The 57671-nt window shown below is 40.3% G+C and carries 53 protein-coding genes, 2 tRNA genes and 1 pseudogene (2 of these 56 running past the window's edge); 35 read left to right on the top strand and 21 right to left on the bottom strand.

The window, feature by feature from the left end; all coding sequences use genetic code 11:
* Together AC559H_RS19760 and AC559H_RS19755 are read left to right on the top strand one after the other, a co-directional pair.
* On the top strand, nt 1–226 hold the 3' portion of the coding sequence (locus tag AC559H_RS19760) for a lysophospholipid acyltransferase family protein (protein ID WP_026795188.1). 449 nt of this gene lie to the left of the window's left edge; 226 of the gene's 675 nt are visible here — the last part of the coding sequence; its start codon lies off the left edge, out of view; the stop codon is at nt 224–226.
* A 42-nt stretch (nt 227–268) separates the two neighbouring features.
* On the top strand, nt 269–691 hold the full coding sequence (locus tag AC559H_RS19755) for a hypothetical protein (protein WP_330949800.1): 423 nt from the start codon (nt 269–271) through the stop codon (nt 689–691).
* 56 nt (nt 692–747) lie between these two features.
* Here AC559H_RS19755 and AC559H_RS19750 read toward each other — a convergent pair whose 3' ends face one another.
* Nucleotides 748–945, bottom strand: coding sequence for a hypothetical protein (locus AC559H_RS19750; protein ID WP_026795190.1), 198 nt, complete (start codon nt 943–945; stop codon nt 748–750).
* A 322-nt stretch (nt 946–1267) separates the two neighbouring features.
* Here AC559H_RS19750 and AC559H_RS19745 point away from each other — a divergent pair.
* The 3 genes and pseudogenes from AC559H_RS19745 to rne all read left to right on the top strand — a co-directional run bounded on the left by AC559H_RS19745 (nt 1268) and on the right by rne (nt 8440).
* A pseudogene (locus AC559H_RS19745) lies at nt 1268–4019 on the top strand (TIGR03960 family B12-binding radical SAM protein).
* 792 nt (nt 4020–4811) lie between these two features.
* A complete protein-coding gene (locus AC559H_RS19740; RefSeq protein WP_043938993.1) occupies nt 4812–5984 on the top strand; it encodes an RNA-guided endonuclease InsQ/TnpB family protein in 1173 nt (390 codons plus the stop codon).
* Between the two features lie 179 nt (nt 5985–6163).
* Nucleotides 6164–8440, top strand: a complete 2277-nt coding sequence (rne, locus tag AC559H_RS19735; RefSeq protein WP_026795191.1) for a ribonuclease E — start codon at nt 6164–6166, stop codon at nt 8438–8440.
* Between the two features lie 71 nt (nt 8441–8511).
* Here the strand turns inward: rne and AC559H_RS19730 are convergent, their stop codons facing one another.
* From AC559H_RS19730 to AC559H_RS19720, 3 genes are all read right to left on the bottom strand, one after another.
* Nucleotides 8512–8997 carry a hypothetical protein gene (locus AC559H_RS19730; RefSeq protein WP_043937797.1) on the bottom strand — a complete coding sequence of 162 codons (486 nt, stop codon included), beginning with the start codon at nt 8995–8997 and terminating at the stop codon, nt 8512–8514.
* A gap of 201 nt (nt 8998–9198) precedes the next feature.
* Nucleotides 9199–11079: a calcium-binding protein gene (locus AC559H_RS19725; protein WP_052349341.1), complete on the bottom strand. Its 1881-nt coding sequence runs from the start codon at nt 11077–11079 to the stop codon at nt 9199–9201.
* A gap of 127 nt (nt 11080–11206) precedes the next feature.
* A complete protein-coding gene (locus tag AC559H_RS19720) occupies nt 11207–11863 on the bottom strand; it encodes a calcium-binding protein (RefSeq protein WP_051319559.1) in 657 nt (218 codons plus the stop codon).
* A 285-nt stretch (nt 11864–12148) separates the two neighbouring features.
* Here AC559H_RS19720 and AC559H_RS19715 point away from each other — a divergent pair, with 285 nt between their 5' ends.
* The gene (locus AC559H_RS19715; protein WP_026787894.1) at nt 12149–12655 is read left to right on the top strand and encodes a GNAT family N-acetyltransferase; all 507 of its coding nucleotides are present in this window, start codon (nt 12149–12151) and stop codon (nt 12653–12655) included.
* Between the two features lie 131 nt (nt 12656–12786).
* Here AC559H_RS19715 and AC559H_RS19710 read toward each other — a convergent pair whose 3' ends face one another.
* Nucleotides 12787–13233, bottom strand: a complete 447-nt coding sequence (locus AC559H_RS19710) for a hypothetical protein (protein ID WP_042154851.1) — start codon at nt 13231–13233, stop codon at nt 12787–12789.
* Between the two features lie 202 nt (nt 13234–13435).
* Between AC559H_RS19710 and AC559H_RS19705 the strand changes: the two genes are divergently transcribed.
* A complete protein-coding gene (locus AC559H_RS19705) occupies nt 13436–13909 on the top strand; it encodes a photosystem I reaction center protein subunit XI (RefSeq protein WP_026787895.1) in 474 nt (157 codons plus the stop codon).
* Between the two features lie 54 nt (nt 13910–13963).
* Nucleotides 13964–14080: a photosystem I reaction center subunit VIII gene (locus AC559H_RS19700; protein WP_026787896.1), complete on the top strand. Its 117-nt coding sequence runs from the start codon at nt 13964–13966 to the stop codon at nt 14078–14080.
* 172 nt (nt 14081–14252) lie between these two features.
* Here AC559H_RS19700 and AC559H_RS19695 read toward each other — a convergent pair whose 3' ends face one another.
* The 4 genes from AC559H_RS19695 to AC559H_RS19680 all read right to left on the bottom strand — a co-directional run bounded on the left by AC559H_RS19695 (nt 14253) and on the right by AC559H_RS19680 (nt 17735).
* Nucleotides 14253–14825 carry a Uma2 family endonuclease gene (locus AC559H_RS19695; protein WP_026787897.1) on the bottom strand — a complete coding sequence of 191 codons (573 nt, stop codon included), beginning with the start codon at nt 14823–14825 and terminating at the stop codon, nt 14253–14255.
* Between the two features lie 13 nt (nt 14826–14838).
* Nucleotides 14839–15021 carry a hypothetical protein gene (locus AC559H_RS19690; protein ID WP_026787898.1) on the bottom strand — a complete coding sequence of 61 codons (183 nt, stop codon included), beginning with the start codon at nt 15019–15021 and terminating at the stop codon, nt 14839–14841.
* 138 nt (nt 15022–15159) lie between these two features.
* Nucleotides 15160–17274 (bottom strand): single-stranded-DNA-specific exonuclease RecJ, encoded by a 2115-nt coding sequence (locus AC559H_RS19685; protein ID WP_043937801.1) that lies wholly within the window; start codon nt 17272–17274, stop codon nt 15160–15162.
* 176 nt (nt 17275–17450) lie between these two features.
* Nucleotides 17451–17735, bottom strand: a complete 285-nt coding sequence (locus AC559H_RS19680; RefSeq protein ID WP_026787900.1) for a DUF427 domain-containing protein — start codon at nt 17733–17735, stop codon at nt 17451–17453.
* 162 nt (nt 17736–17897) lie between these two features.
* On the opposite strand from AC559H_RS19680, the gene recQ reads away from it, so the two are divergent.
* The 6 genes from recQ (at nt 17898) to AC559H_RS19650 (ending at nt 24920) form a co-directional block, all read left to right on the top strand.
* Nucleotides 17898–20084 carry a DNA helicase RecQ gene (gene recQ / locus AC559H_RS19675; RefSeq protein WP_026795192.1) on the top strand — a complete coding sequence of 729 codons (2187 nt, stop codon included), beginning with the start codon at nt 17898–17900 and terminating at the stop codon, nt 20082–20084.
* 121 nt (nt 20085–20205) lie between these two features.
* On the top strand, nt 20206–20838 hold the full coding sequence (locus AC559H_RS19670) for an HAD-IB family phosphatase (RefSeq protein ID WP_026787902.1): 633 nt from the start codon (nt 20206–20208) through the stop codon (nt 20836–20838).
* Nucleotides 20839–21005: 167 nt separating this feature from the next.
* Nucleotides 21006–22046 carry a patatin-like phospholipase family protein gene (locus tag AC559H_RS19665; RefSeq protein WP_026787903.1) on the top strand — a complete coding sequence of 347 codons (1041 nt, stop codon included), beginning with the start codon at nt 21006–21008 and terminating at the stop codon, nt 22044–22046.
* Nucleotides 22047–22067: 21 nt separating this feature from the next.
* Nucleotides 22068–22919, top strand: a complete 852-nt coding sequence (locus AC559H_RS19660) for an RnfABCDGE type electron transport complex subunit D (RefSeq protein WP_036832112.1) — start codon at nt 22068–22070, stop codon at nt 22917–22919.
* A gap of 24 nt (nt 22920–22943) precedes the next feature.
* A complete protein-coding gene (locus AC559H_RS19655; RefSeq protein ID WP_026795193.1) occupies nt 22944–24266 on the top strand; it encodes a DUF2330 domain-containing protein in 1323 nt (440 codons plus the stop codon).
* 90 nt (nt 24267–24356) lie between these two features.
* Entirely contained in the window at nt 24357–24920 is a 564-nt protein-coding gene (locus AC559H_RS19650) for a Uma2 family endonuclease (RefSeq protein WP_026795194.1), read from the top strand.
* Nucleotides 24921–25151: 231 nt separating this feature from the next.
* On the opposite strand, the gene AC559H_RS19645 is transcribed toward AC559H_RS19650, so the two are convergent.
* Complete coding sequence (locus AC559H_RS19645) at nt 25152–26033, bottom strand: 4-hydroxybenzoate solanesyltransferase (protein ID WP_026795195.1); 882 nt, start codon at nt 26031–26033, stop codon at nt 25152–25154.
* A 103-nt stretch (nt 26034–26136) separates the two neighbouring features.
* Between AC559H_RS19645 and AC559H_RS19640 the strand changes: the two genes are divergently transcribed.
* Entirely contained in the window at nt 26137–27786 is a 1650-nt protein-coding gene (locus AC559H_RS19640) for a Ppx/GppA phosphatase family protein (protein ID WP_026798575.1), read from the top strand.
* 29 nt (nt 27787–27815) lie between these two features.
* Here the strand turns inward: AC559H_RS19640 and AC559H_RS19635 are convergent, their stop codons facing one another.
* On the bottom strand, nt 27816–31583 hold the full coding sequence (locus AC559H_RS19635) for a hypothetical protein (RefSeq protein ID WP_026795197.1): 3768 nt from the start codon (nt 31581–31583) through the stop codon (nt 27816–27818).
* Nucleotides 31584–31702: 119 nt separating this feature from the next.
* Here AC559H_RS19635 and AC559H_RS19630 point away from each other — a divergent pair, with 119 nt between their 5' ends.
* Nucleotides 31703–32503 (top strand): Uma2 family endonuclease, encoded by an 801-nt coding sequence (locus AC559H_RS19630; protein WP_036832114.1) that lies wholly within the window; start codon nt 31703–31705, stop codon nt 32501–32503.
* A gap of 68 nt (nt 32504–32571) precedes the next feature.
* On the opposite strand, the gene petN is transcribed toward AC559H_RS19630, so the two are convergent.
* A complete protein-coding gene (gene petN / locus AC559H_RS19625; protein WP_071782645.1) occupies nt 32572–32661 on the bottom strand; it encodes a cytochrome b6-f complex subunit PetN in 90 nt (29 codons plus the stop codon).
* Between the two features lie 67 nt (nt 32662–32728).
* Between petN and AC559H_RS19620 the strand changes: the two genes are divergently transcribed.
* Nucleotides 32729–33151, top strand: a complete 423-nt coding sequence (locus AC559H_RS19620) for a hypothetical protein (RefSeq protein WP_026795198.1) — start codon at nt 32729–32731, stop codon at nt 33149–33151.
* Between the two features lie 2 nt (nt 33152–33153).
* On the opposite strand, the gene AC559H_RS19615 is transcribed toward AC559H_RS19620, so the two are convergent.
* Both AC559H_RS19615 and AC559H_RS19610 read right to left on the bottom strand, forming a co-directional pair.
* Complete coding sequence (locus AC559H_RS19615; RefSeq protein ID WP_026795199.1) at nt 33154–34038, bottom strand: PhzF family phenazine biosynthesis protein; 885 nt, start codon at nt 34036–34038, stop codon at nt 33154–33156.
* A 95-nt stretch (nt 34039–34133) separates the two neighbouring features.
* Nucleotides 34134–35441: an ABC transporter substrate-binding protein gene (locus AC559H_RS19610; RefSeq protein WP_026795200.1), complete on the bottom strand. Its 1308-nt coding sequence runs from the start codon at nt 35439–35441 to the stop codon at nt 34134–34136.
* Between the two features lie 184 nt (nt 35442–35625).
* Here AC559H_RS19610 and pilM point away from each other — a divergent pair, with 184 nt between their 5' ends.
* The 6 genes from pilM (at nt 35626) to cobD (ending at nt 42581) form a co-directional block, all read left to right on the top strand.
* Nucleotides 35626–36717: a type IV pilus biogenesis protein PilM gene (gene pilM / locus AC559H_RS19605; RefSeq protein WP_026795201.1), complete on the top strand. Its 1092-nt coding sequence runs from the start codon at nt 35626–35628 to the stop codon at nt 36715–36717.
* A 44-nt stretch (nt 36718–36761) separates the two neighbouring features.
* Complete coding sequence (locus AC559H_RS19600) at nt 36762–37598, top strand: PilN domain-containing protein (protein WP_026795202.1); 837 nt, start codon at nt 36762–36764, stop codon at nt 37596–37598.
* Nucleotides 37595–38395 carry a hypothetical protein gene (locus AC559H_RS19595; protein ID WP_026795203.1) on the top strand — a complete coding sequence of 267 codons (801 nt, stop codon included), beginning with the start codon at nt 37595–37597 and terminating at the stop codon, nt 38393–38395. The genes AC559H_RS19600 and AC559H_RS19595 overlap by 4 nt, the downstream gene beginning before the upstream one ends.
* A 78-nt stretch (nt 38396–38473) precedes the next feature.
* The gene (locus AC559H_RS19590; RefSeq protein ID WP_051319560.1) at nt 38474–40804 is read left to right on the top strand and encodes a secretin GspD/PilQ domain-containing protein; all 2331 of its coding nucleotides are present in this window, start codon (nt 38474–38476) and stop codon (nt 40802–40804) included.
* Nucleotides 40805–41132: 328 nt separating this feature from the next.
* On the top strand, nt 41133–41438 hold the full coding sequence (locus AC559H_RS19585; RefSeq protein ID WP_026795206.1) for a non-specific DNA-binding protein Hbs: 306 nt from the start codon (nt 41133–41135) through the stop codon (nt 41436–41438).
* 9 nt (nt 41439–41447) lie between these two features.
* On the top strand, nt 41448–42581 hold the full coding sequence (cobD, locus tag AC559H_RS19580; protein ID WP_051319561.1) for a threonine-phosphate decarboxylase CobD: 1134 nt from the start codon (nt 41448–41450) through the stop codon (nt 42579–42581).
* A gap of 87 nt (nt 42582–42668) precedes the next feature.
* On the opposite strand, the gene AC559H_RS19575 is transcribed toward cobD, so the two are convergent.
* Nucleotides 42669–44015 (bottom strand): polysaccharide deacetylase family protein, encoded by a 1347-nt coding sequence (locus tag AC559H_RS19575; protein ID WP_237745564.1) that lies wholly within the window; start codon nt 44013–44015, stop codon nt 42669–42671.
* A gap of 127 nt (nt 44016–44142) precedes the next feature.
* Between AC559H_RS19575 and AC559H_RS19570 the strand changes: the two genes are divergently transcribed.
* The 4 genes from AC559H_RS19570 (at nt 44143) to AC559H_RS19555 (ending at nt 46853) form a co-directional block, all read left to right on the top strand.
* A complete protein-coding gene (locus AC559H_RS19570) occupies nt 44143–44715 on the top strand; it encodes a Uma2 family endonuclease (protein ID WP_026795207.1) in 573 nt (190 codons plus the stop codon).
* A gap of 166 nt (nt 44716–44881) precedes the next feature.
* A complete protein-coding gene (locus AC559H_RS19565; protein WP_026787920.1) occupies nt 44882–45370 on the top strand; it encodes a DUF29 domain-containing protein in 489 nt (162 codons plus the stop codon).
* A 292-nt stretch (nt 45371–45662) separates the two neighbouring features.
* Nucleotides 45663–45812 carry a hypothetical protein gene (locus tag AC559H_RS19560; RefSeq protein WP_155806310.1) on the top strand — a complete coding sequence of 50 codons (150 nt, stop codon included), beginning with the start codon at nt 45663–45665 and terminating at the stop codon, nt 45810–45812.
* A 192-nt stretch (nt 45813–46004) separates the two neighbouring features.
* Nucleotides 46005–46853: an acyl-CoA desaturase gene (locus tag AC559H_RS19555; RefSeq protein WP_026795208.1), complete on the top strand. Its 849-nt coding sequence runs from the start codon at nt 46005–46007 to the stop codon at nt 46851–46853.
* A gap of 79 nt (nt 46854–46932) precedes the next feature.
* Here AC559H_RS19555 and AC559H_RS19550 read toward each other — a convergent pair whose 3' ends face one another.
* Nucleotides 46933–47646, bottom strand: coding sequence for a rubrerythrin family protein (locus AC559H_RS19550; RefSeq protein ID WP_026787922.1), 714 nt, complete (start codon nt 47644–47646; stop codon nt 46933–46935).
* Nucleotides 47647–47790: 144 nt separating this feature from the next.
* Between AC559H_RS19550 and AC559H_RS19545 the strand changes: the two genes are divergently transcribed.
* The 3 genes from AC559H_RS19545 (at nt 47791) to AC559H_RS19535 (ending at nt 48806) form a co-directional block, all read left to right on the top strand.
* The gene (locus tag AC559H_RS19545; protein WP_051319562.1) at nt 47791–48213 is read left to right on the top strand and encodes a Fur family transcriptional regulator; all 423 of its coding nucleotides are present in this window, start codon (nt 47791–47793) and stop codon (nt 48211–48213) included.
* Nucleotides 48214–48415: 202 nt separating this feature from the next.
* The gene (locus AC559H_RS19540; protein WP_026787924.1) at nt 48416–48628 is read left to right on the top strand and encodes a hypothetical protein; all 213 of its coding nucleotides are present in this window, start codon (nt 48416–48418) and stop codon (nt 48626–48628) included.
* Between the two features lie 105 nt (nt 48629–48733).
* Nucleotides 48734–48806: transfer RNA gene (locus AC559H_RS19535), tRNA-Ala, on the top strand.
* A 114-nt stretch (nt 48807–48920) separates the two neighbouring features.
* Here AC559H_RS19535 and AC559H_RS19530 read toward each other — a convergent pair.
* Together AC559H_RS19530 and murG are read right to left on the bottom strand one after the other, a co-directional pair.
* Nucleotides 48921–49577: a pentapeptide repeat-containing protein gene (locus tag AC559H_RS19530; RefSeq protein ID WP_026795210.1), complete on the bottom strand. Its 657-nt coding sequence runs from the start codon at nt 49575–49577 to the stop codon at nt 48921–48923.
* A gap of 150 nt (nt 49578–49727) precedes the next feature.
* On the bottom strand, nt 49728–50792 hold the full coding sequence (gene murG / locus AC559H_RS19525) for an undecaprenyldiphospho-muramoylpentapeptide beta-N-acetylglucosaminyltransferase (protein WP_026795211.1): 1065 nt from the start codon (nt 50790–50792) through the stop codon (nt 49728–49730).
* 95 nt (nt 50793–50887) lie between these two features.
* On the opposite strand from murG, the gene AC559H_RS19520 reads away from it, so the two are divergent.
* From AC559H_RS19520 to pyrF, 4 genes are all read left to right on the top strand, one after another.
* Nucleotides 50888–51730 carry a DUF8623 domain-containing protein gene (locus tag AC559H_RS19520; protein WP_051319563.1) on the top strand — a complete coding sequence of 281 codons (843 nt, stop codon included), beginning with the start codon at nt 50888–50890 and terminating at the stop codon, nt 51728–51730.
* 138 nt (nt 51731–51868) lie between these two features.
* Nucleotides 51869–52840, top strand: coding sequence for an ABC transporter ATP-binding protein (locus tag AC559H_RS19515; protein WP_026795213.1), 972 nt, complete (start codon nt 51869–51871; stop codon nt 52838–52840).
* Between the two features lie 190 nt (nt 52841–53030).
* Nucleotides 53031–53104, top strand: a tRNA-Met gene (locus tag AC559H_RS19510).
* Nucleotides 53105–53210: 106 nt separating this feature from the next.
* Nucleotides 53211–53918 (top strand): orotidine-5'-phosphate decarboxylase, encoded by a 708-nt coding sequence (gene pyrF, locus AC559H_RS19505; RefSeq protein ID WP_026795214.1) that lies wholly within the window; start codon nt 53211–53213, stop codon nt 53916–53918.
* A gap of 37 nt (nt 53919–53955) precedes the next feature.
* Here the strand turns inward: pyrF and AC559H_RS19500 are convergent, their stop codons facing one another.
* The 3 genes from AC559H_RS19500 to AC559H_RS19490 all read right to left on the bottom strand — a co-directional run bounded on the left by AC559H_RS19500 (nt 53956) and on the right by AC559H_RS19490 (nt 56908).
* Entirely contained in the window at nt 53956–54909 is a 954-nt protein-coding gene (locus AC559H_RS19500; RefSeq protein ID WP_026795215.1) for a BadF/BadG/BcrA/BcrD ATPase family protein, read from the bottom strand.
* Between the two features lie 191 nt (nt 54910–55100).
* Complete coding sequence (locus AC559H_RS19495; protein ID WP_026787931.1) at nt 55101–55985, bottom strand: S1 RNA-binding domain-containing protein; 885 nt, start codon at nt 55983–55985, stop codon at nt 55101–55103.
* 188 nt (nt 55986–56173) lie between these two features.
* Nucleotides 56174–56908 carry a dienelactone hydrolase family protein gene (locus AC559H_RS19490; protein WP_026795216.1) on the bottom strand — a complete coding sequence of 245 codons (735 nt, stop codon included), beginning with the start codon at nt 56906–56908 and terminating at the stop codon, nt 56174–56176.
* A 301-nt stretch (nt 56909–57209) separates the two neighbouring features.
* Here AC559H_RS19490 and AC559H_RS19485 point away from each other — a divergent pair, with 301 nt between their 5' ends.
* Nucleotides 57210–57671, top strand: partial view of a GntR family transcriptional regulator gene (locus AC559H_RS19485; RefSeq protein ID WP_026787933.1) — the beginning only. The gene runs 522 nt beyond the window's last position; only the first 462 of its 984 coding nucleotides appear in the window; its start codon is at nt 57210–57212; the stop codon falls past the right edge of the window.

Below are 57671 nucleotides of genomic sequence, written 5' to 3'. Positions count from 1 at the left end.
ACGTTTAGCCATCCAAGCGGAAACTAGCCAGGAACATTTAGGAATTAAGATTGTCCCGATTTCTATACGCTATAATCCGATTATTCCCTGTCGGGGTTCTAGTGTTAAAATAAAAATCGGTACTCCCTTATCTGTGAATGATTATTGTCAAGGTTCAGCCAAGAAAGATGCTCAACATCTGATTCAAGATTTACAATTAGCACTGAACCAAATTGATCAACACTAAGTGTTATCATTATAACTACTTTTAATTAATAAGCTGTTAAGCATGATGGACTCTAGCTTGAATTTTAAGCCCGGTCAAATTGTGGGATTAAATCATCAAAACAGTTGTTTGTATGCAGAAGTAATTCAAGTTGTAGAAGTTCGAGAAGTTTGTTGGGTAAGACCTTTAATGTTAATTCAAGGATTATCTGAACATCCAGAAGACAATTTTTCGAGTTTTGGGTTTACCCCAGAAACCTTTATTTTATCTGATTTACGCCAAAGTCCTGATTTAATTTGGCCAACGCGATTATTTAGGGCGGCTTTGGATACGGAAGTTATTACTTTCTTAGCCCAGTTAGAGTCTCCAGACACTAATTCCCCTGGAGTTAAACGGGTAAATGCTTGTTCTGCTCACCAACAACTTCAAGACTTTATCGGTCAAGTTTGGCGAGCTTCTGCTAATGTTTTTGAACCAACTGAGTAAATATCCAAGAATATTTTATTTTTGGATATCGAAATTTTCAAAGTTGAACCTATTTACTAATAGCTAGAAACTAAGCGAATGCGCCCAGCATCCATTTCTTCCATTAATAATTCTAAGGCCTCATAATCGACATCTGAAACATAACCCATTCGGGTTAATTCTGTATTAATCGCATTTTCAATTTCAGGAGTCAGACATCTAAAATAGAGAGCCTTTTCAACCAGTTTACGAATCATATTCGTCGTTGCTGACATAGTAGGTAAGGATAACTCGCATATTTTTATTATCTTATAAATGGTGATTTTTATTTGTGATCATATCCTTTTATTCAAAGTGATCTTTATCACCTAATATATGGGAACTTTGATAACATTTATTTAGTCCCAATTTCATCTACCTTGAGGTAGATTTTAAGTATATTTTAATACAGTTGACCCAAAAGTTATTTTAAAAAATTAATTGTTTTTTAGGTTTTGTCCTCAAATATTTGATTACACGGTATTGCTACAATCAACACGATGGCAACATCAATGGTAATCTTAAAATATTGTCGTTATTAATAGGGTGAGGTTTGCCTTGAATGTCGCAGTCGAGAAACTAATTACACCAGAAATTCATCAACCTGCCCGTTATCTGGGTCAGGAGTTAGGCGCGAAACGCAAACCTTGGGAGTCCGCCGTCGTCCGTTGGTCGTTAACCTATCCTGAAGTTTACGAGGTCGGAGTCTCAAACCTTGGCCATGTTATTCTCTATAATATCTTAAATACTCAACCTCGGCAATTATGCGATCGCGCCTATCTCCCAGCGTCGGACTTAGCAAAAAAATTACGCGAGACTAAAACCCCTTTATTTGGTGTTGAGTCCCGTCATTTTTTAATAGATTTTGATATTTTAGGATTTAGCCTCAGCTACGAATTAGGGGCAACAAATATCTTAGAAATGTTAGATTTAGCTGGAATTCCCCTAACTTGGGAAGACCGACAAAATTATTCGGTTTGGGGTGATAATCAAAATTCTGATCAACCCCATTATCCCTTAATTTTTGCCGGGGGACAAACGGCCACATCTAACCCCGAACCCTACTCGGATTTTTTTGATTTTATCGCTTTAGGAGATGGGGAAGAATTATTACCAGAAATTGGATTAGTTTTAGAAGAATGCAAGAAAAAAAACTTAGATAGAAAAGCTGTATTACTAGATTTAGCCCAAATTCCGGGGGTGTATGTTCCCCAATTTTATCAGATGGCAGAAGATGGTTCTGTTCATCCCAAACATTCTAATGTTCCCGCCCAAATTTTAAGACGGGTAGCCGCACCAATGCCCGCCTATTCGATTAAATTTGTTCCCTATGTACAAACAGTTCATGATCGGTTAGTAATTGAAGTGAGACGGGGTTGTACAAGGGGATGTCGTTTTTGTCAACCCGGAATGTTAACCCGTCCGGCGCGAGATGTGGAACCGGAAGATGTGATTCAAGCTGTTGAAAAAGGGATGAAAGAAACGGGTTATAATGAATTTTCCTTATTATCTTTGAGTTGTTCCGATTATTTATCCTTACCCTCGGTGGGAATGGAAATTAAGAACCGTCTTAAAGATTATAATGTTAGTTTATCTTTACCTAGTCAACGGGTAGATCGCTTTGATGAAAATATTGCTAATATTCTAGGGGGAGCGCGACAAAGTGGGTTAACTTTTGCCCCAGAAGCGGGAACCCAAAGAATGCGAGATATCATTAATAAAGGGTTAACCAATGAAGAATTATTAAAGGGAGTTAAAACCGCCTTTGACCAAGGTTGGGATAAAATTAAACTCTATTTTATGATTGGTTTACCCGGAGAAACCGATGCCGATATATTAGGAATTGCCGAAACCGTTGCTTGGTTAAAACGAGAATGTTCTGCTAAAGATCGCAGAAAGTTAAACTTTAATTTAACTATTTCTAACTTTACACCTAAACCCCATACTCCCTTTCAATGGCATTCAGTTTCCACAACAGAATTCCAACGCAAACAGAAATTATTAAAACAAGAATTTCGACAAATGCGAGGGGTAAAAGTTAACTTTACTGATGTTAGAATCTCGGCTATGGAGGATTTTGTTGGTCGAGGCGATCGCCGTTTAGGGCCAGTGGTGCGTCGGGCTTGGGAACTTGGGGCGGGAATGGACTCCTGGTGGGAAAGTTTAGATCGGGCTTTTGGCGCTTGGACACAGGCTATAGAAGAAGCAGGTTTGAGTTGGAAATATCGTCGGGTGGAAAGCGGGGAATGGAATTTAATTGAGGGAACAGGGAACAGGCTGCTTCGTGAGCTTGTCGAACGAGAACAGGGAATAGGGAACAGCCCCCCAAACCCCCGCGCACGGGGGGCTAGAGGGGGAGGGAATAGGGAATAGTCAAGAACAGGATTATGCAGTATTATTAGATCAGCCCTTACCTTGGGATCATATTGACAGTGGAATTGATAAAAATTGGCTCAAAGAAGATTTAAAACTGGCTTTAGAAGCTGCTACCGTTCCCGATTGTTCCTTTGAAAGTTGTTCCCATTGTGGAGTTTGTGGAACCGATTTTGGTCATAATATTGTGATTAAATCTCCCCCAATTCCCCAATTTGCCGGAGAATTTATTCCTAATTCTCAACGAGTCCAACGTTTAAGAGTTAGATTTGGAAAATTAGGAGATATGGCTTTAGTCGGACATTTGGATTTATTCAGATTATTTGATCGGGCGATTCGTCGGGCTTCAATTCCCTTAGCGTTTACCGGAGGATACCGTCCAAATCCGAGGATTTCCATTGCTTTTGCCTTACCATTAGGAGCAACAAGTAGCGGAGAAATTGTGGATTTTGAATTAACAGAATCCATGAATATCGAGGAATTTCGCCAAAAATTAGCCCAGGGTTTACCCGATACCATTCCTCTATATCAAATTCAAGAAGTACCCATAGACTTACCATCCCTAACGGATGCGGTGGAAAAAGCAGAATATTATTTAACCGTAAATTCCATAGCAGAAATAGACGCTATCCCCGAATGGTTAAATTGGATTAATGCAGTTAAAGCCACATCAGAAATTTTATGGGAGAAAACCACAAAATCAGGGAAAAAGAACATCATCAATTTACGAGAACAATTATTTGAACTAGAAATGATTTCCGAGGAAGATCAATTGTTGCGTTATGTGGGGAGTTGTCGGAATGATGGGACACAACTACGACCCGAACTGATGATTAAGATGTTAGAACAGGTAACTGGCAAAGAATTCCAACTGTTACACATTCACCGCCATTCACTTTTAACGCGACCCGAAAAGATTTCTATATCTGGTTGGTGATAATTTGTGTTTACGACCGTGCTATAATGAAACCCGGTAAGCCAAGTTTTGTAGCATAGTGGGCGGGTTCGCCTGAATCTAGGCTACAAACCGACAATATTACAGATTGCAGGTTAGAAGCGGCTATAATAAACTGATCAAACCGGAAGCTCACCTGTACTTAAAGTTAGTGTAGGTTCTTGACTGGTAGCGCACCTGTTGATCAGGCGGTTGGGAAATCAACCAAACCCTAATGTTACTAAAAATCAACGGAAGAAAGTAGCAAAAAACTTTTTCTGGCATCTGTCTTGATACCATAAAGAAACAAACACTTTCAATGGCTAGATTTAAGTTCATTGAGGGCAGTTGGGGGAGAGATCATCTAGCTTGGAATGTGCGATCTAGGCTGTAGTCCCTAAAGTTTTCGTAGATACGGATACTATATTGGTGAGTTAGTCAAGAGGTCAACCCCTGTCAAACCCAAGTATTCCTTTGGACAGAATCATGATGAAGGCAGATGGATAACAAATAACCGCCTATAATTTCATTTTCCCATAACCTTTAAAGGCTTAAATTTGATGGATTTTGGATATTAAATTTGGGTGTTTGTTAACCGTTGATTTTCAATGATCAAAACCTGATTCCCTCTTGCGGTTTGCCCGTTGGCTCGGTGTGTCCTTGGTGTCTTCCTAATGGCGATAAAATTCGCATTAATGAATTTATCGAAAAAATGGGTTTAAAACCCCTAAGTTCTACTTAGGCTTTTTATTCAATTGTATTGTATACTGAAGAAGAAGATTTTAAGAGCAAAGAATGAAGTTAAGGTATCGGTATAGAATCTACCCAACAGACCAACAAAAGGGGCTAATATCCCGATTGTTTGGTTGTTGTCGTGTGGTTTTTAACGATGCCTTAGCTTACTGTCAAGATCAATACCGTGCGGGTAGTAAAAAGCCTTCTAGTGGCGAACTTTCTAAAAGACTTACAGAACTCAAAAAAACCGAGGAGAAAATCTGGTTGGGAGAGGTTTCCTCTATTCCCTTACAACAAAGTTTAAGGGATTTGGAGCAGGCTTATTCTAACTTTTTCAAATCCTGTAAAGTCCAAAGAAAAGGCAAGAAAGTTAAGCCACCTAAATTTAAGAAGCGTAAGTCTAAACAGTCTGCTAAGTTCACCGACAATGGGTTCAAACTCTATCCTAATTCTGATTACATTTACCTAGCCAAAATTGGTGATATCAAAGTGATTTGGAGTAGGGAGTTACCCGCAATTCCTTCTGGTGTTACCTTAGTCAAAGATAGTGCTGATAGGTATTTTGTGAGCTTTGTAGTTGAGTTTAATCCTCGGCAATTAGCAAAGAACGGACAAAGTGTTGGAATTGATTTAGGAATCACCGATTTTGCTACATTAAGCGACGGTGAAAAAATTAAATCTCCTCAACCTTTAAAGAAACAATTAAAGCGTTTGAGGAGATTACAGCAAAATTTGTCAAGAAAACAGAAGGGTAGCAGAAGAAGGGAAGTTGCTAGAAAAAAACTAGCCAAACTTCACGCTAAAATTTCTGATACCCGAAACGATTTTTTGCATAAGTTGTCAACTAAGATTATTCGTGAAAATCAAACAATAGTCTTGGAAGACTTAAATGTTTCAGGAATGGTTAAAAATAGGAAATTAGCCCGTGCTATTTCTGATTTGGGCTGGCGTAGTTTCAGAACTATGTTAGAAGCCAAGTCAGTCATGTACGGGCGTGATTTTCGAGTAATTGATAGATGGACTCCCACTTCTCAAACTTGCTCTTGCTGCGGTTTTCGCGGTGGCAAAAAAGAGTTGAGTGTTAGAGAGTGGACTTGTTTAAATTGTGGCGAATCTCATGATCGAGATATCAACGCAGCAATTAATATTTTAGTCGCCGGAGGGCTTTCGGAGACTTTAAACGGACGTGGAGAGAAGGTCAGTCTTTCTGCAAAGAAAGCATCGTCTCTGTGAAGCGTCAACCCATCCAGCATTTCAGCAGCTATCTCCTGAGTTTGTCGAAGGGTTGATTTGTTGAAATAGATGGAATCCCCGTCCGTTTTACGGCGGGGCGGATGTCAATAATCACGTCAATATTGTTAGGTACACGCAACGTAGGTGCTTTCAATATTGCTAAGTTTTGAGGGGATTGAATGTCAAAGCAAATTATTATCGCAGAACAGCAACGAATCGCTGCTGTTTTTTCAGAAGATCAAATTCAAGAACTGGTTGTAGCGACCGGAAATCACCAAGTTAGTGATATTTATCTGGGTATCGTGGAAAATGTCCTACCAGGGATTGATGCGGCTTTTGTCAATATTGGAGACCCGGAAAGGAATGGATTTATCCATGTTTCTGACCTTGGGCCATTACGATTAAAACGCAGTTCCGGCTCGATTACCGAACTTTTAAGTCCCCAGCAAAAAGTGTTAGTGCAGGTGATGAAAGAACCCACCGGAACTAAAGGCCCTCGGTTAACGGGAAATATTTCCTTACCCGGGCGGTATTTAGTATTAATGCCCTATGGCAGAGGGGTGAATTTATCCCGTCGCATTCGCTCAGAAAATGAACGAAACCGTTTAAGGGCCCTAGCCATTTTAATTAAACCCGCCGGAATGGGTTTATTAGTCCGCACAGAAGCGGAAGATATGCCCGAGGACGCGATTTTAGAAGATTTGGAAAGCCTACAAAAGCAATGGGAATTGGTGCAACAGGAAGCCCAATCTTCCCGGCCTCCGGCTCTGTTAAATCGAGATAATGATTTTATTCAACGGGTGCTCCGCGATATGTACAGCACCGAAGTTAACCGAATTGTGGTCGATACCAGCACCGGGGTGAAGCGGGTTAAACAACATTTGATGAGTTGGAGTGTGGGCAAAGCTCCCCAGGGGGTGTTAATTGACCACCACCGAGAACGGATTCCGATTTTAGAGTATTTCCGAGCTAATGCAGCCATTCGAGAGGCTTTAAGACCTCGGGTAGATTTACCATCGGGCGGTTATGTTGTGATTGAACCAACGGAAGCCCTAACGGTAATTGATGTTAACTCTGGCTCCTTTACCCGTTCGGCCACCTCCCGGGAAACGGTGTTATGGACAAATTGCGAAGCCGCCACCGAAATCGCCCGTCAGTTGAGGTTACGCAATATTGCCGGGGTGATTATTGTGGACTTCATTGATATGGATTCCCGCCGAGACCAATTACAAGTGCTGGAACATTTTAATAAAGTCCTGAAGGCCGATAAAGCCCGACCCCAAATTGCTCAATTATCAGAATTAGGGTTAGTGGAATTAACCCGCAAACGCCAGGGCCAAAATATCTATGAATTGTTTGGCAAAACCTGTACCACCTGTGGAGGCCTAGGCCATATCGTTCAGTTACCCGGAGAACCCGAACCCGAACCCGCAGAAACCCCGGAACGAGTCGTGATTCCTAGTAATCGGATTATTCCGTCGCCGAGCAGTGGGGACAACTCAGAACGGCCCAGTTTACGTCCGGTTCCGGTTTATGAACAGCCGTCTTCCCGGGAAGAACCCGAAGTTTTAGATTTTGAGGCGTCTGAGGGTTTCCAAGAGTTAGAACTGCTCAACCATCCCAGTTATCAGGATATTGGCGCCAGTAATGCCCGTCGCCGTCGCCGTCGCATTCGGGATATGGATTCTTTAGGACAAGATGAGGAACTCCCCGCCCCTGGTGTTCGGGTGGCTCCAACGGTGAACTATGGGGAACCTCGCACGGATGTTGGGTTTAGTGAAGGGTTCTCAGGACGCAGTGGATTAAGTGAACGCAGTCGCCCCACAAAATCCGAAATTATTAAACCTTCGGTGGAACCAGCCGAGGTGATTTCGGTGGAAATGACTCCAGAGGAACAGGAGGTTTATGCGTTGATGGGGATTTCTCCCTTGATGCTCTCCCATGAACAGGTGAAAAATTCTCGCTCTGTGATTGTCACGGTTCGCTCTCCAGGGGAATCCCCTGTTTCTCCCACGACTCTGATGGATGAAGACTCCGATGAAGGACAAAACCTGCCTCTGTCGATTGGGTCGGGTGAAAGAACTATGCCTGAACGGTCAATTTCTGAACGGATTATTCTCGACCGAACCATAACCGATCGGACAAGTTCACCAGTAGTTATTTCTGAGCGGATTGTTCCCGAACGGTCAATTTCTGACCGGATTATTCTCGAACCGAAAAAACCGGCAATACTAGAAATACCAGAAATAATAGAAATACCGGAAATAACAGAAACACCGAAAATACCAGAAACCCTAGAAAAAATTGAAGAACCTGAAACAACAGTAGAATTTTTTGTACCGGAAACTGAGGATGAGTCACCATCGGAGGATACCTCTGAATCAGATAAGGATCATCAACCGGGTGAACCGATTATTCGCCGCCGTCGCCGTCGGTCTTCGGCTCTGACGGATTAAGAACAGTTATGGGATATTGAGGGTTAACAGTTAATTGCTAACCCTCAACCCAAACCTAATTACTTAGGTAACTACTTGACTTCAATAATTTCTGTATCCCCGATTTCTTGATTCTCAACCATGAAGGTTTCATGACCATTTCCGTTTAAACTAACCCGAACTTCATTACGTCCTGCTGGTAGTTCCGAAAGATAATACCAGTTTCCATAAATTCGGGTGACTTTCTTCCCATTGATATAAAGGTGAGCGTGTCCTTCTTGATAGGAGTCGCTGGGTTGATTGGCTCTTTCTGGTGTGAATTTAAAATTAGTCAATTTCAACTCTAAATTCCATCCCTGACGGGCATCAGGATGGACAATCAGATCCACCGATGGTATGGGTTGACCAGGGGGAATCGAGATCATTTTATGGTGAGGGGAAGATGTATCATGTTGTTGTTCATGGGCTTCAACAGATGATAAACCTAATCCAGTAAAACTACTCAAAATTGTTCCCAAAAGGAGAGAAAACCCAATCACAATAGTTTGGTTTTGTTTGAAATTAAATTGGCAATTCATCAAATTAACTCAAGTAAATAAAATGGATTTTTTTATGGTCTGATATTAATTTTTTTACCTAAATATTAGTTTTGTCAAAAGACAGCTTGTCAAACTTAAGCACACTGATCACAGTTATGGGCGGGTTTATTAAGATTGGGGTGATTCACAAAGATTGAATAAACCCGCCCCTACAAATGATTACTGATTTTTGATCTATATCTATCCTAAAATAGTAATATTCGGATCATCAGCAATAAAGTTAGCTGCGGTGAGTTGAACTGGGGTTATCCCTTGTACTAAACCATAAAAGGTTGTTCCCGATTGAATTGATGTGGATACTAATGCTGTACTACCATCGACTTGTACGGTGACAGGCGTTAATGTTAGTTGGGCAAAAGTTATCCCCGAAGGTAACATAATTTTATCGGTTCCGCCAAGAAAATCGGTGATTAGGTCGGCTTGATTTAAGCTAGTTGCGGCGATGGACGCTCCAGGTAACACAAAAATATCAGCATCGGCTCCCCCCGTGAGTTTATCTTGATCCGCATCACCAATCAAGTAATCCGCACCTGCACCGCCATCTAAGACGTCTGCACCTTTACCACCCCGGATAATATCATTTCCCACACCCCCCAATACGGTGTCATTGTCCAGGTTGCCATTGATTAAGTCATCTCCCTCTTGACCATCAAGGTTATCTGACCCTTTGCCGCCACGAATAGCAATCCGAATGGTATTGGCTGGAATTGTTAAAGTGCGATCGCCATCATTACCACCTCCGGCTAATATTTTATCATCCCCTAAATTGCCATTAATATTATCAGCCGATACGCTTCCCACAATGAAATCATTTCCATTTAAGGCTTGAATATAAAGGTTGGTTGCTGTTGCCGGGACAAAGGTATTATCGGCGGCGTTGGTAAACAGAAATGATGTAATTCCTTGGTCAACAAATGTTGTATTCCCACCCCCTGGCGCTGGAACATCTGGCCCTGGAATACCGGGAGATGCTGTTGGTGTTGTCCAAGTAATATTAGAGGTGGGAGGGGGTGCGGTGTTAGGAATATTAGAGTTGATAATATCTTGGCCTTTCAGATTCACAACGTCTTCAATTAACCCAATTCCTGCGGTTTTTGTGGTGGTATCGGCATAAAAATCAACAATCAATAAATCTTGAGTTGGGTCAATTTTGCCATCAATATTTAAGTCAATAGCCAGATTTTTTCCTTGTCTTTCTAAACCATAACCCGTTGTACTAGGGCCAGATAGTAATAGCGTTATACCTGGAATAAAAAGACTGTCTGCTGCTCCTCCGGCATCTTGAATTTCAGTGCCATTACCAGTAGTAATAACGGTGTAGAAATCATCGCCTAAACCCCCTTTCAGGGTATCTTTTCCTCCGGCTCCAGCCAAATTATCACTGGCCGCACCCCCAATTAAAATATTATCGCCCCCGGCTCCAGTCATATCATTGGGAATACCAGGAGCGCCAGTTATATTTTCAATCGGCCCAGTAATATTATCGGTGGCAATAACAACACCACCCCCGTCTAAAACTTCTCCCTTTGTGGTTAAATTAACTGTAATTCGATTAGCTCCAACCGGAAAAGTTGGGGTGACTTTTTCATAGGAAAGGTAGTCAATTCCATCTCCCCCATCGACATTATTTGTTCCTAAACCGCCAAAGAAAGTATCGTTTCCATCTCCACCAATGGCGTTATCATCTCCTTCTCCCAAATCGAAAGTATCGTTTCCTTTGCCACCATCACCGATGTCATTCCCCTTTCCACCGAGGATAATATCATCTCCTAGACCGCCAATCCCATAATCATTGCCATCGCCTAGGGTAATACTATCATTACCATCTCCGCCATTAATAGGATTATCGTCTCCGCCTCCGGCATCAATAGTATCATTTCCGGCTCCACCATCGGCTTTATCAGACCCATTCAATAAAAGGATAGTATCATTTCCGGCTAAATCAGATTCTTGAATCGTAATTAGAGGAATCAGAGGTAGACCATCTTTGGTAATGGCAACCAGTGGAAAAGCACCGATTTGAAGAACATCACCTAAATCTGTTCCTTGGAAAGTAGCCATTTGTTGTTCCTTTTGTTGTAAAAAAATGTTAAATCCTACTTCAAGCTAGTTTAAATATTCAATACTGTCAATATTCCTGATGATCAATATTATAAATCTTAGATTTTTATAGCAATCTTATCGGCAATCAATTGTTTAAATTAATAGCAATAAATTGATTAATCAAACCTCCGGGGCTGAGATTGGCAACAAATCCCAAAAATTGATTAGAATTGATCACAGAAATTAAAGTTCCTGGAGTGCCATTAATAACGGTAGACGTGAGCAGAATATTATTTTGATTCAAACCCTCGGTTAAACCAATTTGATCCTCACCGATGATAAAATCCGTAATAATATCCACATTATTCATATTACTGATAGCCGCACTAACAGGAAGAATAAAAATATCATTTCCTGAATTTCCTGTGAGTAAATCCTGTCCCTGGTCACCACTTAATAGATCATTTCCCTCCCCTCCGAATAGGGTATCATTACCTTGTCCACCAAAGAAGATATCATCTCCCCCTTGACCCTGGAGAATATCATTGCCTTGTAATCCTTGCAAAGTATCATTCCCATCCCTTCCGGTTAGAATATCATTGCCCGATGTCCCTAATAATACTTGTGGCACTGCAAGGGAATTGATCAGTTTTGTCGAGTCAAAATAGGCATCCCCCAACACCGGGTTAGTAATAATCGGAGGGACAATAATTCCTTGGGTTACTAATTCTTGACTAGGCGGGTTAAATCCCCCAAAATTTATCACTGCACTACCGCCATCATTAACAAAAAATATAGACATTTTGTTTTTTGGTATGGATAGGAGATAGACAATCTGGCGACGGGGAAAATATAGAACCTTTAATAAACAAGCAACAATCGGAAACGATAATGACTATTTTGTTCTTATGAGAACACTTAGACAATAAATCACTATTATCTCCGGCTAATTGTCCATTACCTATTGCCTATTTCCCGTGATTATTGATATTATTATAACACTTGAAAAATCAATTACCCATTCGTAATTCGTAATTCGTAATTCGTAATTCCTAATTACCCCATTCCCAAAAAGTTGTTAAAAATAATGAAGATTCGGGATGCAGTTGAGACGGACTTACCAGCAATAGTTGATATTTATAATGCCGCGATTCCAGGGAGAATGGCGACAGCAGACCTGGAAATGATCTCGGTGGAAAGTCGAATTCCTTGGTATCAAGAACATCAAGCTCAGACTCATCCGGTTTGGGTGATTGAGTTAGATGAGCAAATTTTAGGATGGTTGAGTTTCCAAATCTTTTATAACCGTCCAGCCTATAACGGTACAGCAGAAGTGAGTATTTATGTTCATCCTAAATATCAAGGTCAGGGAATCGGAAAAAAACTATTAACCCAAGCGGTGCACCACAGTCCTAGTTTGGGATTAAAAGCGTTACTGGCGTTAATTTTTGCCCACAATCAACCCAGTTTAGAATTATTTAAACGCTTGGATTTTGAACAATGGGGTTATTTACCCAGAGTGGCTGATTTAGATGGAATTGAACGGGATTTAGTGATTATGGGACTTCATCTAACCCCGGCCAAAATTGATTAACTCCAAAATTTAATCCCCGACATGGGAGCAAAAAAAGTATTTTTGAGTCTATAGACTTGGGATTCTACAAAATTAAGGAGCTTATCCAATTAACTGCTGATCTCGGAGATCGGCAGTTTTTTTTATTGGCTTTAGCGACGTTGTACAGGTAATCCTGGTGCGGTCTGAAGGTCAAGATCCCGATAGGAAGGTTGGGTCAGAATTGACGTGCTGTAGGGATTAATTAAATCGGCTGTACGAATAATCGGGTCGCTACTGGTTTGGCGCAGCATTCCATCCCGATACAATTGATTCACGAGACGGGCATCATTGGTCATTAGGGTTTCGGGAAAACCATTGATACCGTTGGGCCAAGGGAAACTAACCCCTAAATAAGTAGACATTTGACCCAGTAAGGATTTGTTTTTAAAGACATCCCCAGAAGTTCTTGAGGCTGCTCGCATAAATTCTTCCGCAAAGGGTTGATAGGTGGTGGGATAGTCCTTAAACATCGGTTCAGCTTTGACAGCAGTGGCTAACACCGTCGATGCGATCGCCCCAACCACAGCATAGCTCAGGGATTTTAAGCGGTTATTCATAATCCTAGTTCCTCGATAACTCGTTAAATCTTAACCTGTTTTGTTAATCCCAGCCTTGACACTGGACACACCAACCAACGTGGAGATGTGAACTTTTTTGAAGCTTATGCTCATTTTTGTAACGAGATTGCCTATCCCTGCGTAAAATATGAGCTTAATAACTGCTACAAGTTCTTCAATAATTAGAGGAGAAAGAAACCCCATGGCAGAATTGATTAAACCCTATAATGGCGATCCCTTTGTCGGCCATCTGTCCACGCCGATCAGCGATTCCGATTTTACCCGTGCATTTATCGGGAATTTGCCCGCCTACCGTAAAGGTTTATCTCCTTTACTGCGGGGCTTAGAAGTCGGTATGGCCCATGGTTACTTTTTGATCGGGCCTTGGATTAAACTTGGGCCATTACGCGATCATCCCAGCGCCGCTAATTTAGGTGCATTAATCTCAGGAATTGCCTTAATCCTGATTGCCACGATTTGTTTATCTGCTTACGGATTAGTTTCTTTCCAAAAAGGCGATTCAAATACTGGCGACTCTCTGCAAACCTCTGAAGGTTGGAGTCAGTTTGCTGGTGGTTTCTTCATCGGTGGAATGGGTGGCGCTTTTGTTGCCTTTTTCTTGCTGGAAAACTTCGGTTTAGTTGATTCTATTTTCCGAGGCTTGGTTAATAGCTAATTTAGCTTTTTACCAAACATCAAAACTTTCTAACATTCAATAGGAGAATTTGATATGACCGGAGCTTATGCAGCCTCTTTTTTACCTTGGATTTTAATTCCCGTGGTTTGCTGGTTAATGCCAGTTGTGGCAATGGGTTTATTATTCATCCACATTGAAAGCGAAGCTTAGATCTTTGTTTTGATTCGCTAAAAATCTCCGCCATTATGGTGGGGATTTTTTTGTTTGTTTAAGGTTATTAAGTATTTAAACTATGCACCCTAGCGAGCGAGGACGCTCACACTACTTATACTTTCGATCTTAATAGATAAAATAGAGAATATTGAGATCAGGAGGATTTTATTTAAGTCAGATTCACTTTTAACCAACTCAATATATCCCTCAAGGTTATAGTTAAATTAGAGATGAATTGAGGAACCGGAATTACAGCATCCAGTTCATCAAAAAACAGGGGTTGTTGTCCTGAAGGATAAACAAAAATAGACTTTTCCTCTGGAACAATTAACCATCCCATTTGACAACCGCAATTCAAACAATGTAAAATATTACTGGTAACTTTAATTGTGCTTTGTTCCGGGGATAAAATCTCAATTGTCCAGTCAGGATGAGCTTTAAAACTATTAGCAATATCTCCATCATGATCAAGCGGAATTCGTTCCCAGACAAAAACTGCTACATCAGGAATAATAGAACGACCGCCAAAGGTACATCTTAACTCAGGTAAAGCTAAAGCGATCGCTTGTTCTTCAGCCATATTATTAATAACTGTAACTAATTTACCTTGTAGTTTACTATGTTTTCCTTGTGGCATGGGTTTCTGGATAATTTGACCATTAATATATTCATTTGCGGGTTTGGTTTCGGGTAAGTTAAGAAATTCTTCTAAACTCAATGTTTTGTTAAGAATTTGTACCATTATTGCTTCCTTATCAAGAATTATTTAATAGATTATTCAACCTTGACAACCGCTTTTTGCGAATAACTGCTTCTAATTTAGCATTAATTTCTTCTAATTCTAAATTAAACTGTTCCATTTCTAAATGAGTCCGGCGTAAATTGGCTAATAGTCTTTCTCTTGTTGTCCGATCAGGAATAGGGTGTTGTTGGTTCATGGTAAATTCCACTCTAATTTTACTTCTTCTAAACTGCGTTCCCATGCGAGAATTCTAGCTTGAGTTGGGATATTATTGACAATATTATCGAGACAATCTTTGTGACTGACCAACAATCTCTCTAAACCTTCCCCATTTCTACTCTTTTTGATTATCTTCTAAAGCTCTAACTGCCGCCTGAATTAAATTATAAAAAACAGGTTGAGACACATCAACGGTTTGAGCATCCTGACGACTTTTTCCTAACAGTCCAAAGCGTTGACCTTTTTTTATAGCTAATACTTCTCCTTTCTGATTTCGGATTTTTAATTCTTGGGTATTACCAACATAAGATAAACTACAACTATATTGTTTATCATTATAGTCAAATTCTGCACTTTTATTGACTTGATGGTGTGGAATTTCTGGAGATTCGGGTAATCTCGCCCCGGCTAATTCTAATTCTATATTGGTTTGACCATTCCAGTTATTTTCTTTTAACTGATAGGCGATATCTAAACAGTGGGGAAGGGGAAAATATTCCCCCCAACGCCAAGCCATTGCACTAATAGTTGGTAAGGCAGTTAGTTGAGTATGGGAAAATTTATCTTGAGTTAAGGTGAGTTTAATATGTCCTTTTCCGACAACTTTTTGTTGAACAATTCTAACATTAGGAGTCCAAAATGTAGGTGCGTTATTTTCTATACCACAGGGATGTAATTGATTAATTTGATCATAGAGATTAAAGTTGATTTCACTTAAACTTGCTTGAGCATCAATTTTAATTAAGGGTTTAAGATGTTCTAATTCTAAACATTGATGGGCAAATTCACTTAATCTGGTTCTAATTTTATCCAAGTTTTCTGCGGGGAAAGAAAACCCTCCGGCGGCTTTATGTCCTCCAAATTTACCCAGTAAATCTTGACAATATTCTAAGGCTTTAAAAATATCAAATTCCGCAATTCCCCGGGCTGAACCTCGAACTATTTTAGGGGATTCGGTTTCGTCTTCTGACTGTTCATAGGTTCCAATAAACACCGGAACCCCATATCTTTCTACTAACCGAGAAGCGACAATTCCAATCACGCCATGATGCCATTCCGGTTGCACAACTACTAACACCCTTTCTTGTTGAAAATCAATCTGTTGTTCTTCTACCCAAGCGATGGCTTCCTGTTGAATTTCTTCACATAATAATTGTCGTTGTTGATTGATTTGTTCACATTGCATTGCCCGTTCTAAGGCAATTCCCATATTTTCTGTTGTTAATAATTCTATCACAATTTGGGGGTCGGCTAACCGTCCAATGGCGTTAATTCTTGGCCCTAAACGAAAGCCAATATCATCGGGTTTTAGGGTTTTATTATTGGTAGATGGGAGGGAATTTTCGGGCTGTTCTTCCGATTTTACTTGATATCCGGTAGAGACTCCGGCCACTTGAATTAAGGCTTGAATCCCGGTGATTTGGGAATAGGGAATTAACTTTAACCCTCGTTTTAACCAACGTCGGTTAACTCCAACCAAAGGAGCTAAATCCGCAATAGTTCCTAATGTAAATAATTCTAACAATGGATTGACTAATCCTTGAATTTTACCTAATTTTTGAGACAAACAAATGGCTAAAACATAGGCAACTCCCACCCCAGCTAATCCTCGATAGGGGGATAATAACGGTAATAATTTAGGGTTGAGAATCGCGTCGGCTGGGGGTAGTTTTTCAGGTAAATCATGATGATCGGTAATAATTACAATTAACCCTAATTCTTTGGCTCTAGCAATGGGTTGATAGGCAGAAATCCCGTTATCAACCGTGAGGATAATTTTAACGTCTTCCTGATGAAATTCTTCTACTATTCGGGTATTAATTCCATAGCCTTCTTTCATGCGGCTAGGAATAGCATAATTAACATTAGCTCCCAAGGTAGAAAGCGATCGCATTAATAAAGCCGTACTGGTCATACCATCGGCATCATAATCCCCACAAATTGCGATTTTATCACCCTGATTAATCGCATTTTCTAATAGTTCTACACTTTTTTCTAAATCCTTAAATTCCTCCAGGGGAGAGGGTAAAACTTGAGATTCAGGAGTTAAAAAAGCCTCCGCTTGTTCCGGGGTTTCAATCCCACGATTAATTAAAACTTGGGTAACTAATGGGATAATTCCCAGGGTATCTGCTAACTGTTGAGCAAGTTCAGATTGTTGCGGGAAAATATACCAGCGTTGATTCGGGAGGTGATCACAATTCAAGGATTCCGGGGAAGAAGGTTGCACAGTTTATTAAGATTAATCTAAATAAAAGAATACTCTATTATATCAAAATTATTGTTATTTTTAACAAAAATTAAGGGGGTTTTATTGATAAAATCAGGAGCAAAATATTACCTAAAAAATCAGGTATTTTTTGCCCTGATCGCAATTTGGGTTTTATTAAGACAGATTAATACCGCTTAAACTGCAACTTTAACCCCTCGCCAAAATGCAATATGACCCTCAATATTTTTAGCCGCAGATTTTGGTTCAGGATAATACCAAGCGGCGTCCTTATTAACTTCACCTTCAACAACTACATTATAATAACTAGCAACTCCTTTCCAACTACAAGTTGTATGGGTGTTACTTTCTTGAAAATATTCACGGTTGATGGAGTCCGAGGGAAAATATTGATTACCATCAACGACAACGCATTTGTCACTTTCTGCTAAAACTGCACCATTCCAAACCGCTTTCGGCATAAATCTCCTCTAAACTTTGTAACTTTATCTTAAAATTTAACACCTTTAAGGCATTAAATAACTGTTCTGGGTTCTGAATTACAAAAAATTATCGGGATATCCCAACCATTTACCCAGTTTTAATTATAAAATAAAAAAGACGTTTTATCTAAATTACGAGCAATGTCAGGGCTAATTTCTACTCCCTTCGCCCAACCCCAATCCCTAGAACAGTCTCTTAAACATTTTTTTGGTTATGATTCCTTTCGACCCGGACAGCGCGAAATAATTGACCAAGCGCTACAAAAGCGAGATTTATTAATTATTATGCCCACCGGAGGCGGAAAGTCTCTGTGTTTTCAACTTCCAGCTTTATTAAAACCTGGATTAATGATTGTTGTGTCTCCTTTAATTGCCTTAATGCAAGATCAAGTGGAGGCATTACAAGATAATGGAGTTGGTGCTACCTTTCTCAATAGTACCCTAACGGCTGCGGAAGCAAAATCGCGGGAAACGGCAATTTTAAAAGGAGATATTAAACTGCTTTATGTTGCCCCAGAACGATTATTATCCGACCGATTTTTATTTTTTTTAGACACCCTAGAAGAACAGTTGGGAATCTCTGCTTTCGCCATTGATGAAGCCCATTGTGTTTCTGAATGGGGACATGATTTTCGCCCAGAATATCGAAAATTAAAACAACTGCGAATTCGTTATCCTAAAATCCCAGTTTTAGCCTTAACAGCAACGGCAACCAACAGGGTGAGACAGGATATTATTCAACAGTTAGAGTTAAAAAATCCCTATATTCATGTTGCCAGTTTTAATCGCCCTAATTTATATTATGAAGTGATTCCCAAGAAAAAACAAACCTTCACCCAGCTATTAAAAATTATTCAGGATGTGGGAGGTTCGGGAATTATCTATTGTTTAAGTCGAAAAAACGTAGAAGACTTGGCATTCCGATTACAAAATCATGGGATTTCAGCCCTACCCTATCACGCCGGACTTGAAGATAAATTGCGGTCAGAAAATCAGACTCGGTTTATTCGAGATGATGTTCAAATTATGGTGGCGACGGTTGCCTTTGGCATGGGAATTAATAAGCCCGATGTACGCTTTGTAATTCATTATAGTTTACCCCGAACCTTAGAAAGTTATTATCAAGAATCCGGTCGGGCGGGACGGGATGGAGAATCGGCTAGATGTACATTATTTTTTAGTTATGGTGATATTAAAACCATTGAATATTTAATTGAACAAAAACCCGATCCCGATGAACAACGCATCGCCCGTCAACAGTTAAGACAAATGTTAGATTATGCCGAAGCATCGGAATGTCGGCGCACCGTTCAATTGAGTTATTTTGGTGAATTTTTCTCGGAAAATTGTGCAAAATGTGATAATTGTCAGACACAAAATCCGGTGGAAGATTGGACAATTGAAGCGATGAAATTTTTATCTTGTATTGCCCGATGTCATGAAAGATTTGGGATGAATTATATTATTGATGTATTAAGAGGATCGAAAAGTCAAAAAATTCTGGATCGACGTCATGATCAACTTTCTACTTATGGTATTGGTAAGGACAAAACGGCGGAAGAATGGAAGAATTTAGGCCGATCTCTTTTACGTCAAGGACTCTTGGATCAAACCACTGATGGTTATGCTATTTTAAAGTTAAATTCCCGCAGTTGGGAAGTGATGAAACGGGAAAGAACCGTTGAAATTACTGTTATTAAAGAACAAAATGTCGAAAAATCGACTCGTTCTTTAGCAATAGAAGCGGAAATGTTATTTGAACAGTTGCGCCAACTTCGGAAAAAATTAGCCGATGAACAATCTATTCCTCCCTATATGGTTTTTTCCGATTCTACGTTAAAATTAATGGCACAACAACGACCCCAAAATTTAGAAGAATTAAGTCAAATTTCTGGAGTCGGGAGTTATAAATTAGAACGTTATGGTAAAGAATTTACTGAAGCTATTTTTACCTATTGTCATGGACAAAAATTGTCCAATTCTTCCTCTAAAAAATCAGAATCTAAACGTCTAACCCTAGAAGATTTATCCGATAGTTTAATCATGACTTTATCTTTATATCAAGACGGTTTAAGTTTGAATGCGATCGCCAATGAACGAGGATTAAAAACCAGTACCATTGCCGATCATTTAACTCAGTTAATTGCAGTTAATCAGAATATCAATATTGATAATTTTGTTGAACCTGAACGACAAAAAAAAATTATTCAAGCCATTGAAAAAGTTGGAGATATCAGCTTAAAAACAATTTATGAATGCTTGGGAGAAAACTATAATTATGAAGAAATAAAAATGGTTAGAGAATACTGGCGACAGCACCCTAATTAACTCGTTGTTGCGCCCGTTGTTGCGCCCGTTGTTGCGCTTCAGCGCTCTTAATAGACTCCGCATCCCAACAACAAACTAATAAATGTTTTCCATTATAACTAATAACCTACCCAAACCAATTATGAACCCGATTATTTTTTGTGACTTCGATGGAACTATTACCGCAGAAGAAACTTTTGTAGCCATGTTAAAAGAATTTGCCCCAGAAAAGGCTGGGGAAATTATACCCTTATTGTATAGCCAGGAAATGACATTACGAGAAGGAGTTAGAACCATGTTAGAATCAATTCCATCCCGTTGTTATCCTGAAATTATAGAATTTTCTCGAACCAAAACAATACGACCCGGATTTGTGGAATTTCTGGATTTTCTTAATACCCAAAAAGTTCCTTTTATCCTAGTTTCAGGAGGGGTTAGGGTGATGGTAGAAACGGTTTTAGGAGATTTAAGTCAAAAAATTAATGGGATGTATGCCGTTGATTTAGACCCCTCAGAGGAGTATTTTCAGGTTAATTCCGAGTTTGAAGCCGATACAGAATTAGTCGCAAAAGTCAAGGTTATGGAACGCTATTCCCAGGCTGAAAAAATTGCCATTGGAGATTCGATTACCGACTTAAATATGGCCTTAGCAGCCCCAATTGTTTTTGCTCGCGATCGCTTGGCAAAATATTTAGACGAATATCAAAAACCCTATATTAACTGGACAGATTTTTTTGATATTAGAGATCACTTATCTCAAAAATGGAAGATATAGTAGGGAACAGCCCCCCCAAACCCCCCGTGCACGGGGGGCTAGGGGGGGAGGGAACAGGGGGAAAAGACTATTTACTGCATTCATTCGTCTGTGTCCTAACCGTGAGTCGCATGACTGCTATATTATAAATTCATTCATTATTTTTAAACAGGAGAAAATCTTAAAATATGGCACAATTTACTCGGATTCTTTCTTTAGATGGCGGTGGACTGCGGGGAATAATTTCTGCCGAAGTTTTAAAGTATGTCGAACAGAAATTACAGGATTTTACAGGAAACTTAGATGCCAGAATAGCAGATTATTTTGACTTAATTGCTGGAACTAGCGTCGGAGGAATTTTAACGGCTCTTTACCTTTGCCCCTATCTTGAAAATCCGCTCAGACCGCGATGTTCTGCTCAGGAAGTTTATGATTTTTTTCGGTATAAATCAAGTCAAATCTTTGATCCTATTTCTAAAAATTCCTTGCCCGTCTTGGGAGAATTATTTGATGAAAAATACTCCTATCACAAGTTTGATCAGATCATGGGTGATTTTTTTCAAGATCTTAAATTAAGCGAACTCCTGAAACCTTGCTTAATTACTTCCTATGAAATAGAAAAGCGAAAAAGTCAATTTTTCACCCAACATGATGCTATTTTAGATCCCAAAAATGATTATTTTATTAGAGATGTTTTACGAGCCACTTCCGCCGCCCCTACGTTATTTGAAGTAGCTCAAATTAAGGCAATGAATCAGGATGTTTATACCTGTATTGATGGAGGAGTTTTTGCGAATAATCCTGCTCTTTGTGCCTATGCAGAAGCTCGACATAAATTTAATCGTGACTTTAATCTCGATAATCGCTATGAGAAAGGCCCAACCGCTAAACAAATGGTGGTTTTATCTTTAGGTACAGGAGTGGTTAAAAAGAAATATCCCTATGAAGAAGCAAAAAATTGGGGAAAATTACAATGGCTTGAGCCTTTATTTGATATTATTATGACCGGGGGGGCGGAAACCGTTGACTATCAAATGCAACAAATCTTTGATACCACAGAACATCCTGAAAACTATTTGCGAATTAATACGGTTTTAGAAAGTCGTAAAACCTTAAAAATGGATGATTGCTCGGAAGCCAATTTGAACGAAATTGCTAAATTAGGGCAACAATTAACAGAAGAAAATCGTCAACGATTAGATCAGTGGATTCAACTGCTTTTACTTTAATCTTAATTTCAGGTGAATATCATGTTTAAAGATGCTCGTAACGCTCAAATCCTATTTCTATCGCTATTTTTGCTCCTAGGAATTGGAACGAGAGACTGGACATTACGACCGGATTTTATACTAATTATTGGGTTAAGTTGTTTATTCACTCAATGGTTATGTTCCTCGATTTACTCCTTCTATATTAACAAAAAATTTACCCTTTTATCCCTTGAATTTTTAAGCTCTTGGCGTAGTGCTTTAATTACTACATTGGGGTTATGTTTATTGCTCAGAGCCAATCATTGGACAACCTTAGCTCTAGCCGGATGTTGTGCGATCGCCAGTAAATTTATCTTTCAATCCCAGGGAAAACATTTTTTTAATCCCGCTAACTTTGGAATTATTATTGCCCTAACTTTAAGCGCAGATGCTTGGGTTTCCCCTGGACAATGGGGAACCGATTCCTGGTATTTATTACTATTTTTAGGAACCGCAGGAATTATTCTTAAAAAAGTTGGTCGTTGGGATACTTCCGCCGCCTTTTTAATCACCTATTTAGGATTAGAAGCGGTGAGAAATTTTAGCTTAGGTTGGGGTTGGGATGTATATACCCATCAACTGATGAATGGCAGTTTATTATTGTTTGCATTCTTTATGATCACCGATCCGCGTTCTATTCCCAATGCCACCTTTAGCCGAATCGTTTGGACGGTCTTAATAGCCGGATTAACCTTTATTTTACAACATCAATTTTTTATCTCAACGGCTCTATTTTGGGCTTTATTTGCTCTCTCTCCCCTGACCTTAATTTTAGACCAAATCTTTCAAAATCATCGCTTTTCTTGGTCTACAAAACCCCCCAAATATTTGCCTTTATCTGCTTCTTTATAGATCATATTTTAATAGGAGTTAATAATGAAAGGTTTAAATCGGTTAATTCTCTTTTTAATTGTTGTTTTTGCTGGTATTAGTTTTGCGGCCCCCGCCTTAGCCTTTTGTGGTTTTTATGTAGCAAAAGCCGATGCTACTTTATATAATCAAGCCTCACAAGTTGTGATTGCCAGAGACAAAAATCGGACAATTTTAACTATGGCAAATGATTATCAAGGAGCAGCAAAAGATTTTGCTTTAGTAGTTCCGGTTCCTGTGGTTTTAAAACCCGAACAAGTTAAGATTGGAGACGCGAAAGTTATCCAACAATTAGATGCCTTTAGTGCGCCCCGACTGGTAGAATATTTCGATCCCGATCCCTGTAATCCCTACCCGATAGATCCTTCAACAATGTCAGGAGGAACTAGAGGAGCTCCGACATTACAGGAACAAAAACGAGAATCAGAATCCAGTTTAGGAGTTACTATTGAAGCCCGTTTTAGCGTGGGAGAATATGATATTTTGATTCTGAGTGCAAAAGAATCCGATGGTTTAGAAACCTGGTTAATTCAAAATGGTTATCAAATTCCCCAAGGAGCAAGTGCCTTATTAAAACCCTATATTCAACAGGGATTAAAATTTTTTGTTGCTAAAGTTAATTTAACCAAATTTGATCAAAGTGGGTTTCAAAATCTGCGTCCTTTAATGATTGCTTATGAATCACCTCGGTTTATGTTACCGATTCGTTTAGGCATGATTAATGGCAAGGGAGAACAGGATTTAATTGTTTATTTATTGTCTCCGAAAGGTCAAGTCGAATTAACTAATTATCGCACGGTTAAGATTCCTTCCGATCAGGATATCCCTGAATTTGTCAAAGAAGTTTTTCCAGGTTTTTATAAATCCCTATTTAATACAATTCATCAACGGGAACAGAAAAAAGTTGCCTTTTTAGAATATGCTTGGAATATGGCAGGATGTGATCCTTGTTCTGCCGATCCTTTAACTACAGAAGAATTAAAGCAAGCGGGGGTATTTTGGTTGGATTCCCCGGCGGGAAATTCTACTTTTATTACTCGCTTACATATTCGCTACGCCCGCAATACTTTTCCCGAAGATTTAAACTTTCAAGAAACAGCAAACCAAACCAACTTTCAAGGTCGATATATTATTAATCATCCCTATCGTGAATCCATGCAGTGTTCACAAGCCCAACAATATCGGCAATCTGTTCGTCAAAGACAGCAACAGGAAGCACAAAACTTAGCCACATTAACGGGCTGGAAAATTGAGGATATTCGGCGTCGGATTAATTGGATAGAATCCACTTCAGATTCCTGGTGGAATCGAATTTGGCATAAAAATTAATTGTGTCAGCAAGGAATATAAAATAGGAAAGTTGCTCCTGATTCCGAATATTGCTAAACTAAAATACAAGGATTTCGGAGCAACAAAGCCATGACCGTTGCCAAGGCAAAATTTTTAAGATTAGAGGAATTTCTGAAGTTAGCAGAAACTAAACCTGCTGGCGAATATATTGACGGTGAAATCATTCAGAAACCCATGCCCAAGCCTCGCCATTCCCGACTTCAAGGAAAGTTAATTAATGCCATCAATGAAGTCACAGAAACAGAGGAAATCGCCTATGCTTTTCCAGAGTTGCGTTGTACCTTTGGGGGTCGTTCAATTATTCCTGATATCGCCGTCCTGCGTTGGCAAAAAATTCAATTAAATCAGCAGGGTGAACTAAGCGATAATACACTAATTATTCCTGATTGGTCAATTAAAATTCTTTCCCCCGATCAAAAAGCAAATCGTGTGATCGATAACCTTCTACACTGCATCAGACATGGCTGCCAATTGGGATGGATGATTGATCCTGATGATTATTCTATTCTGATTTTTTCTCCGCAACAAGAGCCTAATGTGTTTAGAGGTTCTTGTCAATTAAAAATCTTAGAAGATATTAACTTAGAACTAACCGCCGAACAGGTTTTTGCCTGGTTAAAAATAGGCAAATGATTAATTAAAATAAAACCGGAGGAGTCGGTTAGTGTAACCTTTGATAAATATAGCAATAAGCAGGTTAGTCTTTGCAACTTCTTGATCTTCTTTGCGTCTTTGTGTCTTTGTGGTTAAATTAGTCAAGATACCTGTAAGTTGGGCAGGTTTAGAAAGGTTATTGGTGGGAAGATCATAGATTTTTACCGAACCTGCCCCTACAGACCATTATAGATTAGTGTAGATAAGTTTTTAAAGCAAAAACCCACCAATCATTCCCCCTAATAAAATAAAACCAATTCCCACATTATTCCGAAAAATTTTAGCATAAATAGGTTTAGGAAGATCGAGATTTAGCAGTTGATAATATTGCCAAGACCATAGTATAATAGAAAGGATTAGAGTTAACCAATATTCCCAATTTAACTGAAGATTCCAGCCTAAAATTCCCAATAATATTCCCGTCCCCAAAAACAAAATTCCGACGGCATTCGCCGATTGATCTCCGAAGAAAATAGCACTGGAATTAATACCCAAACGTTGATCGTCTTCCCGATCGCTCATGGCATAAACAGTATCAAATCCCAACGTCCATAATACCGTTGCTCCCCATAAAAACCAAGTAGATGTTTGTAAACTTCCCACCGCCGCCGTCCAACTAATTAATACAGCAAATCCCCAAGCAATTGATAATATTAATTGTGGCACAGGAAAGACTCGTTTTGCTAAGGGATAACCAATAATTACCGGAACTGCTGCTACCGATAAGCCAAAACTCAAGGGGTTTAAATAAACCGCCAGTCCCGCCGCACAAGCAAAGGAAATCACCGCGATCGCAATAGCGGTTTTTACCGTTAACGCCCGGGAAGCCAGGGGACGGGTGCGGGTGCGTTCCACTTCTGGGTCAATATCCCTATCCCATAAATCATTCACCACACAGCCCGCCGCACTGGTGGCCAAAGTCCCAAAAACAATAATTAAAATTAAACTTAGGGGCGGTGTGCCATGGGTAGCTAGGAAAATTGCCCACAATGCCGGAATCATCAAAATCAGACGTCCGGCGGGTTTATCCCATCGCAATAGCCGAATAATCGTTTGCCAAGTGGGTTCGGGGGGATTAGATGGGGTCAGCATTGCAGGTTGAATCAAAAAAATTGAATTGAATCTTTACAATATTTTGTAACATAGATCCGCCCACAGTCTAAAATTAAAAGCAGTAGCTTTTTAGAGACTGATTATGGTCACATCAATGCCTTTGGTGAGAGAATCTGAACCCACAGACGACCGAGATCGAATCCTAGCTGCCATTGATTTAGGCACGAATTCTTTACACATGGTTGTGGTGAAAGTTCAACCCCAACTGCCGACATTTACGATTATTGCCCGGGAAAAAGAAACTATTCGTTTGGGAGATTGTGAGGAAAAAGGCAATCTCAAACCGGATGTAATGGAACGAGCTATTGCTTGTTTAAAACGGTTTCAAGGTGTGGCTAAAACCTTTAACGCTGAACAAATTGTGGCGGTAGCTACCAGTGCAGTTAGAGAAGCGCCCAATGGTCGAGAATTTATTAGCCGAGTCGCCGATGAACTGAACTTAGAAATTAGTTTAATTTCTGGTCAAGAAGAAGCCCGACGCATCTATTTAGGGGTGCTGTCGGCGATGGAATTAAATAATCAACCCCATATTATTATTGATATTGGTGGCGGTTCTACGGAACTAATTTTAGGTGATGGTTGGGAACCTCGATTTTTAAGTAGTACAAAAGTCGGTGCTGTTCGATTAAGCAAGGATTTTGTCCATAGTGATCCGATTAGTCGCACAGAATTTTTATATTTACAAGCCTATATTCGAGGCACATTAGAACGGGTTGTGGATGAATTATTTTCCCATTTACAACCGGGTGAAATTCCTCGTTTAGTCGGAACTTCTGGAACCATTGAAACCTTAGTAGGAATTAAAGCCAGAGAAAAATCAGGCATAGACCCGACTCGTTTAGGTGGCTATGAATTAACTTTAGAAGAATTACAGGAATTTGTCAATAGAATTCGCAAATTATCCTATCCAGAAAGATTACAAATACCGGGTATGGCTGACCGTCGGGCGGAGATTATTGTCGCCGGAGCTTTGATTTTACAAGAAGCCATGACCTTGTTAAATATTCAGTCTTTAAAAGTCTGTGAACGGAGTCTGAGGGAGGGGTTAGTGGTAGACTGGATGTTAACCCATGGGTTAATTGATGATCGTCTCCATTATGGCAGTTCTGTTAGAGAAAGAAGTGTACTGAAAATTGCTCAAAAATATCAAGTTGATTTAGAACATAGTCAACGGGTTGCTACTTTTGCTTTAAGTTTATTTGATCAGACTAAAGGATTATTACATAATTGGGGATTAGCAGAACGGGAGTTATTATGGGCGGCGAGTATTCTGCATAATTGTGGATTATATATTAGTCATTCCGCCCACCATAAACATTCCTATTATTTAATTCGCTATGGGGAGTTATTAGGATTTACGGAAACCGAAATTGATGCGATCGCAAATTTAGCCCGATACCATCGTAAGAGTAGTGCTAAAAAGAAACATGAAGCCTATCAAAATCTACCTCGAAGGTTTCGACAAGTAATTGACCAATTGCATCCTTTATTAAGGTTGTCAGTCGCCTTAGACCGACGCATGATTGGGGCTATTTCTCAGGTGGTTTGTGAATATAAACCCATGACGCGGGAATTTCATTTGAAGTTAAAACCAACCTATGCTAACGATGATTGTGCATTAGAATTGTGGAGCTTGAACTTAAAAAAAGAAGCCTTTGAAATCAACTATGGATTAAAATTAGTAGCTAAATTAGAATCTAGCAATCATTCAAACCCCACATTCCCCCAGTAAAGACGTTGTATACAACGTCTCTACTATTCTTATTCCCAGGTTTGTAATTCTGCTACCCAGTTATTCCAAAGGGTGATTAACTGTTCTCGACGGGTTTCAAAATTAGCGGCAATCCAGATTAAAATCACCCCTAAAATAAACACAATTATCCACTTGATAAAGGAATAAACGGAATTAAGAATAATCAGTTGATTCACAATATTAATTAAAAATATTGCGGTTCCAATATAGAGAAAAGCTCTAATTCTTAATCCTAATCCGACAAAAATTATGATTAAATTTAAAATTCCGGGTACAACTCCGGTTCCTTCAGAGGTCGCCAGGGAAGTTCCAGATAAAATAGCCGTTCCTAAGACCCTTAATCCATGGCGTAAATCTCGATTTTGTTCTAATTTTAAACTCGGTTCAACTTGGGAAAAATAGAGCAATGAGCAGGATATCGGGAGAGTAAAAATAAATATATCATCTATTGAGCCTAGCCAATCATAAAAGGTAAAACTAATTAAGATTAAACTTAGGTAAGTTAACCGAATATTTTGGGTAAATTTTGCTAAAATAATATAAAATAGAGTTCCAAAGACTACTGAAAAATACCAAGTCAACTGTTGTTCTGGTTGCAGAATAGAATGGGAAACGATAAGGGTAATTACGGGGAGAATAATTGCTACTCTTTTCCAAGGTCTAACTGGCCATCCCCAGACATTCCAAGGAAGAATATAAAAGAAATAGGAGAGAATTGAGACTAATGACCCTGACCAGGGAATCAAAAAGTCGCTTATATCTAGTAAATTTTGTAAATAGATGACTAAACCTGTTATTTGTATCAAACCAACATAAATCCAAGTTTCTGCTGTGTCTAAATCTGAATTATGGCGACCTTGAAATAGAGCATAACGAATTAACAATAAACTGGTTCCAATCGTTAAGAGAAGTTGGGAGTTAATAGGATTTGAAATCACTAAACCTAATAATATACTACTGATAAACCAATGTAGATGGGCAATAATTGTAATCTCAGGTTCAGGAATCCGTAAATAAGCTATTAACCAAGGACTAAGAATTCGGTAGCCATACATTAAGCTAGTTCCTAATGTGGCAAAAGCAATCCATTGTTCTGTTAAAGGTTGGGTATGAATTTGATAGAATAATATTTCATAGGTAGAAACAGAAATCCCCATCAGTCCTAAATAAACTAGAGGTTTAGCTTCAATATTTCTTCTGCCAATCCCAATTAAAATTAATGCGAATGCTAAAGAGATTAATCCCGTCCAGTTAGCGGAGGTTTGAACTCTAAAAATAATAGCTAAAATCCCATAAATAATTGGAATAATTTGCCAAGGATTAGGCAATTTTTCAATTTGATAATGACGTTGCCACCAATCCCCGAATAGTTGGGTCGTTAGTCCTAAAATAATATTAGCAACGGCGAAACTAACTAAAGATTGATTGCTAGAAATCAATATTTCAATAACAAGTAATTCTATGGCCCAAGCTAAACTATATAATATCCAAGCAGAGAATCCAGACCTAGCTATTTTCCGAGGGTTTTTCCAATCTAATCCTCGAAAACTTAGGGCTGCAATTAAAATAATTAGGGTAGAAATTAGGGTAAAATCTCTGGGGATTTTATACAATAAAACCCCAAATGAATTAAGGGTTATAATTGATAGTTCAAATCCTAACAAAGTAATAGCCCAACCATCAAATGCTCGTTGATAAAGTCTAACAATATTGGATTCAGTCACACCGTAACGGAATAACATAAAACGTAATACCCATAATCCTGCGATAGTTAAACTTAAAAATATTAACCATCCTTCCACTGTAACTAAATCCTTGACCGATAGGAATAAAAAAGCTAATCCTAAACCTACGGTAAAAACCGATGAAAATAGGGTTTTAATGATTTGAGTATTAACAACCATAAATACTGTTGTTAAGCCTAAACTCCATAAATTAATTTGAGGATTGAATAGGTTTAAAACCTGAACTAAACCACAGGCTATTATACTAATAATAACCGCTTTTTTTTGTTGAGATTCTCTGGTTTGTGTAGCCACATAAGTTAATCCTAGGGGTGTGATTAACCAAGCCATTATCGAGGAATGGGGCGTGGAAAATTCAAAGTTAGTCAAAAATAAAATATAACTGATTCCTGATAATAATATTCCCAGGTCTAAGGCATCTTTACGGATAATATTTGCCCCCGGACTATTGACCGTAAATAATAGAAATTCACCTACCATTAAGATTAATAAAATAATTGCCCAATCGTCTAGGGCTAAGTTAGGAAATTGCCAGTAAACCAGATTAGCAAAGGTGACTAACCCTAAAATATGGGTTGCCAAAACGACGATAGGTTTTAGGGGTTGACGACGACTGATAACAACTGCTAAAGTAATAGTTGAAGCTAATAGATTTAGCGATCGCAATGCCGGATTTGATAGAGACAAACAGGTTAAAAACGTAGCAAATAGTAAACTCAGAAAATCTCCAAAATGGGCTACCTTTCGTTGTGGACGGTGATAAATCCAATCCGTTACAATCACCATAAAAATCAAATAGGGAAACCATGTTAAACTCAGTAATGCCCAAGGAGAATCCTGAGAACTGGATATTTCTACCCCTACATTAATGGCAGTTTTCCTTAATTCTGGCGGAATTAAACGACCGACTAAAGCCACCATTGATAACCCAAAACCAAATATTGCCGCCAAATCTCGCTCTCGCCAATATTTTAATAAATGGTGACTGAAAATCCCGATACCAATTCCACTAACTAAAAATGCCTGCCAAGGTTGGATATAAACAGTTACTAACCAACCGAATAATAAAATAAAATAGCTAGAACGATGTAAAATTAATGAGGAAGAAATATAGAGAAATCCGGCAAAAATTCCCAAAGCTAATCCCAGTTGACTAATATCAACATTGACGACAAAAATCGCCCGACCGAAAAGCAGAGTTAAAAGATAAATAACAACAATTTTAAAATCAATTCTTGGGCTAGAAGTAGAAGAAGTCGGGGGAGGGTTGACAATGGTTAAAAATACCGTAATCATGATGCCCAAATAAATCGCAATTACGGGAAAACCGGGAATTTGCCATCCCCAGTTTAAATAACTTAATCCTAAATGATTGAATAGAGAACGGCGTTGGAATTGTCCTTGATTTCGATATAAAGTTACGGTTAAAATAGTTAGGGCTAGGGCAGCAATAGCAATGGTTAATAAACCCAAGGAATCTGACCACAACTTTAACCCATCCATTGCCCAAAAATTCAGAGGAATTAATAATAAAGTGACTAATTTTAAGGCTTCGGAAGTTACAGGTAAACGGGACTGTTGACTTCCCCATAAACTCGCCCCCCAAAAAGCAAAAGTATAGGCAAATAAAATTAAATATTGTCCAGTGGCGGGAAATTTTTCCCACTGACTTGCAGCCAAAACTCCAGAGGAAATAATAACTAAAAATAAGCCTAAAAACAATAGCCAGCGAACACTCAACTCAGCTTTTAATGATTCGACTAAATCAGTGGCAAAATTAGGCAATTGAAAAGCAGGTTGAGGGGATTTAGAAACAACAAGATTTGGAGTTGTTTTTTCTGCCAAAACCCGTTGATTATTTCCCGAAGTAACCGTCTTTTTGGGTAGAGGGTCACTCAAATAAAGTTCACCAATTTGACGAATTTGTGCATCGGATAATAAACCCAAATTCAACCAAACTTCTAACCCCTCTAATAACCTGGGATTGGTGCTATCCGCCTGAATTAAAATGCGAATTAAAGGTTTAGACATGGGCAAAACCGGGTGTAGGGTATGGGAAAGAAAACCGGGTAGACTTTAATTTAAGCTATTTTTGTATTTTAAACTATCTATTATGATATACTAAACTATAGGTATTGATTCGGTCTGCTATGTACCAAACTAATCCCCCACGTTCCCCGAAAGAAGTCCTACCGACGATGTACGACCTGAAAAGTGAAGACCCGGAGGAACCCGGTTTGCCAGACGAATTTCATGATTTACAACCCGAATTATTGAGAATAACTTTCCGTCCCCCGAGTTATTCCCCCGACTCGGTTTTTGTTGCTAGTGACCTGAATTTGTATTACGACCCTCGCCATTTTAACTGGTATAAACGTCCCGATTGGTTTGCCGTAATTGGGGTTTCTCGGTTGTATGAACAACGGGATTTACGATTAAGTTATGTAACTTGGCAAGAAGGAGTAAACCCGTTTGTGATTGTTGAATTATTATCCCCAGGAACAGAAGCGGAAGATTTAGGTCAAACCCTACGGGAAATTAATCAACCTCCGACGAAATGGGAAGTCTATGAACAGGTTTTACGCATTCCTTATTATGTGGTTTTTAGCCGCTATACGAATCAACTGCGGGTGTTTCAAAATAGTGCTAGTCGTTATCATGAATTAACAGTTTCAGACTCCCGAATTTGGATGCCGGAATTAGAATTAGGTTTAGGATTATGGCAAGGATGTTATCAAGAAATTACCGGATGTTGGTTACGTTGGTATGATCAAAATCAGAACTGGATACCCACACCCACAGAACAAATAGAACAAGAACGTTTAAGGACAGAACAGGAACGTTTAAGGACAGAACAAGAACGTTTAAGGACAGAACAAGAACGACAAAAAGTTGAACAATTAGAAGCTATATTGCAGCGTTATCGAGAACAATATGGCGATTTGCCCTAATAATTAAAATAGAGACGCGCCGTGGCACGTCTCTACGGGTTTTTGTGGGTTTGAGACCGCAATCTTTGTTAGAATCCGTTACGCGCCCAAACAACCATTGAAATTGAAAACGTAAATAGCACTAACAGCGAAACCCAGCCCAATGACACAATATCCATAGTGATGTATAAAAAAACGTTGCAAAATAACTCTACCCTAGATCATAACTTGAAATGACGCGATCGCATGAACCCTAACTCCTCCTCAAATTTTACGGCTACCGAACGGTTAGAATCCCTAAAGGGCGGTCTTCTGGCAGGTTTCTCTGTAGGACTCAGCCATCTTGTCCTGAGTGGTGTCAACCTGTGGCTTTGGGACGCCCCCGTTAATTTTCTATTTTCGACCCCCCTAGCTGGGTTTAGCGGGTTTTTATTTGGAGTCACCTATCGCTATATTATTCGCCGGGACGATAATCCCCAGTTAAAATTGGGGGGGATTTTTGCCTTTGGACTGGTACGCGCCCTCGCGGGAATGGAAATTCAACTTAATACCCCAACCTCCCTCGAACAAATAGCCCGGTTTGGGGGAGAAAGTTTATTATTATTTGGAATAGCCGGATTGATTTTAGATATAGCCTTACAAAAAGCTTGGGTTAAACCTTTTAATTAATCTTAAACCAAAATTCCCTCTGCAACTTTAATCACATTTCCCCCGACTTCCACTTGAATTAAATCTCCTATTTTTTCAGCTTTTAACAATAGTAAAGAAGGACGATCAATTTCATATCCTTGTTCTACTTTAATATTAACTTGATCGGAACCAAAGTAACGATAATGTGACAAATACCCGGCCAAACAACCATTAGCACTTCCGGTGGCTGGATCTTCCGTAATTCCTAAAGCGGGTGCGAACATTCTAGCACATAACTGATTTTCGGGATGATGGGTTTCAGGACAAAATATAAAAATTTCCTTAGCCATTGTTCTTTTAATTAACTCAGTATAATATTCCAAATTAACCTTAGCTTTTCTTAATGCAGATTGAGTTTTTAAGGGTACAATAATAAACGGAATCCCCGTAGAAACCTCTTGAATCGGATAATCAGGATCAAAATCAGAGAGTTCTAAATTAAGAACAGGTGCTAATAGTTTATGATCATAAATATGAGTAAATTCGGGAGAATTTTGTCGCATCCAGAGTATTTTTTTTCCTGATTCTTCAGGTTTCCAATTCACCGGAATTTGACCCACAGCTAAATTTAAAATCACCTGAATAACATCAGTTTTAATTATTTCCTCAGAAATTATATAAGCAGTTCCCAAGGTAGGATGACCCGCAAAAGGTAATTCCCGTTTAGGGGTAAAAATTCGCACGGGATAACCGCCATTATCCGGTTCAGAATCACAAATAAATGTGGTTTCTGAATAGTTCATTTCTTGGGCAATTTTGAGCATTTCTTCATCGGATAACGACTCAACTCCGTCACCCCAAATTACCGCTAATTGATTTCCAGTATATTTGGTTTCGGCAAAAACATCAACAATGGAGAATTTTATAGAATCTATCATTTTTGTTACAAAGTTTAATCTTAATTTTTTTTACTGTTAACGGGGATGGGCGAGAAAACCTCGCCCCTACAGTTGATCACTGATTATCTTTCATTCCAACTTTTTTCCGCATCTGCGATCGCTTGATCAACAGTTTTTTGATTCAACATTGCAGCTTGTAGATTATCATAAATAATTTTTTGCAACTGTTTAATATCTTTTTTAGGGGGAATCAAAACCTGAGCATTTTTGAGTTCTTGTGCACTAATTAAACGGGCTTGATCTGCTACCGTTGAATTAGCAGGAAGTGTGGTAAAATGACTATCTTTAAGAGCATCCTGAATAGAAGGTAAAACATTAGCCTCTTTCGCAAATGCCAGTTGATTGGTACTATTAGTTACAAACAAAGCAAACTTTAAAGATTGTTCAGGAACATTCGTTGATTTGGGCATAACTAAATTCATTACCGCCACCGTAGTTTTCCTAGTATCTCCAGTAATTTGAGGGGCGGGAACAGAAACTTTAGCTACCGTGGGGGCGTTTTGACTAATAGCTTTTAAAAATTGTGGCCCTGATGCTAATAATGCTATTTCTCCCGCTTGATATAATTCAATAGCGCGGCGATGTCCTTGGGTTAAAACCTCTTTCGGAAGCAGGTCTTTTTGATATAAATTAACCCAATATTCAAAGGCGGCTTTCCCTTCCGGAGTATTGAAAGCAGCTTGACCATTTTTATCAAGTAATACCGCTCCCATTTGGACTAAAGATTGTAAAACCTGGGCTGAATCTTCAGGAACAAAAGAGACAAAAAACGCATATTTTCCAGTTTTTTCCTTGACTTTTTCTGCGACTTGTGCTAATTCCGTATAGGTTTTAGGAGGTTGACTTATTCCCGCTTGTTGGAGCAATTGTTGATTAGAAATTGTAATTTGAGTGGTTAAATACCAAGGAATACCAAAGGTGATAGTTTCACATTTATTATTCGGACAAATATCAATTTTATTAGCTTGCCAAATATTCGGTAAATATTGAGCTTGGACAGTTTCAGGAACCATTTCATTCAGATTTAACCAAGCATTGCGTCCCGCTAATAATGCCGCAAAATCAGGATTTAAGTTAATTACATCCGCCGCAGTTTTAGCCGCCACCGCCGCCAGAACCTTACTTTCCATTGCTGACCAAGGAATATCAACCCACTTCACCTTAATTTCTGGATTTTCGGCTTCAAAATTAGCGATTAATTGATTAAAATAATCAGTAAATTGCGGTTGCAGTTGCATAGTCCAAAACTCAACTTCCTGCTTGCCATTTTGAGAAGTTGGGGAAGAATTGGAACAACTGACACCCCAACTCAAAAATAAACCTAAAACCAATAACAAACCAAACCGTTTCCAAGATTTTAATTGTTTCATTTTATTGAGAAATTAACTAAACAGGATAAATTTTGTTAGACTATATCCTATATCTTCCTTCGTGTCTTCGTGTCTTTGTGGTTGCTTCCACAATAAAAAAATCCCAGGTATTACCAAACAAACGGAGTAACATAGGAAAAATAATTGTACCTGTTTACCCCTATCGATCGCTAAAACTAAAAATATGGTTAGTTTATTAAAGGGACTGTTTTCCAAGCGCAAGCCCGGAATTGGCATTGAGTTAGCCACCGAACGAATTAATCTAGTCGAAATCAAGAAAAAAGGTCAGCAATTAAAATTAGTCACCTTGGCAACGGTTTCTGTTCCAGAGGGCATTGTTCAAGATGGCCAAATTGTGGATATTTCAGCCATGGCCGAGTTAATTCAGTCAATGATTGCTGATAACAATATCAAAGCCAAAACCGTTGGCACATCTATCCCCGGACGAGAAGCAGTAACTAGGATTATCCCAGTTCCAGCCGAACTTAATGACGACGAACTCAAAGACTATATGAACGCCGAAGCGGGATTATATCTTCCTTTTCCCAGAGAAGAAGGAGATGTAGATTATCAAAAATTAGGCCGATTTGTGGATGAGGATGGGATCGAAAAAAAACAAGTTTTATTAGTAGCAGCTCGTAAAGAAGTTACTGATACCTATGTCGAAACCTTTGCTCAAGCGGGTTTAAAAGTTACGGTATTAGAGGTAAGTAGTTTTTCTCTAATTCGTACCCTTAGACACCAATTAGAGCAGTTTTCCCCCACGGAAGCCGCGATTATTGCTGATATTCAATTTGATAGTACAGAATTAGCGATTGTTGTCGATGGGATACCCCAATTTAACCGGACAATTCCCATTGGCCTGTTGCAAGTTCAAACCGCCTTAAATAGTGCGATGAATTTACCTCCGACCAGGGATGTCAGCGAACTACAGGCCATGACCCTTCCGGTGACTGATACAATGGGAGCATTAAACGATCCTAATCCGGGAACAAATGCCATTATTAAGGTTTTTGCTGAATTAGCCGATGAACTGCGTCGCTCCGTTGATTTTTATATTAATCAAAGTGAGGGGTTAGAAATGGCACAATTGTTTTTAACTGGCCCAGGAGCCGCGATTGGACAACTCGATGAGTTTTTCATGCAACGGTTAGCCATGCCTGCCACCCAAATTGACCCGATTGAATCCCTCTCGCTTGCTTTTGAGCGGGAAATTCCCCTAGAACAACGTGCTGGTTTAGGAGTGGCATTAGGTTTAGGAATGCGGATGAGCTAAATTTTTTATCAATAAGCAGTAAACCATCAACACCTCAACTGATTATGCAAAACTTAGAAATCAACTTTTTAAATGATCGACCCGATCTATTAGAAAGGGAAGTCCGACGACAGGTTAGTCCCACCCAGACTATTGACCAGACTCCAATTTTAATCGGTTTAGGGGCAGCTTTAGCCCTAAATGCCATAATTGGGGGAGCTTGGTTTATTTTTGATCGACAAAATGCCGATTTACAAAAAGAACTCGATGCCCTCGTTGCTACATTAGGCAAAAAAACAGCAGACGTGCAAGCCTTAGATAAAATTAATGCCGAAACCAAGCAAGCCAATCAAGAAGCGGATGCTTTAGCCACGGTGTTTAATCAGATTAAACCCTGGTCAGCCCTCACCCTAGAATTAGGCCAACTGATGCAAGTCGCCGGGGTGAGAATTATTGATATTAAACAAACGGAGCCAGTAATTACCCCTGTCGCCGCTGCCGCCCCCGCCGCTGCCGCCCCCGCCGCTGGCGAAGCCCCTCCCCCGCCTCCTCCACCGGAACCAGAAACGGCTAAATTAGAAATTTCAGGAGTGGCTAACACATACACCCAAATTAATGATTTTGTATTATTACTGAATCAGTCTCCCTTCTTTAATGGGGAAAAAACCAAATTGATTTCGGCTAAAGTAGAAGAAAATCAGACTCAACTCGTAACTAAACCAGCTAGTACGGATGCAGGTAATCTTAAACCCCAGTTACAATCTGTGGTCAAATATACAATTGAAACCAACCTCAGTCGAGCCACGGCTTCGGAGTTGTTACCTGAACTTCAAAATAAAGGAGCTTTGGGATTAGTTAATCGGATTAAAACCCTTCAAGAAAAAGGAGTAATTAAACAATGACCGTAGCTAATGAATTTATTCAAGACGTTGAGGGCGAAGGCGGTGGGCCCGTTATATTTGGTATTGCCTTAACGCCAAAAATTATGGGGATTTCTGCTGGTGTCGTTGGTGCGCTATTAGCAGGTTTCTTAATTTATAAATTAGTGCTTCCTACCTTAACCCTAGGACAAACACTGCGGGAGGATATTAAAACTAAACAAGACGAAATTGAGAAACAAGATCAGCGTTTGCGCGAACGAGATCAGGCTCAGAAAGAATTAGCAGCAGCTAAAATTCGTCGCTCTACCGTCACGGGTTTATTTGCCGATGATGCTAGTTTAGAAACCCTGTTATTTGATATTAATGAACAGATTAATAAAATTAATGCCGGGGTTATTGATAATGGCAAACTAGCCAAACTTACCCAGTTTAAACCCATTCCGCCTGCTCCGCCAGCAAAACCAGAAGACAAGGACGAGATTGTTAATGATAGTACCTTGGGGTCAGAAGTTAATGGTAAACTGAGAAGACGGAGATATGAAATCGAGTTTACAGGCAGTTTTGATCAAACTCGCCAGTTTTTAGTGGCTTTAGAAAGATTACAACCTTTATTAGTAGTCAGAAGCTTAAAATCCCAATTGGGAGATCAAACTTCAGTGATTGAGGGAGAATATCGACAAGGCAAATTTGTTCCTTCTCCTAATCAACCTCAACGACAGCTAAAAAGCACTTTTGAGTTACAGGTGTTACTCCCTTTGAGTCAAAAAGAAGTTAAGGCTCCTGCGGCTGAAGCTGCTGCTGCCGAACCTCCTAAATAATTGTAACTTCTGATCTAAGTTGTTGTAAGGTAGCAGGATATTGACCCCGAAATTTAGATATTGTGTTGAGGAGCAAACGTGAAACATTTTCAAAGAATTGGTACAGGAATTTTAACTGGTGCTGCGATCGCAATTGTGGCACAAACCCCGGCATTTGCACAAACTCAAGTCCAGGATGTACGACTGGTGGAAATGAATGGGGAAGTGGCTTTAGTATTAGTCACTAAAAGTGGAGAAAGACCAGAAGTTTTTGTGGTTAGACGGGGTAATGATTTTGTTGCCGACATTATTAATACCCAACTTCCAGCCCAAAAACAAAACTTTCAACAAAATAATCCTATCCCTGGTATTGCCTCGGTGGTAGTTACCCAACTGGATTCTACCAGTGTGCGGGTAATTGTGAGTGGGGTGAATGGTTCCCCCGAAGCCCGGATTATGCAAGGGTCTAACGAAGGGATTGTGATTAGTATGGGTGCATCTGCGGGTGCTGTTGCCCAAGTCCCTAATCAAGTACCTAACCCCCCAGCACCACCCCCAGCACCCCCAGCACCCCCAGCCAGAAGCCCTCAACCCGTATTAGTTCCCGATCCTCAAATTACTATTGATGGCCGCAATGTTCCCCAGAGTGGGATTCGCCCTTCCGATGCGGCGCCTCCTTTCCTCCCCCGGGCCGTCGCTCCACCCTTGGGAGATATAGCCGTTTCTAATGTTAATGCCGGAGTCCCCGCCATTCGCCTCAATACCACTCAACGGATTCCCCGTTTAGTGTTGCGAGATGCCCCGGTTAGTGATGTTTTAGCATTATTAGCCAGAACTGCTGGACTGAATTTAGCAATCAGTAATTTAATCAAAGATGACTCCAATGGTGAGTTTAGAGCGCCCAATGACGAGAAGGAACAAAACCAAATCCTAGGGCGAAAAATATCCTTAGACATTGAAAATGAGTCTGTTGAGGATGTTTTTAACTATGTTTTGCGTTTAAGTGGATTACAAGCAAATCGTGTCGGGAATACTATTTTTGTCGGGGTTAAACTGCCCACTACTGCCAATGATATTGTCGTTCGTAGCCTGAGACTAAATCAGGTTCCAGCCAAAAGTGCGGCAGGTTTTTTGAGTAGTCAGGGAGCAGCAACTCAAATTCAGGTCGATCAAGTTCGGATTGAGCAGGTGGGAACCGGGATTAATTCCAGATATGTTGAGACTAGAACACCAACAATTACAGAATTATCGGCCAAAGAATCTGGCAGTCCCCTAGTGCTGAAAGGATTATCCATCTCTACCGATGACCGACTAAATTCTATCACCCTAGTTGGCCCGCCACACCTAGTAGAAACCGCCGTGGCGATGTTGACCCAGATGGATTTACGTCAGCGTCAGGTGGCTGTTAACGTTAAAGTTGTTGACGTCAATTTAAGTGGAGAAGAAGCCGCCAGTAGTAGTTTCTCCTTTGGAGTTAACGATACCTTCTTTGTCAATGATGGCGGTGCGGCTTCGGTTAATTTTGGTGGGTATAATCCCCCGAATCAGGCAACCGCAACCAGTGGGATTAATGCGCGACCGATTATTCCGAATCCCCTTTCTGGTGAGGCGCCTTTTTATAATCCTAACGCATTGTCTACAACTCCTTTAACAGCACCCGGAGGAGGCGTTGGTTTAGACCCGATTGCCCCTGTAACCTCTCGTCCAGGTCAAGTCGGGATTTCTGCATACCAACCCTACACCAGAGATTTAGCAACTGGAGCGGTGACGGCTTTAGGTTCAGTTACGAATAGTATTTTTCCCTTCTTCCAATATCCCCGCAAGTTCTTATCAACTTTAACGGCTCAAATTATTAGTGGCAATGCTAAGATTCTCACCGATCCGACCTTAGTAGTTCAGGAGGGTGAAACCGCCAAAGTAGCCTTAGTTGAAGAAATTGTTAAATCAGTTACAACAACCTTTACAGACACGGTTTCCGGCACCAGGGACAACAAAAACTTTACCTTTCAAAATGTTGGTTTAACCCTGGATGTTAACGTCGAACGGATTGATGATAACGGCTTTGTTTCTCTGCGAATTAACCCCACTGTCAGTGCCCCCGGAGATCAAGTTAATGCTGGCGGTGGTGATTTTGCCCGTCAGATTCTCAGCCGGACTGTCGAATCAGGTTTAATCCGTTTGCGCGATGGCCAAACCCTGATTTTATCGGGAATTATTCAGGAAAATGAACGAGCTACCGTTAGCAAAATCCCATTATTAGGGGATTTACCCATTGTGGGTTCCTTGTTCCGCAGAACCAATAAGCAAAATACAAGGGCGGAAGTGATTGTGTTAGTCACGCCTCAAATTTTGGATGACAGCGATCGCGCTCCCTACGGTTATGAATATAACGCTAGTCCCGATGCCTTACGGATGATGCAAAGACGGTAAATTAGTAACATAGCCCTTTTTACCCCCCCTGCCCCCCTTACCAATGGGGGTAGAACCCAGTTCCCCCATTACCAAGGGGGTAGAATCCAGTTCCCCCCCATTACCAAGGGGGTAGAATCCAGTTCCCCCATTATCAAGGGAGACTCTGAATCCAGTTCCCCCCATTACCAAGGGGGGGCTAGGGGGGGTAAAACCCAGTTTCGACTCAAATTTATAGCTTACTGCTTGCTTTAAGTTGACATAGATCAGTCACTTCGCTCTTACGAGTCAACAGTCAACAGCTATACTATTGATTGCTTCATGCCAATTTTAAGGAGTAAAAACTCAAATGAACAAAGGTGAATTAGTGGACGCCGTAGCAGAACGGGCCAGTGTGACCAAAAAACAAGCTGATGCGGTGTTAACGGCAGCTTTAGAAACCATCATGGAAGCAGTTTCCAATGATGACAAAGTGACACTGGTTGGCTTTGGTTCCTTTGAGTCCCGCGAACGGAAAGCCCGTGAGGGTCGTAACCCGAAAACTGGGGAAAAAATGGAAATTCCAGCCACCAAAGTCCCGGCTTTTTCATCGGGTAAACTATTCAAGGAAAAAGTGGCTAATACCAAAGCAGAGCCAGATAGTGATGAGGACTAATTTCTAGGCGTGGAAGCAACCCATTCACCCCGTCATGGTGGAAATTTGATTTGGGCTGCGACCGTGGCCGACTGCTCTCCCTTGGATATTCTGGATTTTTCCGCCAGTATTAATCCTTGGGGGCCGCCTTTGTCGGCTCTGGTGGCAATTCAAGACCATCTGAGGGATTTAAAAGCCTATCCCAATCCTGATTATGGAGAATTGAAAGAAGCGATCGCCTCTCAAATCAACCGCGAAACCGGATCGAACTTCCTAGGGGCGGATTGGGTTTTACCCGGAAATGGGGCCGCAGAGTTACTGACCTGGGCAGGACGGGAATTAGCGGCATTAGATGCGACCTATTTACTGACTCCTGCCTTTGGAGACTATGGGCGCTCACTCAAGGCTTTTGAGGGGAATGTGATCGAGTGTCCGCTTGCGATGGCCTCTATTGAGTTAGATTTCTCTATGCCTCAACCCTTGAGTTCTAAATCGGGGTTATTATTAAATAATCCCCATAATCCCACCGGAAAACTGTTTACGGCTGAAATATTATTAGAATCCTTAAAACAGTTTGCTTTGGTGGTGGTGGATGAGGCATTTATGGATTTTTTACTTCCTAGCCAACAGCAAAGTTTAGTTTCTTGGGTGAAGGAATATGAAAATTTAGTGATTTTGCGATCGCTAACCAAATTCTATAGTTTACCCGGATTGCGTTTAGGATATGCGATCGCCCATCCCCAACGCTTAGAAAAATGGCAACGGTGGCGCGATCCTTGGCCTGTAAATAGTTTGGCGGTGGCGGCCGGAATTGCTGTTTTAAAAGATCATGAATTTCAACAACAAACCTGGAATTGGTTAGAAGAATCCCGTCCTCAATTATATCATAATTTAGCCAATATATCAGGATTAAAACCCTACCCAGGTGCGGCTAATTTTATTTTAGTAGAATCTGATTTTTCGGTTTCTAAATTGCAATTAAATCTATTAAAAAAACACCGAATTCTAATTCGGGATTGTTTGAGTTTTCCCGGTTTGGGCGATCGCTATTTCCGAGTTGCAATTAGAACCGAAGCCGAGAATCAAAGGTTAATTGAGGCGTTAAGGGATTATAGCAGGGAACAGGAAACAGCCCCCCCAAACCCCCCGTGCACGCAGGGCTAGGGGGGGGAGGGAACACCGGGGGAAAACACTTTACCGTCTGGGTTCCAATATCCGTCTGGTGTCTTAACTGCCTTGGCGGGCGCTATATCAGTTCAACTCAGCTTCTATTTTAGGAAAATCCCCCTTCTGATAAACAGCAATTTGTTCAGGAGTTTGTAAATCCATAAAATCCGCCAACTCGCTATAAGTAATACATCGGACTTCTGGTTTCCCACAAACCTCCTCAGCAAAACGAAATAGCGCATTCCAGTAAGCTCCCTGATTCCAAGCTGAAAAGTGATGACCGATATTTACAGGCGCACGGTTGCCAGAATAGTTACTATTGAAGTATTTTAAATAAGTTTGAAAAGTATCTTCTTCATAGCGCTTGGCATTACTAGAATTTGGTTTCGCCTGAGAATGGAGATAGTAAAAGTTATAATCCATTGATAGAACATTTTTGCGGGTAATTGCCGTTGTTAAAGAAGCCAGGGGAAAATTCCAAATCCCATTTTCTTGTTTCGGCCAGTAATTCGCTGATGCCACTTTGCTAGTATCATAGCGAAATCCGGTTTTCTTCAAAGTTTTGTATAAACCCGGACTCTGACCCAACTCAGGAGCGCGAAAACCTTGAATAGCACTGCGGTCAAAGGCAAAAGCACCCTTCAAACTATTGATTTTGTAGGCATCAAAAATAAACTGATCAAAATAGTCAAACTCTTTTTTCCAGTCCGCCTCACTCCAGCGACTCCCATCAAAGTGACCCACCGCATGGGAGCCAATTTCATGACCCTCTTGGTATGCTTGATTTAACTGTTCCAGACGGAGATTAATCTCTTGCTTAGTGCCACCCCAACCAATGGCAGACCGTCCCTGACCCTTGCCCCCAGGGGGTTTATAGAGGTTGCGTTTCTCATTATTTACAAAATAAACCCCACTAATAAAATAGGTAAAGTGAACCGGGATATTTTTTTTCGCCATACTTTGAGTAAAGTTGCGAGATTTTTTCCAGGCATCTAGGGAATAAGACCCATCAAAAGCCAGTAGTACAAACTGAGGGGGACGACTTACCACCGGATTTTGATCCTGAATTAGTTTATACAGTAAGGCGGAACTCCAACGAGTTGACCCGCAAGCATCACCCCCATCAGCATCCTTACAGGCGGCGACAAGTTTCTGGGAAAAAGGGCCCAACGCCTGATTTCCTTCTACGCAATAGCCCAAAATTTGATTCAGGCGACTCCCATCGGGACAACGCCCGTTTCCATTAGAATAGAAATAACCTCCTAAACTATTAACAGGTTTTTTGGGGATTGGTTTCGGGGTTTCGGAGACTACTGAGTTAGACTGTTCGGTGGGTGAAACCAGCGAGGAGGGCTTGGCGCAACCCCAGAATATTAAGGATGAACTGAGATAAATGCAGTTTTGATAAAACCATTTTGAATTTTTTAACACGATGCCCCACTTCTTCAACAAATTACCACATTCTACCATTTGTAGTAAGCCCTTCAGGGCTTAGAGGCGTTCATGCTTCACTACAAAATGTTAGAATTAATTTAAAAATAACTTTATTTTCAAAACTATGATTGCTAATCAACACGAAACTTACATTTCTCCCGAAGATTATCTAGCAGGGGAAGAAACCAGCCCGATCAAACATGAATATATTGACGGACAAGTTTATGCAATGGCAGGGGCGAGTGATGCTCATGTTACAATTGCTGGAAACTTATTTACCCTGTTAAGAAATCATGTTCGAGGGAAAGGTTGTCGGGTTTATATGTCCGATATGAAAGCTCAGATAGATACGGCTAATATTTATTATTATCCTGATGTTATGGTAACTTGTGATCCCAGGGATCAAAAATTTACAAATCATAAAAAATATCCTTGTTTAATTGTTGAAGTTTTATCCCCAAAAACAGAAGCATTTGATCGTGGTGACAAGTTTGCCGACTATCAACAATTAGAAACCTTACAAGAGTATGTTTTAATTAACCAAAAACGTCAGCGTGTAGACTGTTTTCGTCGCAATAACGAAGGTTTGTGGGTATTACAATTCTATCATTCAGGCAGTGAAATTCATCTCACCAGTATTGATTTTCGCACTCATATCGAGGCTTTATATGAAGATGTTACCTTTGAAGATAATTAACTTCGTAGTAAGCCCTTTAGGGCTTAGAGTCCTGAAGGACTCACTACGAAATGAGCAACTTATTCAAAGTATTGAGTAGGTGATAAACAGGGTTTATTGACCCTATATAGCGATAAATTATGGAATCTGTTAGACTTATGTAGATAAGAGAAAGGGAGTCAAAAAAATGACCACTATCCAATCAACGACAACTGCAATAACATCCCTTTATGATCGGGATTTTTATCTGTGGTTACAGACAACTATCAACATATTAAAAGAGGGAAAATTTGCCGAAGTAGATTTAGAGAACTTACTAGAGGAACTGGAAAGTATGGGGAGAAGCGATAAAAATGCTTTAAAAAGTAATTTGAAGGTACTTTTAATGCACTTACTCAAATATAAATATCAGCCAGAAAAACGAACAAATAGTTGGCGGTACATCATTCTTGAACATCGTCAACGCCTCCGAGATACCTTCAAAACCAGCCCGAGTCTATATCGTTTTTTTGAAGATATTTTTAATGAATCTTATCAAGATGCCAGGGAACTAGCCGCCGGTGAAACAGGTTTATCTATTAATCTATTTCCCACGGAGTCTCCCTTTACTGTAGAAGAAGTTCTTAATCCTGATTTTTTACCTTCTGAGAAGAATTGCCCAAAAAATGATCAGTAGGGATACGATATATCGTGTTCCTCTGCTTTGAAACCTTTTGAAGAACGACAAAAGAGAGATAAACACTTATTGACAATTACACTAAAATATTTTAGTCTAAAAATTGTGTAATTATATACTCAACTTAAAATAGCAAAATTAATTGAGTCTGTTGACAGAATTTCCGCTTGGGGTGTTAACCCAAGATTTATTTGAATATGAAAGTTATCCTAAAATTCAACAAAAACATGATATAATCCGGTTGGCTTGAATTTAAGATAACGAGGAAACCCGTCTGAACTTAAGAAAAAATTTGCGATCGCAACCCGGAATCGAAGTCGCCAGCGAAGCTACGAATGCTGAAACAGGCTTGTTGAATCAATTGATAATGATACATACTCAAGGGAGTGATCAAAATCTCGCCATCGCTGATCGAACTTTAAACCCAACAACAACTGGATAAACATTTTGTTTAAACTCAAATCAAAGGTTGATGAAAATACCAGAGATTTATTCAAGAGATCGCCAGGTAAGTCGGTGAGTTTTTGATTCACAATTTTTTCAGGAAGGATGGATAGAAATTTCTGTTATCCTACAATCAACCCAGATTGGCTTCCATTGATTAATTAAACATTTATTAGTTGAGGAGATTTTCATGACGTTTCAGACCGCAACTTCGCCGGAAAATGAACCGAAATTAAGCGGTTTAACAGTTGCGTTTTTCGGTATTATCCATTTGCTGGCTTTATTAGCACCTTGGTTTTTTTCCTGGTCAGCGTTAGGAATTACGCTGTTTCTACACTGGTTTTTTGGCAGTATTGGAATTTGTTTAGGCTACCATCGTCTATTAAGTCATCGCAGTTTTAAAGTTCCCAAATGGTTAGAATATGGGATTACTTTAGTTGGGGTTTGTGCCTTGCAAGGGGGGCCGATTTTTTGGGTAGCCGGACACCGTTTGCACCATGCCCATACCGAACATGAAGATAAAGATCCCTACTCCGCAAAACGAGGATTTTGGTGGAGTCACATGATGTGGATTTTCTATCCTCGTCCATCCTTTTTTGACGCTGAACACTACAAACGATTTGCACCGGATTTAGCACGAGATCCCTTTTATTGTTGGTTAGATCGGTATCATCTGTTAATGCAAATTCCCGTGGCCTTACTGCTTTATGCCATTGGGGGTTGGTCATGGGTCATTTATGGGGTATTTGTCCGGGCTGTGGTGTTGTGGCATAGTACCTGGTTGATTAATTCGGTAACTCATATGTGGGGATACCGCAGCTTTGACACCAATGATAATTCTCGGAATCTTTGGTGGGCGGCAATTTTTACCTACGGGGAAGGTTGGCATAATAACCATCACGCCTATCCGAATGTTGCTAAAGCGGGACTGAAATGGTGGGAACTCGATATGACTTGGTGGTCAATTTGGGTTTTAAAAACCGTTGGTTTGGCCCAGAAAGTGGTCATGCCCCCGACTCAACGGGTAAAACAAGCCTAAGAATAGGGAACAGGGAACCCGCCCCCTAAGACAGTTGATCCGATGGGCGGGTTTTTCATTGTGATTTGGGGGAAACGGGTTAGGCTGCGATCGCTTCTTCGTAAACCATAAAGCTCTTTTTGGTTACGCCACAAATCGGACAATGCCAATCTTCGGGAATGGCTTCAAAGGCTGTTCCTGGGGCAATACCGGAATCAGGATCACCGACAACAGGATCGTAAATCATTGAACATTGGCGACAAATCCATTTTTGGGTTTGAGGATCGCCAGGAGCGGATTTGGCGGTCGCAGCCCCACCGTGTAGTGTGTTCATGGCTTCCGTATATTGGTCGGCGTGATGATGTTCAATCGGAACCAATAGGCCAAAGTTAGAGGCAGCTTTGCGGAAAATTCCGGCGTGTTCCCGGGACTCAGCCTCTTGTTCTTCAAATTCACTCACTGCCTGCTCATCTCGATCAATTCGGGCTTGGGTGGCAAATTCGGGGTACATGGTGGTGTATTCGTAGGTTTCCCCTTCAATAGCCAACTCCAAACACCGGGTAGCAATTTTTTTCTTTTCTTCATCGGATAGGGCGTCGGGGTCAGTGACGACTAATTCTGGATGCAGGAGGCGGAAATGGGCAAAGGCGTGTTCTGTTTCTTGATTGGCGGTTTCCCGAAACAGTTTGGACAAATCCCCCAGCCCAAGTTTTTTTGTAACTTCTGCGAAAAATAGATATTTGCGATTGGCCATTGATTCTCCACCAAAGGCAGATTCAAGGTTTTTGGCGGTTTCTGCGTTGGATAAGTCCATTGTGTCTCCTTATTATTGATCTCGCTATAACTAAGAATAATTCTTAGCTTTAAATTTGTCAAGGATAAGAATAAGATTGATCTAAAGTTCAGTTACTTAAAATAAATGTTATGATCTGTAAAGGAAGATTTAATATAGCAAGCCATGGAAGGTCAGAATAAAACCACCGAGATCAGCCAAAAGATGAAGCAAAAGGGGTTACGCATCACCCCCCAACGTTTTGCGGTTTATGCTAATCTCTTGTCTCGTTACGATCACCCGACGGTGGATGATATTCTCACCGAGATTAATCGGGAACTTCCTATCGCTTCTAAAGCTAGTGTTTATAGTGCTTTGACGGTTTTGCGATCGGTGGGATTAGTCCGAGAGGTACTGCTAGATGAAGGAGTCACTCGTTATGATGCCAAGGTGGAACCCCATCACCATTTTGTCTGTGAGTGTTGTGGTCAAATTCAGGATTTAGAGTGGGATGTCCTGGGTGATTTGCCTCTTACCCCTTTACCCCCAGGGTTTCGGGTGAATGCCTATGAAATTACGGTTAAGGGCTGTTGCGATCGCTGTGATTGATAGGTAATGGGTAATAGGTTTTGGGTAATAGGTTTTGGGTAATGGGTAATGGGTTTTGGGTAATGGGTTTTGGGTTTTGGGTAATGGGTTTTGGGGGGATGAATCCTCTCTGTTGATCTTCTACGGAGTGATGGAATTGCTGAAGCTGGCATTCTGATCGGAACACTTGTTAGAATAGGGGAAATGTTACGAAACGTAACTTATGTTGATTCCTATTCTAATAATTGATGTGGCTCTGGTTGCTTGGTCATTACACTTAATGAAGCAAGCTGTGGAGTTCAAAGAATACTCCTTCATGCTGGCCGGGATCTTAGTTGCCTTGTCCGCCGCCGCTATGGGGTTAGTTTACTTCCTGATGGGATCTTGTATTGATCACTTCGCCCAAATGTCTCAGCACGCTTATTATTACTTTTAGTAGCCTTCGGAGCGTTGGGAATTCCGTTATCCTACACTCCGAAAAAAAGTTTTCACTGACTACTTGACAAAGCATTGGTTAAAAGACTATATTGAAATAATGCAAGGGGTTATAGCTCAGTTGGTAGAGCACCGCAATGGCATTGCGGGGGTCAGCGGTTCGAGCCCGCTTAGCTCCATTTATAAACAGTGTCCAATGGATAGTAAATAGTAAAATAAAATATCAAACCTCCAGGTAGGAATCCTGAATAGGTTGTGATATTTTGTTGTATGGGTTTGGTTTCTACAGGTTTTTATCGACGAATATCCATTAAATTTGCATTAATCATTGTGGTATTTTCTAAAGTCGCTCCGGCTAAATCTGAAGCGGTTAAATTTGCACCCGTGAGATTAGCGCCTGTTAAATCGGCATCGCGGAAATTAACACCACTGACATCAAATCCGTATAAACTGCCTTCTTGTAGCTTCACTTCACCTAAAGTAGCAACAGATTGTTGAGTATTTCTGAGGTTAGCACCCGTTAAATCTGCACTCTCTAAATTTGCTCCAATCAGATTAGCATGACTCAAGTTAGCATGGTTTAAATTAGCAATTACTAAACCCGCTAAACTCAGGTTAGAATAGCTCAAATTAGATTGTTCTAAATTAGCCCCATGTAACTTAGCTGCAACTAGATGGGCACTTTCTAAATTCGCTTCGGTCAATACAGCCCGATTAAAATTAACTTCATTCAGATTAGCACCCTGTAAATTAGCTCCTTTCAAGTTGGCATCTCGAAGATTAGCACCTTGAAGGTTCACACCTGCTAACTGAGCGCCACTAAGGTCACACCCAGGGCAGTTTTTGGTTTCCAATAGCTGCTTGAGATGGGCGGGGTTCTCAGCCTGAGCGGGAACAGTTAAACCCAAGATCATCATCACTACTGTGGTGGCTACTGTTGCGAATTTCATACCCACACCCTCAAAAAACTTTATCTTTTATATCATCTATTATTATCGGGCATTGGGGTATGCGTGAAATCCCTGTTGTCTGTGATATTGTTTTGATCCCAGTGTGACGGAAATCACTGAGAAAAACCGTTACTGTTGATACAGTCCCATCTAAACTACAAGCTTTCTGATTAAATCCCCTAATTGTTCTGCACTGTTGGTGATGGCAACGGAGGCGGTGGCTTCTGCCATTTTTTGTAACTGTTCCGGCGATTGTAGCAGATACAAAACTTTACTCGCTAACAGGTCTGCGGTCAAGTCTTTTTGTTGAAACATCCACGCCGCACCCGCCCCGGCAAAAACCTTAGCGTTATAGGTTTGATGGTCTTCGGCGGCAAAGGGATAGGGAATTAAAATTGAGGGGGTGTGGGTAATGGCTAATTCCGTTAAGGTTCCCGCCCCGGAACGACTTACGGCTAAAGTCGCCCGTTTCAACAAGGCTGCCATATTCTCATAAAAGGGCATTTTAATATACTGAGGATGGTTTAATACATTCACATCGGGGTCATTATTTCCCGTTAAATGGACTACCCACGCCCCGGCTTCAAACCAAGTAGGAGCAGCCTCTCGGACTAATTTATTCACACTCACCGCCCCCTGACTTCCCCCAACCACCACAATAACCGGAACCTCATCGGGGAGAGAAAAAGATAACGGGGCAGAGGTTTGGAGAAAGTTGGGACGCACGGGGGTTCCGACTACAACCGTATTAGTACGGGGAAGATAAGGAATAGCCGCTTCAAACCCTAAACCCACGGCATTACACCATGGGCCAAAATTCCGGGTCACTTTTCCAGGTAAAGCATTAGACTCATGGAGAATTACGGGTAGACCGAGGGAACGAGCCGCAATAATAGCGGGTGCTGCAATATAGCCTCCGGTGGTGAATACCCCGCGAAACTTACCTTTTTTCAGGAGATGGCGAACTTGCACCAGGGAACGGGCGAATTTGACTAAGATTTTTAGGGTTCCTAAACCCAGGCGTTGCTGGAAGCCTTCAACGGAGATGGTATGGAGGGGATATTGGGACGGGACTAATTCTCGTTCGAGGCGATCGGGTACACCTAACCATTCTATCTCAAAATCAGACAGGTTTTCGGCGGTGGCGATCGCCGGAAATAAATGTCCACCTGTCCCACTGGCGGCAATGAGTAAGCGAATGGGTGTTTGACTCAAGTGTTCTCCCCTAGACTACGTTCAACTTTGTGTTATGGCTTTTTAAGTTACCATAAAACTTACAGGAAATCGCTATTCTTAATTTTGAAAATCCAATGACAATTTTTCCCATAGTTCAACGACAATCTTTTCAGAACAGGTATGGTGTACAGATGCGCCATTTATGGGCAAAGCCATTATTTTCTGTAGTTCTAGGAACCATACTTTGGGGAATGGGTACGGGGATTTCCCTACGGGCGAATGCCGAAACCCCAGAAACAGCCCCCGCCAATGTCACTAATCTTTTAAATCAAATTGATGCCGCCGCTAATCGTCGAGACGTGGAAAAGGTAATGGGCTTTTATGGCTCTAATTTTACCAATTCTGATGGATTAGACTATCAAAGTTTGAGACAGGTTCTGAAAGAATTTTGGAATAGATATTCTCAACTTAATTATCGCACAGAATTACAATCTTGGCAACAAAATGGTGATATTTTAACCACGACAACCATTACGGAAATTACCGGAACTAAAAAAATTGATAATCGCGAGTTTGCCTTAACTTCCACCATCACATCACAGCAACAAATTCAAGGGGAAAAAATTATTAAACAGGAGATTATAGCAGAAAAAAATCAACTAACTTTAGGCAAGAAACCGCCAACGGTAGTTTTTAATCTCCCTGAACAAGTCAAAGCGGGTCAGGAATTTAATATTGATGCAATTGTTCAAGAACCTTTAGAGAATGATATTTTAATTGGAACCGCCATTACAGAACCTATTACCGCAGAAACCTATAACAATTCCGGTCTTTTACAATTAGAATTTTTACCCTCTGGCGGTATTTTCAAAGTAGGTCAAGCTCCTGATAAAGCGGGAAATAATTGGATTTCTGCTATTTTAATGCGTCAAGGAGGAGTAACCTTAATCACCCAACGCTTACGAGTAGTCAAATAATCAGTCATCAGTGTAGAGACGTGCCATGGCGCGTCTGTACCAGTCATCAGTTTATTAACCATTACCCATTACCCTGTTACTGAGCGAAGTCGAAGTATTACCCATTACCGATTACCCATTACCCATTACCCATTAGTAATGATTCCTTTATTAGAGGTTAAAAATTTAGCCGTTAAGTTTTTTACCCTTGATGGGGTGGTTCATGCTGTGAATGGAATTTCCTATCAAGTTTATCCAGGGGAAACCCTAGGAATTGTTGGGGAGTCGGGGTCAGGAAAAAGTATTAGTGTCCTATCTATTTTAGGGTTAATTCCATCACCACCAGGGAAAATTACCCAAGGTGAAATTTTATTTGAAGGTAAAAATTTAATTAAATTCAATCCTCAACAATTACAAGAACTTAGGGGTCATGAAATTGCGATGGTTTTTCAAGACCCGATGACTTCTCTTAACCCGGTTTTAACTATTGGGAAACAACTTACTGAAGCATTACAAATTCATCTTAAACTTACTTCTGAACAAGCTAAAAACCAAGCTATTAAACTATTGAAACAGGTGGGAATTTCTAATCCAGAAAAACGATTAAAAAACTATCCCCACGAATTTTCTGGAGGAATGCGTCAACGGGTAATGATTGCCATAGGTTTAGGATGTCAACCCAAATTATTAATCGCAGATGAACCCACAACCGCCTTAGATGTAACTGTTCAAGCGCAGGTTGTAGAATTAGTTAAACAACTGAAAAATGAACAGGGAATGTCTGTCATTTGGATTACCCATGATTTAGCATTATTAGCAGGATTAGCAGATAGAATTATAGTCATGTATGCGGGGCAAATTGTGGAACAAGCAACGGTACATCAACTATATAAAAACCCTCGTCATCCCTATACAATTGGACTATTAGAAAGTTTACCCCGACTGGATCAAATTCGTCAAGAACCGTTAAAAGCAATTGCTGGAATGCCACCCAGTTTAATAGATTATCCCCTAGGATGTCCCTTTGCTCCGCGATGTCGATTTGCGATTGAACATTGTTTTCAAGAAAACCCTAAATTAGAATTGATTGAAACCGAGCATCAAGTTGCTTGCTGGGTAAAACCAACTTAGGAATGGAAAACCAAGAACATTCGGTCTACTGTAGACGGGGATAGTGATTTTACCTTTGATGCCGTTAGGCGTTGATCACAATAGAGCATCTGCTTTTCCCCCTACCTCCCCTGCGCCAAAAAAAATATTTTCCAAAAGGGGTTGCCAAATCCAGAAAGTTATGGTTATAATACAAAAGGAAGAAAAGCAACGCGGGGTAGAGCAGTCTGGTAGCTCGTCGGGCTCATAACCCGAAGGTCAGGAGTTCAAATCCCCTCCCCGCCATTTTATAAGATAATATCATCTTTGTTTTTTGAACGGGGACTTGTTGAAGGTATGGCAAGTTCCTGGTACTGAGTCCTAAAGGACTCACTACAATTTATAATTGAAAATGAACTTAGATAAAATTATTGTTCCCTTGGATGTTTCTAGTAAAGAAGATGCGATCGCCCTAGTTGAAAAACTGCATCAAGTTACATTCTGGAAAGTGGGTTTAGAATTATTTGTTAGTTGTGGCCCAGAAATTTTAACCTTCCTCAAATCTCAAGAAAAACGCATTTTTCTGGATTTAAAATTTCATGATATTCCTAATACCGTTGCTGGAGCTTGTCGGTCTGCTTCCCGATATGGTGTGGATTTAATTACCCTTCATGCAACAGCCGGAAAAACAGCCATGAAAGCCGCACAAATGGCCGCAGAAGATGGCGCAAAGGAGGCGGGTTATCCCGTCCCCAAATTAATCGCTATTACCCTATTAACCAGTTTAAATTCTAGGGATTTAGCCTTTGATTTAAAAGTGCCTTTAGAGTTACCTGAATATGCTTTAAGTATGGCTTTATTAGCTCAAGAAAGTGGGTTGGCGGGGGCAGTTTGTTCTCCCCAGGAAGTCGCCCAACTCCGTCAAACCTGTGGGGATGAGTTTCTATTAGTTTGTCCGGGGGTACGTCCGGTTTGGGCAGATAAAGGCGATCAACAACGGACTTTTACCCCATCCGAAGCCCTGAAAGCCGGGGCGAATTACCTGGTTATTGGACGTCCGATCACCGCCTCTAATGATCCCGTTAAGGCCCTAGAACGTATTATTGAGGAAATTAGGTAAGCTGTTGTTTATTGTCTAATTGTCCTTGATGATCAGACTATTCTAGTGCTAACAATCCCGCACCATAAGCTGGTTCATGACGAGGAGATATAATATTAGCCCAAGGAGCGATCGCATTAATTTCAACTTCAAATTGATGGCGAAAATTAGCTAATCCTTGCCATACTCCTCCGGTCACTACAATTTCAAAGGATTCTGTTGGTTCAAATAAAGCATTAATGGCTACTTCCGTAGCTAAAGCTAATTCATTAACGGCATTTTTAATAATATTTTGAGCGACCGAATCACCCTCCGCCGCAACTTGATCTACAATGGGCGCTAAACTAGCGATTTTTTTAACTCCCCATCCTTGACGGTAAATAATAGGAATTAATTCTTCAATGGAATTTAACTTTAAAGTTTCTTTAAATTGGGGAATTAGATTTGTATATTCTAGGCGACCATCATGGGAACGTAAGGCAGCTTTTAGCCCCTGAATCGCAATATCATAACCACTGCCTTCATCTCCTAAAATATAACCCCAACCGCCGACTCGTTTTGTGATTCCTTGACGATTTTTTCCGAATATATGGGAACCTGTTCCGGCAATTACAACTATACCAACGGAGTGACCTAAACCTCCGACTAAAGCAATTACACTATCACCATTAATAATAATATTTTCTGGGGTTAATTTCCAGTCAATAGATAATTCTTGGTGAGTTTGAATTTCTTGGATCAAATTACGAATTAAATCAATATCTTCAGGACGCCCTACTCCTGCTAATCCTAAACTAATTCCTTGAATTGGAACTAACCCTTCTAAGGCTAAAAAACTCTGATCAACTGCTTGTTTAATCGCTGAAATAATGTTGATTTTAGCTGCATCAATTCCGACTGTTTGATAATTAGAGGGCCCGGCTTGTCCCCGTCCTAATATTTGACCTTCGGCATTCATTAACACACAAACTGTTTTAGAACCGCCGCCATCAATTCCTAAAACATGAATCATGAGAAGTTTGACAATTAAAATTATAGAGGGAACAGCCCCCCAAACCCCCCGTGCACGGGGGGCTAGGGGGGGAGGGAACACCGGAACACCGGAACAGGGGGGGAAAGACTTTAACAGATAGATTTGCTGGATCGGTCTTTGTCAAAAATAATCCCCCTAAAATAATAATAATATTAGGGGGAAATTTTAAATTACAGAATAATTAACTTTTTAGCTCTTTCTGAACGAGCTTCGGCTGATTCCATCACTTCTGATAATTTCTCGACTACTTCACCTGGATAATTTTCTAATATTCGGGTAGAGAGGGAAATCCGATGGCGACCTTCATCTAAACTAATCACCATTGCTTTGATAAAGTTACCTACGGGGAAAAGGGTGGGTAAAGATTCAACATATTTTTGACTGACTTCTTTAATGTGAATTAATCCGGTCACTCCTTCAATATCCACAAACACGCCAAAGGGTTTAACTCCCATGACTTTTCCTTCCACCAGTTGACCGACTTCTAGTTGACTAAAACCGATGGATTGAGAGGCTAATCTTTGGGATAAAACAATTTTATTCCGTTCGGGATCTAATTCTAAAATACTAACACTTAAAGATTGATCAACTAAGGAGTCTAGGTCGTCTTTTTCTAAGAGATGCGATCGAGGAATAAATCCTCGTAAAGAATGAACTTCAACGGTCACACCTCCTCGATTTACTCCGGTCACTCTAGCTTGTAAAGATTGACCTCCATTTTGAGCGTCTAGGAGTTGATCCCAAATTTGTTTCATTTCTAATTGTCGGATGGAAAGTAAGATTTGACCATCGGCATTTTGTTCTCTAATAATTAGAAAATCTCGCTCCTCTTTTAAGGGGAGAATTTCGGAAACATCCTCAACTTCTACAATTGAAATCTCTTTTTTAGGAATAAAACCAGGAGATTTAGCTCCTTTAATATCAATGTAAGCACCATCACTGGTATAGGATTCTACCTGACCCTTGACGATTTGCCCTTTATGTAAATCATAATTCTGTTGATCTAGGGCTTTGGCAAAATCATCAAGAGAAAAGGACGGGTTTTTAGTAGCCATAACAAAAAGTAAAGAAAAACAAAAATAAAGGTGTTAGGAACCTGCTTATAACGCTGCTCTCGTCTTCAACAACACTCCAATCTTCTGAGCATAACACAGTTAGAGGAGGTCGGGTGAATAAGGCGGACAGGGGAGGCGGAAGTAAAATATTCCCCATTCCCCATTCGTAATTCGTAATTCGTAATTCTCTATAACTCCTGCTGAAAGATTTGTTTAACCTGTGTCCAGGCGTCTTGAGCAGCTTGGGGGTTGTAGGTGCTGCGTTGGTCGCAGAAGAAGCCGTGATCGGTTTTGTAGCGGAAAATTTGATGGGGAATTTGATGGTTTTGGAGTTCGGTTTCGATTTGATCTACTTGTTCGTTAGGAATTAGGGGATCTTCTGTGCCAAAAAAGCCATAGAGAACCCCTTGAATGTCTGCTGTACGGGTGATTGTTGGGGCTCCGCCACCGGGGGTCATAGTGGCAATCCCAGCCCCATAGAAACAGGCTGTGGCTTGGATATCGGGGAGGGTGGCGGCTAAATAGACGACGTGACCGCCAAAACAAAACCCAATGGTACCGAATTTGGGTTTTAGGTTGGGGAGGGTTTTTAAGTATTTGAGGGTGGCTTGAATATCGCTTAATAGTTCTGGGGCGGTAGTTTGATCTTTATATTTTCGTCCTAATTCTATATCCTCTGGAGTATAACCGACATCAAAACCCGGGGCAAAGCGTTGATAAATGGCGGGTGCGATCGCAATATATCCTTCTTTGGCGATGCGTTCGGTCACATCTCTAATATGGGAATTAACCCCAAAAATTTCTTGAATCACAATCACGGCGGGAAATGGCCCTACTCCCTGGGGTTGAGCGAGATAGGCGTCAATTTGTAAGTCCCCATTGGGAATCTGAACATTGGTGGTGTGTAGGGGTTGATTGATCATTATCTTTTAATCTGTTACGAATAACTCTCAACACTATACCGATATATCCCCAAATCGGGTAATATGCAAGATATCAAATGATTGCAATTGATAATGAATAAAATTAATCAAAACTTTCTGATACAAAACGGGTAAAACTTTAGAACTCGTTAAAAAAAACAAAAAGCCGATCAATAAATGGCACAATTAAAATTAAAGGGTGTAAAAATTTTCAGGAGATAAATCCATATTTTTCTCAAACAGTAATGTCTGGGAAATAGACACTTAACCCATTTTTCTTTATTCCCTTGGAGATTTAATCATGGTTCGGTTTTATATTCAACCTGATAGCGATATTCCCGCCTCTAACCAACTATTTAATCAGATTAGATTTGCGATCGCCTCTCGAGAATTTCCCCCTGGACAACGTTTACCCAGCACTCGTCAACTGGCGATGGAAACGGGATTACACCGGAATACGATTAGCAAAGTTTATCGACAATTGGAAGATAATGGTTTAGTAGAAGCTCAGGCGGGATCGGGGATTTATGTGCGGGCTTTAGGTAATGAAAGTGGCTCTAGGTTAAACTCGCCGATTTTAGAAGATTATCCCCAAGCTAATAAAACTATTCAACGAAGTTTGGATGAATTATTATCTCAAGGATGTACCCTGAATCAAGCCAGAGAAATGTTTCTTGGGGAAATTGATTGGCGATTACGGTGTAGTGCCCGGGTTTTAGTAACGGCTCCGGCTCAAGATATTGGGATTGGAGAATTAATGGCT

The organism is Planktothrix prolifica NIVA-CYA 540 (genome assembly GCF_963864145.1).
Classification (GTDB): Bacteria; Cyanobacteriota; Cyanobacteriia; order Cyanobacteriales; family Microcoleaceae; genus Planktothrix; species Planktothrix agardhii.
The sequence above is the reverse complement of the archived record's forward strand: the minus strand, read 5'-3'. Positions and strand labels throughout refer to the sequence as shown.

What these genes read in the sequence shown, in the direction of transcription:
- AC559H_RS19755 (WP_330949800.1), top strand. Translation starts at nt 269, where the DNA reads ATGATGGACTCTAGCTTGAATTTTAAGCCCGGTCAAATTGTGGGATTA.
- AC559H_RS19750 (WP_026795190.1), bottom strand. Translation starts at nt 945, where the DNA reads ATGTCAGCAACGACGAATATGATTCGTAAACTGGTTGAAAAGGCTCTC.
- AC559H_RS19740 (WP_043938993.1), top strand. Translation starts at nt 4,812, where the DNA reads ATGAAGTTAAGGTATCGGTATAGAATCTACCCAACAGACCAACAAAAG.
- rne (WP_026795191.1), top strand. Translation starts at nt 6,164, where the DNA reads ATGTCAAAGCAAATTATTATCGCAGAACAGCAACGAATCGCTGCTGTT.
- AC559H_RS19730 (WP_043937797.1), bottom strand. Translation starts at nt 8,997, where the DNA reads ATGAATTGCCAATTTAATTTCAAACAAAACCAAACTATTGTGATTGGG.
- AC559H_RS19725 (WP_052349341.1), bottom strand. Translation starts at nt 11,079, where the DNA reads ATGGCTACTTTCCAAGGAACAGATTTAGGTGATGTTCTTCAAATCGGT.
- AC559H_RS19720 (WP_051319559.1), bottom strand. Translation starts at nt 11,863, where the DNA reads ATGTCTATATTTTTTGTTAATGATGGCGGTAGTGCAGTGATAAATTTT.
- AC559H_RS19715 (WP_026787894.1), top strand. Translation starts at nt 12,149, where the DNA reads ATGAAGATTCGGGATGCAGTTGAGACGGACTTACCAGCAATAGTTGAT.
- AC559H_RS19710 (WP_042154851.1), bottom strand. Translation starts at nt 13,233, where the DNA reads ATGAATAACCGCTTAAAATCCCTGAGCTATGCTGTGGTTGGGGCGATC.
- AC559H_RS19705 (WP_026787895.1), top strand. Translation starts at nt 13,436, where the DNA reads ATGGCAGAATTGATTAAACCCTATAATGGCGATCCCTTTGTCGGCCAT.
- AC559H_RS19700 (WP_026787896.1), top strand. Translation starts at nt 13,964, where the DNA reads ATGACCGGAGCTTATGCAGCCTCTTTTTTACCTTGGATTTTAATTCCC.
- AC559H_RS19695 (WP_026787897.1), bottom strand. Translation starts at nt 14,825, where the DNA reads ATGGTACAAATTCTTAACAAAACATTGAGTTTAGAAGAATTTCTTAAC.
- AC559H_RS19690 (WP_026787898.1), bottom strand. Translation starts at nt 15,021, where the DNA reads ATGAACCAACAACACCCTATTCCTGATCGGACAACAAGAGAAAGACTA.
- AC559H_RS19680 (WP_026787900.1), bottom strand. Translation starts at nt 17,735, where the DNA reads ATGCCGAAAGCGGTTTGGAATGGTGCAGTTTTAGCAGAAAGTGACAAA.
- recQ (WP_026795192.1), top strand. Translation starts at nt 17,898, where the DNA reads ATGTCAGGGCTAATTTCTACTCCCTTCGCCCAACCCCAATCCCTAGAA.
- AC559H_RS19670 (WP_026787902.1), top strand. Translation starts at nt 20,206, where the DNA reads ATGAACCCGATTATTTTTTGTGACTTCGATGGAACTATTACCGCAGAA.
- AC559H_RS19665 (WP_026787903.1), top strand. Translation starts at nt 21,006, where the DNA reads ATGGCACAATTTACTCGGATTCTTTCTTTAGATGGCGGTGGACTGCGG.
- AC559H_RS19660 (WP_036832112.1), top strand. Translation starts at nt 22,068, where the DNA reads ATGTTTAAAGATGCTCGTAACGCTCAAATCCTATTTCTATCGCTATTT.
- AC559H_RS19655 (WP_026795193.1), top strand. Translation starts at nt 22,944, where the DNA reads ATGAAAGGTTTAAATCGGTTAATTCTCTTTTTAATTGTTGTTTTTGCT.
- AC559H_RS19650 (WP_026795194.1), top strand. Translation starts at nt 24,357, where the DNA reads ATGACCGTTGCCAAGGCAAAATTTTTAAGATTAGAGGAATTTCTGAAG.
- AC559H_RS19645 (WP_026795195.1), bottom strand. Translation starts at nt 26,033, where the DNA reads ATGCTGACCCCATCTAATCCCCCCGAACCCACTTGGCAAACGATTATT.
- AC559H_RS19640 (WP_026798575.1), top strand. Translation starts at nt 26,137, where the DNA reads ATGGTCACATCAATGCCTTTGGTGAGAGAATCTGAACCCACAGACGAC.
- AC559H_RS19635 (WP_026795197.1), bottom strand. Translation starts at nt 31,583, where the DNA reads ATGTCTAAACCTTTAATTCGCATTTTAATTCAGGCGGATAGCACCAAT.
- AC559H_RS19630 (WP_036832114.1), top strand. Translation starts at nt 31,703, where the DNA reads ATGTACCAAACTAATCCCCCACGTTCCCCGAAAGAAGTCCTACCGACG.
- petN (WP_071782645.1), bottom strand. Translation starts at nt 32,661, where the DNA reads ATGGATATTGTGTCATTGGGCTGGGTTTCGCTGTTAGTGCTATTTACG.
- AC559H_RS19620 (WP_026795198.1), top strand. Translation starts at nt 32,729, where the DNA reads ATGAACCCTAACTCCTCCTCAAATTTTACGGCTACCGAACGGTTAGAA.
- AC559H_RS19610 (WP_026795200.1), bottom strand. Translation starts at nt 35,441, where the DNA reads ATGAAACAATTAAAATCTTGGAAACGGTTTGGTTTGTTATTGGTTTTA.
- pilM (WP_026795201.1), top strand. Translation starts at nt 35,626, where the DNA reads ATGGTTAGTTTATTAAAGGGACTGTTTTCCAAGCGCAAGCCCGGAATT.
- AC559H_RS19600 (WP_026795202.1), top strand. Translation starts at nt 36,762, where the DNA reads ATGCAAAACTTAGAAATCAACTTTTTAAATGATCGACCCGATCTATTA.
- AC559H_RS19595 (WP_026795203.1), top strand. Translation starts at nt 37,595, where the DNA reads ATGACCGTAGCTAATGAATTTATTCAAGACGTTGAGGGCGAAGGCGGT.
- AC559H_RS19585 (WP_026795206.1), top strand. Translation starts at nt 41,133, where the DNA reads ATGAACAAAGGTGAATTAGTGGACGCCGTAGCAGAACGGGCCAGTGTG.
- AC559H_RS19570 (WP_026795207.1), top strand. Translation starts at nt 44,143, where the DNA reads ATGATTGCTAATCAACACGAAACTTACATTTCTCCCGAAGATTATCTA.
- AC559H_RS19565 (WP_026787920.1), top strand. Translation starts at nt 44,882, where the DNA reads ATGACCACTATCCAATCAACGACAACTGCAATAACATCCCTTTATGAT.
- AC559H_RS19555 (WP_026795208.1), top strand. Translation starts at nt 46,005, where the DNA reads ATGACGTTTCAGACCGCAACTTCGCCGGAAAATGAACCGAAATTAAGC.
- AC559H_RS19550 (WP_026787922.1), bottom strand. Translation starts at nt 47,646, where the DNA reads ATGGACTTATCCAACGCAGAAACCGCCAAAAACCTTGAATCTGCCTTT.
- AC559H_RS19545 (WP_051319562.1), top strand. Translation starts at nt 47,791, where the DNA reads ATGGAAGGTCAGAATAAAACCACCGAGATCAGCCAAAAGATGAAGCAA.
- AC559H_RS19540 (WP_026787924.1), top strand. Translation starts at nt 48,416, where the DNA reads ATGTTGATTCCTATTCTAATAATTGATGTGGCTCTGGTTGCTTGGTCA.
- AC559H_RS19530 (WP_026795210.1), bottom strand. Translation starts at nt 49,577, where the DNA reads ATGAAATTCGCAACAGTAGCCACCACAGTAGTGATGATGATCTTGGGT.
- AC559H_RS19520 (WP_051319563.1), top strand. Translation starts at nt 50,888, where the DNA reads ATGACAATTTTTCCCATAGTTCAACGACAATCTTTTCAGAACAGGTAT.
- AC559H_RS19515 (WP_026795213.1), top strand. Translation starts at nt 51,869, where the DNA reads ATGATTCCTTTATTAGAGGTTAAAAATTTAGCCGTTAAGTTTTTTACC.
- pyrF (WP_026795214.1), top strand. Translation starts at nt 53,211, where the DNA reads ATGAACTTAGATAAAATTATTGTTCCCTTGGATGTTTCTAGTAAAGAA.
- AC559H_RS19500 (WP_026795215.1), bottom strand. Translation starts at nt 54,909, where the DNA reads ATGATTCATGTTTTAGGAATTGATGGCGGCGGTTCTAAAACAGTTTGT.
- AC559H_RS19495 (WP_026787931.1), bottom strand. Translation starts at nt 55,985, where the DNA reads ATGGCTACTAAAAACCCGTCCTTTTCTCTTGATGATTTTGCCAAAGCC.
- AC559H_RS19490 (WP_026795216.1), bottom strand. Translation starts at nt 56,908, where the DNA reads ATGATCAATCAACCCCTACACACCACCAATGTTCAGATTCCCAATGGG.